Annotated in this window: 62 protein-coding genes and 1 pseudogene (1 of these 63 only partly in view); 25 read left to right on the top strand and 38 right to left on the bottom strand. The window is 64.1% G+C overall.

All coding sequences use genetic code 11. The features are described from left to right. On the bottom strand, window positions 1-269 hold the 5' portion of the coding sequence (locus tag QC821_RS17435) for an MFS transporter (RefSeq protein ID WP_309724152.1). 907 nt of this gene lie to the left of the window's left edge; only the first 269 of its 1176 coding nucleotides appear in the window; the start codon lies at window positions 267-269; its stop codon lies off the left edge, out of view. 169 nt (window positions 270-438) lie between these two features. Between QC821_RS17435 and QC821_RS17430 the strand changes: the two genes are divergently transcribed. The 4 genes from QC821_RS17430 to QC821_RS17415 all read left to right on the top strand — a co-directional run bounded on the left by QC821_RS17430 (window position 439) and on the right by QC821_RS17415 (window position 4114). Further along, window positions 439-1017, top strand: a complete 579-nt coding sequence (locus tag QC821_RS17430) for an NnrU family protein (protein ID WP_309724150.1) — start codon at window positions 439-441, stop codon at window positions 1015-1017. A 10-nt stretch (window positions 1018-1027) separates the two neighbouring features. Beyond that, the gene (locus tag QC821_RS17425; protein ID WP_309724149.1) at window positions 1028-1774 is read left to right on the top strand and encodes an SDR family oxidoreductase; all 747 of its coding nucleotides are present in this window, start codon (window positions 1028-1030) and stop codon (window positions 1772-1774) included. Window positions 1775-1895: 121 nt separating this feature from the next. Beyond that, a complete protein-coding gene (locus tag QC821_RS17420; RefSeq protein ID WP_309724147.1) occupies window positions 1896-3071 on the top strand; it encodes an alcohol dehydrogenase catalytic domain-containing protein in 1176 nt (391 codons plus the stop codon). Continuing rightward, on the top strand, window positions 3068-4114 hold the full coding sequence (locus tag QC821_RS17415) for a proline racemase family protein (protein ID WP_309724145.1): 1047 nt from the start codon (window positions 3068-3070) through the stop codon (window positions 4112-4114). The genes QC821_RS17420 and QC821_RS17415 overlap by 4 nt, the downstream gene beginning before the upstream one ends. On the opposite strand, the gene QC821_RS17410 is transcribed toward QC821_RS17415, so the two are convergent. Further along, entirely contained in the window at window positions 4096-4275 is a 180-nt protein-coding gene (locus tag QC821_RS17410; RefSeq protein ID WP_309724143.1) for a DUF1289 domain-containing protein, read from the bottom strand. The two genes, QC821_RS17415 and QC821_RS17410, sit on opposite strands and share 19 nt — an antisense overlap. Then, window positions 4272-4685 (bottom strand): alternative ribosome rescue aminoacyl-tRNA hydrolase ArfB, encoded by a 414-nt coding sequence (gene arfB / locus QC821_RS17405; RefSeq protein ID WP_309724141.1) that lies wholly within the window; start codon window positions 4683-4685, stop codon window positions 4272-4274. The genes QC821_RS17410 and arfB overlap by 4 nt, the downstream gene beginning before the upstream one ends. Before the next feature lie 153 nt (window positions 4686-4838). On the opposite strand from arfB, the gene QC821_RS17400 reads away from it, so the two are divergent. Both QC821_RS17400 and QC821_RS17395 read left to right on the top strand, forming a co-directional pair. After that, entirely contained in the window at window positions 4839-6062 is a 1224-nt protein-coding gene (locus QC821_RS17400; protein ID WP_309724139.1) for an NAD(P)/FAD-dependent oxidoreductase, read from the top strand. A gap of 56 nt (window positions 6063-6118) precedes the next feature. Continuing rightward, window positions 6119-7393: a M20/M25/M40 family metallo-hydrolase gene (locus QC821_RS17395; protein WP_309724137.1), complete on the top strand. Its 1275-nt coding sequence runs from the start codon at window positions 6119-6121 to the stop codon at window positions 7391-7393. A gap of 38 nt (window positions 7394-7431) precedes the next feature. Here the strand turns inward: QC821_RS17395 and QC821_RS17390 are convergent, their stop codons facing one another. The 11 genes from QC821_RS17390 to QC821_RS17340 form a co-directional block, all read right to left on the bottom strand. After that, window positions 7432-8037, bottom strand: a complete 606-nt coding sequence (locus QC821_RS17390) for a C39 family peptidase (protein WP_309724135.1) — start codon at window positions 8035-8037, stop codon at window positions 7432-7434. 36 nt (window positions 8038-8073) lie between these two features. Next, on the bottom strand, window positions 8074-8841 hold the full coding sequence (locus QC821_RS17385) for a DUF1499 domain-containing protein (protein ID WP_309724134.1): 768 nt from the start codon (window positions 8839-8841) through the stop codon (window positions 8074-8076). Window positions 8842-8942: 101 nt separating this feature from the next. Further along, complete coding sequence (locus QC821_RS17380) at window positions 8943-10109, bottom strand: NADH:flavin oxidoreductase/NADH oxidase (protein WP_309724132.1); 1167 nt, start codon at window positions 10107-10109, stop codon at window positions 8943-8945. Between the two features lie 17 nt (window positions 10110-10126). Continuing rightward, window positions 10127-10930 carry a hypothetical protein gene (locus QC821_RS17375; RefSeq protein ID WP_076749101.1) on the bottom strand — a complete coding sequence of 268 codons (804 nt, stop codon included), beginning with the start codon at window positions 10928-10930 and terminating at the stop codon, window positions 10127-10129. Next, a complete protein-coding gene (locus tag QC821_RS17370) occupies window positions 10924-12297 on the bottom strand; it encodes an amidase (protein WP_309724130.1) in 1374 nt (457 codons plus the stop codon). The genes QC821_RS17375 and QC821_RS17370 overlap by 7 nt, the downstream gene beginning before the upstream one ends. Continuing rightward, window positions 12294-12971 carry a DUF2848 domain-containing protein gene (locus QC821_RS17365; protein WP_309724128.1) on the bottom strand — a complete coding sequence of 226 codons (678 nt, stop codon included), beginning with the start codon at window positions 12969-12971 and terminating at the stop codon, window positions 12294-12296. The genes QC821_RS17370 and QC821_RS17365 overlap by 4 nt, the downstream gene beginning before the upstream one ends. A gap of 33 nt (window positions 12972-13004) precedes the next feature. Next, window positions 13005-14291 (bottom strand): TRAP transporter large permease, encoded by a 1287-nt coding sequence (locus tag QC821_RS17360; RefSeq protein WP_309724126.1) that lies wholly within the window; start codon window positions 14289-14291, stop codon window positions 13005-13007. Continuing rightward, a complete protein-coding gene (locus QC821_RS17355; protein ID WP_095620136.1) occupies window positions 14288-14884 on the bottom strand; it encodes a TRAP transporter small permease subunit in 597 nt (198 codons plus the stop codon). The genes QC821_RS17360 and QC821_RS17355 overlap by 4 nt, the downstream gene beginning before the upstream one ends. A gap of 63 nt (window positions 14885-14947) precedes the next feature. After that, window positions 14948-16012: a TRAP transporter substrate-binding protein gene (locus tag QC821_RS17350; protein ID WP_309724123.1), complete on the bottom strand. Its 1065-nt coding sequence runs from the start codon at window positions 16010-16012 to the stop codon at window positions 14948-14950. A gap of 34 nt (window positions 16013-16046) precedes the next feature. Continuing rightward, window positions 16047-16850 (bottom strand): putative hydro-lyase, encoded by an 804-nt coding sequence (locus QC821_RS17345; RefSeq protein WP_309724121.1) that lies wholly within the window; start codon window positions 16848-16850, stop codon window positions 16047-16049. Window positions 16851-16981: 131 nt separating this feature from the next. Beyond that, window positions 16982-17872 carry a LysR family transcriptional regulator gene (locus QC821_RS17340; protein ID WP_076749095.1) on the bottom strand — a complete coding sequence of 297 codons (891 nt, stop codon included), beginning with the start codon at window positions 17870-17872 and terminating at the stop codon, window positions 16982-16984. 166 nt (window positions 17873-18038) lie between these two features. On the opposite strand from QC821_RS17340, the gene nfsA reads away from it, so the two are divergent. Together nfsA and QC821_RS17330 are read left to right on the top strand one after the other, a co-directional pair. Continuing rightward, window positions 18039-18770, top strand: a complete 732-nt coding sequence (nfsA, locus tag QC821_RS17335; protein ID WP_309724118.1) for an oxygen-insensitive NADPH nitroreductase — start codon at window positions 18039-18041, stop codon at window positions 18768-18770. A 121-nt stretch (window positions 18771-18891) separates the two neighbouring features. Then, complete coding sequence (locus QC821_RS17330; RefSeq protein WP_309724116.1) at window positions 18892-19836, top strand: AraC family transcriptional regulator; 945 nt, start codon at window positions 18892-18894, stop codon at window positions 19834-19836. Window positions 19837-19858: 22 nt separating this feature from the next. Here QC821_RS17330 and QC821_RS17325 read toward each other — a convergent pair whose 3' ends face one another. Continuing rightward, the gene (locus QC821_RS17325) at window positions 19859-20722 is read right to left on the bottom strand and encodes a sirohydrochlorin chelatase (protein WP_309724114.1); all 864 of its coding nucleotides are present in this window, start codon (window positions 20720-20722) and stop codon (window positions 19859-19861) included. 233 nt (window positions 20723-20955) lie between these two features. Here QC821_RS17325 and QC821_RS17320 point away from each other — a divergent pair, with 233 nt between their 5' ends. Further along, the gene (locus tag QC821_RS17320) at window positions 20956-21525 is read left to right on the top strand and encodes a nucleoside deaminase (protein ID WP_309724112.1); all 570 of its coding nucleotides are present in this window, start codon (window positions 20956-20958) and stop codon (window positions 21523-21525) included. Window positions 21526-21597: 72 nt separating this feature from the next. On the opposite strand, the gene QC821_RS17315 is transcribed toward QC821_RS17320, so the two are convergent. Further along, window positions 21598-21822: a hypothetical protein gene (locus QC821_RS17315; RefSeq protein WP_095620128.1), complete on the bottom strand. Its 225-nt coding sequence runs from the start codon at window positions 21820-21822 to the stop codon at window positions 21598-21600. A 384-nt stretch (window positions 21823-22206) separates the two neighbouring features. Between QC821_RS17315 and QC821_RS17310 the strand changes: the two genes are divergently transcribed. Together QC821_RS17310 and QC821_RS17305 are read left to right on the top strand one after the other, a co-directional pair. Beyond that, window positions 22207-22689, top strand: a complete 483-nt coding sequence (locus tag QC821_RS17310) for a metallophosphoesterase family protein (protein ID WP_309724108.1) — start codon at window positions 22207-22209, stop codon at window positions 22687-22689. 45 nt (window positions 22690-22734) lie between these two features. Beyond that, a complete protein-coding gene (locus QC821_RS17305; RefSeq protein ID WP_309724106.1) occupies window positions 22735-23073 on the top strand; it encodes a hypothetical protein in 339 nt (112 codons plus the stop codon). A 27-nt stretch (window positions 23074-23100) separates the two neighbouring features. Here the strand turns inward: QC821_RS17305 and QC821_RS17300 are convergent, their stop codons facing one another. Then, entirely contained in the window at window positions 23101-23994 is an 894-nt protein-coding gene (locus tag QC821_RS17300; protein WP_309724102.1) for a LysR substrate-binding domain-containing protein, read from the bottom strand. A 128-nt stretch (window positions 23995-24122) separates the two neighbouring features. Between QC821_RS17300 and blaOXA the strand changes: the two genes are divergently transcribed. Continuing rightward, window positions 24123-24920, top strand: coding sequence for a class D beta-lactamase (gene blaOXA / locus QC821_RS17295; RefSeq protein ID WP_422720126.1), 798 nt, complete (start codon window positions 24123-24125; stop codon window positions 24918-24920). A 25-nt stretch (window positions 24921-24945) separates the two neighbouring features. Here the strand turns inward: blaOXA and QC821_RS17290 are convergent, their stop codons facing one another. Beyond that, complete coding sequence (locus QC821_RS17290; protein ID WP_309724100.1) at window positions 24946-25548, bottom strand: glutathione S-transferase N-terminal domain-containing protein; 603 nt, start codon at window positions 25546-25548, stop codon at window positions 24946-24948. Next, a complete protein-coding gene (locus QC821_RS17285; protein ID WP_309724099.1) occupies window positions 25548-26753 on the bottom strand; it encodes a YbfB/YjiJ family MFS transporter in 1206 nt (401 codons plus the stop codon). The genes QC821_RS17290 and QC821_RS17285 overlap by 1 nt, the downstream gene beginning before the upstream one ends. 126 nt (window positions 26754-26879) lie before the next feature. On the opposite strand from QC821_RS17285, the gene QC821_RS17280 reads away from it, so the two are divergent. Then, a complete protein-coding gene (locus tag QC821_RS17280; RefSeq protein WP_309724097.1) occupies window positions 26880-27779 on the top strand; it encodes a LysR family transcriptional regulator in 900 nt (299 codons plus the stop codon). Window positions 27780-27798: 19 nt separating this feature from the next. Here QC821_RS17280 and bfr read toward each other — a convergent pair whose 3' ends face one another. Both bfr and QC821_RS17270 read right to left on the bottom strand, forming a co-directional pair. Then, window positions 27799-28266, bottom strand: a complete 468-nt coding sequence (bfr, locus tag QC821_RS17275; protein ID WP_076749084.1) for a bacterioferritin — start codon at window positions 28264-28266, stop codon at window positions 27799-27801. 157 nt (window positions 28267-28423) lie between these two features. Next, the gene (locus tag QC821_RS17270; RefSeq protein WP_309724095.1) at window positions 28424-29329 is read right to left on the bottom strand and encodes a LysR substrate-binding domain-containing protein; all 906 of its coding nucleotides are present in this window, start codon (window positions 29327-29329) and stop codon (window positions 28424-28426) included. A gap of 102 nt (window positions 29330-29431) precedes the next feature. On the opposite strand from QC821_RS17270, the gene QC821_RS17265 reads away from it, so the two are divergent. From QC821_RS17265 to QC821_RS17255, 3 genes are all read left to right on the top strand, one after another. After that, window positions 29432-30598: a mandelate racemase/muconate lactonizing enzyme family protein gene (locus QC821_RS17265; RefSeq protein WP_309724094.1), complete on the top strand. Its 1167-nt coding sequence runs from the start codon at window positions 29432-29434 to the stop codon at window positions 30596-30598. Window positions 30599-30814: 216 nt separating this feature from the next. After that, window positions 30815-31660: an EamA family transporter gene (locus tag QC821_RS17260; protein ID WP_309724093.1), complete on the top strand. Its 846-nt coding sequence runs from the start codon at window positions 30815-30817 to the stop codon at window positions 31658-31660. A 169-nt stretch (window positions 31661-31829) separates the two neighbouring features. Next, window positions 31830-32996, top strand: a complete 1167-nt coding sequence (locus tag QC821_RS17255) for a DUF1835 domain-containing protein (RefSeq protein WP_309724092.1) — start codon at window positions 31830-31832, stop codon at window positions 32994-32996. 61 nt (window positions 32997-33057) lie between these two features. Here QC821_RS17255 and QC821_RS17250 read toward each other — a convergent pair whose 3' ends face one another. After that, entirely contained in the window at window positions 33058-33885 is an 828-nt protein-coding gene (locus QC821_RS17250; RefSeq protein WP_309724091.1) for an SDR family oxidoreductase, read from the bottom strand. A gap of 106 nt (window positions 33886-33991) precedes the next feature. Between QC821_RS17250 and QC821_RS17245 the strand changes: the two genes are divergently transcribed. After that, complete coding sequence (locus QC821_RS17245; RefSeq protein WP_309724089.1) at window positions 33992-34924, top strand: LysR family transcriptional regulator; 933 nt, start codon at window positions 33992-33994, stop codon at window positions 34922-34924. 93 nt (window positions 34925-35017) lie between these two features. On the opposite strand, the gene QC821_RS17240 is transcribed toward QC821_RS17245, so the two are convergent. Then, a complete protein-coding gene (locus tag QC821_RS17240) occupies window positions 35018-35941 on the bottom strand; it encodes a DMT family transporter (protein ID WP_309724087.1) in 924 nt (307 codons plus the stop codon). A gap of 210 nt (window positions 35942-36151) precedes the next feature. On the opposite strand from QC821_RS17240, the gene QC821_RS17235 reads away from it, so the two are divergent. Together QC821_RS17235 and QC821_RS17230 are read left to right on the top strand one after the other, a co-directional pair. After that, the gene (locus tag QC821_RS17235) at window positions 36152-36580 is read left to right on the top strand and encodes a GFA family protein (protein ID WP_309724086.1); all 429 of its coding nucleotides are present in this window, start codon (window positions 36152-36154) and stop codon (window positions 36578-36580) included. 106 nt (window positions 36581-36686) lie between these two features. Then, window positions 36687-37283 carry a hypothetical protein gene (locus QC821_RS17230; RefSeq protein WP_309724084.1) on the top strand — a complete coding sequence of 199 codons (597 nt, stop codon included), beginning with the start codon at window positions 36687-36689 and terminating at the stop codon, window positions 37281-37283. Window positions 37284-37302: 19 nt separating this feature from the next. Here the strand turns inward: QC821_RS17230 and QC821_RS17225 are convergent, their stop codons facing one another. Continuing rightward, on the bottom strand, window positions 37303-37470 hold the full coding sequence (locus QC821_RS17225; protein WP_309724082.1) for a hypothetical protein: 168 nt from the start codon (window positions 37468-37470) through the stop codon (window positions 37303-37305). A gap of 105 nt (window positions 37471-37575) precedes the next feature. On the opposite strand from QC821_RS17225, the gene QC821_RS17220 reads away from it, so the two are divergent. Continuing rightward, window positions 37576-38121 carry a DUF2380 domain-containing protein gene (locus QC821_RS17220; RefSeq protein ID WP_309724080.1) on the top strand — a complete coding sequence of 182 codons (546 nt, stop codon included), beginning with the start codon at window positions 37576-37578 and terminating at the stop codon, window positions 38119-38121. Between the two features lie 20 nt (window positions 38122-38141). Here QC821_RS17220 and hmuQ read toward each other — a convergent pair whose 3' ends face one another. From hmuQ to QC821_RS17175, 9 genes are all read right to left on the bottom strand, one after another. After that, the gene (gene hmuQ, locus QC821_RS17215; RefSeq protein ID WP_309724079.1) at window positions 38142-38474 is read right to left on the bottom strand and encodes a heme-degrading protein HmuQ; all 333 of its coding nucleotides are present in this window, start codon (window positions 38472-38474) and stop codon (window positions 38142-38144) included. Window positions 38475-38603: 129 nt separating this feature from the next. Further along, entirely contained in the window at window positions 38604-39911 is a 1308-nt protein-coding gene (locus QC821_RS17210; protein WP_309724077.1) for an MFS transporter, read from the bottom strand. After that, window positions 39908-40474, bottom strand: coding sequence for a TetR/AcrR family transcriptional regulator (locus tag QC821_RS17205; protein ID WP_309724074.1), 567 nt, complete (start codon window positions 40472-40474; stop codon window positions 39908-39910). The genes QC821_RS17210 and QC821_RS17205 overlap by 4 nt, the downstream gene beginning before the upstream one ends. A gap of 182 nt (window positions 40475-40656) precedes the next feature. Further along, window positions 40657-41145, bottom strand: a complete 489-nt coding sequence (locus QC821_RS17200) for a pyridoxamine 5'-phosphate oxidase family protein (RefSeq protein ID WP_309724073.1) — start codon at window positions 41143-41145, stop codon at window positions 40657-40659. A gap of 124 nt (window positions 41146-41269) precedes the next feature. After that, the gene (locus QC821_RS17195) at window positions 41270-42691 is read right to left on the bottom strand and encodes a coniferyl aldehyde dehydrogenase (RefSeq protein WP_309724071.1); all 1422 of its coding nucleotides are present in this window, start codon (window positions 42689-42691) and stop codon (window positions 41270-41272) included. Next, the gene (locus QC821_RS17190) at window positions 42688-43620 is read right to left on the bottom strand and encodes a type II toxin-antitoxin system HipA family toxin (protein ID WP_309724069.1); all 933 of its coding nucleotides are present in this window, start codon (window positions 43618-43620) and stop codon (window positions 42688-42690) included. The genes QC821_RS17195 and QC821_RS17190 overlap by 4 nt, the downstream gene beginning before the upstream one ends. After that, window positions 43607-43939, bottom strand: a complete 333-nt coding sequence (locus QC821_RS17185) for a helix-turn-helix transcriptional regulator (RefSeq protein WP_309724068.1) — start codon at window positions 43937-43939, stop codon at window positions 43607-43609. The genes QC821_RS17190 and QC821_RS17185 overlap by 14 nt, the downstream gene beginning before the upstream one ends. Window positions 43940-44075: 136 nt before the next feature. After that, window positions 44076-44822, bottom strand: coding sequence for a dienelactone hydrolase family protein (locus QC821_RS17180; RefSeq protein WP_309724066.1), 747 nt, complete (start codon window positions 44820-44822; stop codon window positions 44076-44078). 117 nt (window positions 44823-44939) lie between these two features. Beyond that, a complete protein-coding gene (locus tag QC821_RS17175) occupies window positions 44940-45581 on the bottom strand; it encodes a DsbA family oxidoreductase (RefSeq protein ID WP_309724064.1) in 642 nt (213 codons plus the stop codon). Window positions 45582-45699: 118 nt separating this feature from the next. Here QC821_RS17175 and QC821_RS17170 point away from each other — a divergent pair, with 118 nt between their 5' ends. After that, window positions 45700-46239 carry a superoxide dismutase family protein gene (locus tag QC821_RS17170; protein ID WP_309724062.1) on the top strand — a complete coding sequence of 180 codons (540 nt, stop codon included), beginning with the start codon at window positions 45700-45702 and terminating at the stop codon, window positions 46237-46239. Window positions 46240-46248: 9 nt separating this feature from the next. On the opposite strand, the gene QC821_RS17165 is transcribed toward QC821_RS17170, so the two are convergent. Both QC821_RS17165 and QC821_RS17160 read right to left on the bottom strand, forming a co-directional pair. Next, window positions 46249-46929, bottom strand: coding sequence for a 5'-methylthioadenosine/S-adenosylhomocysteine nucleosidase (locus QC821_RS17165; protein ID WP_309724061.1), 681 nt, complete (start codon window positions 46927-46929; stop codon window positions 46249-46251). 26 nt (window positions 46930-46955) lie between these two features. Next, the gene (locus QC821_RS17160; protein WP_309724060.1) at window positions 46956-48581 is read right to left on the bottom strand and encodes an ABC-F family ATP-binding cassette domain-containing protein; all 1626 of its coding nucleotides are present in this window, start codon (window positions 48579-48581) and stop codon (window positions 46956-46958) included. A 387-nt stretch (window positions 48582-48968) separates the two neighbouring features. Here QC821_RS17160 and QC821_RS17155 point away from each other — a divergent pair, with 387 nt between their 5' ends. Further along, window positions 48969-50150 (top strand): Fic family protein, encoded by a 1182-nt coding sequence (locus QC821_RS17155; protein ID WP_309724059.1) that lies wholly within the window; start codon window positions 48969-48971, stop codon window positions 50148-50150. Beyond that, window positions 50147-50488, top strand: a complete 342-nt coding sequence (locus tag QC821_RS17150) for a cupin domain-containing protein (RefSeq protein WP_309724057.1) — start codon at window positions 50147-50149, stop codon at window positions 50486-50488. The genes QC821_RS17155 and QC821_RS17150 overlap by 4 nt, the downstream gene beginning before the upstream one ends. 431 nt (window positions 50489-50919) lie before the next feature. On the opposite strand, the gene QC821_RS17145 is transcribed toward QC821_RS17150, so the two are convergent. From QC821_RS17145 to QC821_RS17140, 3 genes are all read right to left on the bottom strand, one after another. Then, window positions 50920-51558 (bottom strand): outer membrane protein, encoded by a 639-nt coding sequence (locus tag QC821_RS17145; RefSeq protein WP_309724055.1) that lies wholly within the window; start codon window positions 51556-51558, stop codon window positions 50920-50922. A 370-nt stretch (window positions 51559-51928) separates the two neighbouring features. Continuing rightward, the gene (locus QC821_RS21755) at window positions 51929-52087 is read right to left on the bottom strand and encodes a DUF4236 domain-containing protein (RefSeq protein WP_422720125.1); all 159 of its coding nucleotides are present in this window, start codon (window positions 52085-52087) and stop codon (window positions 51929-51931) included. Between the two features lie 18 nt (window positions 52088-52105). After that, window positions 52106-52915 carry an ion transporter gene (locus QC821_RS17140; protein ID WP_309724054.1) on the bottom strand — a complete coding sequence of 270 codons (810 nt, stop codon included), beginning with the start codon at window positions 52913-52915 and terminating at the stop codon, window positions 52106-52108. Between the two features lie 142 nt (window positions 52916-53057). Between QC821_RS17140 and QC821_RS17135 the strand changes: the two genes are divergently transcribed. Beyond that, on the top strand, window positions 53058-53390 hold the full coding sequence (locus QC821_RS17135; RefSeq protein ID WP_309724052.1) for a DUF427 domain-containing protein: 333 nt from the start codon (window positions 53058-53060) through the stop codon (window positions 53388-53390). Window positions 53391-53668: 278 nt separating this feature from the next. Continuing rightward, window positions 53669-53863, top strand: a pseudogene (locus tag QC821_RS21790) (hypothetical protein); the annotation flags it as partial. Window positions 53864-53961 lie beyond the last annotated feature (98 nt).

Here is a 53961-nt window from a genome sequence, read left to right as displayed (position 1 = left end):
AGGCCGGCCACGGTCAGCAGCAGCATGCCGACCAGCAGCCGATGGCCGTTGAGCCGATCCATCAGCAGGCCGGTGATGAAGGCACCGCTCATATTGCCCAGTGCGCGGGCGGTGAACAGCATCGCGATCTGGCTCATGCTCGAGTCGGTCATCGCCGCCAGGTGCGGCAGCGCCGGGCCGAGCAGGCCGCCGGTCATGCCGACGCCGATAAACAGCAGGAAGTAGCTTAGGGTCACCTGGCGGTGATGACGGCTGGGAAAGTGCAGCATGACCGGTCCTTGGCGAGCGCATGGGGCATAGGCTGCCCGGCGCTTGAGGCGGCTATGTTGAACGATTCAGATGGCGATCTTCAAGCCCGCGATCACGCTTGTCATGCCCTGGGCGGCGGGTTATGGCATGCTTGGCGCACCTGACATTCTCTGCTGGAGCATTTCCTACATGCTTATCATGATTCTCGGCCTGCTGATCTTCCTGGGCAGCCACTCCGTGCGTATCTTCGCCGACGATTGGCGTCAGGCGCAGTGTGAGCGCCTCGGTGAGACGACCTGGAAGCTCGCCTACTCGGCGGTCTCGGTGCTCGGCCTGGCCATCGCCATCTGGGGCTATGGCCAGATGCGCCTCGACCCGATCTTCGTGTGGTTCCCGCCCACCGGGCTTCGCCATCTGGTGCTGCTGCTGATGATTCCGGCGTTCATCATGCTGGTGGCCGCCTACGTGCCGCACAACGCCATCAAGGCCAAGCTCGGCCACCCGATGATGCTGGCGGTGAAGATCTGGGCGCTTGCTCACCTGCTGGCCAACGGTCGGCTTGGCGACATCGTGTTCTTTGGCGCCTTCCTGGTGTGGGCGATACTCGCCTTCCGTGCCGCCAAGCAGCGCGACCGCGCCAATCCGCCGCCCGCCCGCGAGAGCCGCGCCACCGCCACCGTGCTGACGGTGGTGATCGGCCTGGTGGCCTACTACCTGTTTGCCTTCCACCTTCACGTGCTGGTCACCGGCATGCCGGTGATGGGCTGAGGAACGCAGCATGGGCAAGGTAATGATCGTCACCGGTGGCAGCCGCGGGATCGGCGCGGCCACCGCGCGTCTGGCCGCGGCGGCTGGCTATCGGGTGTGCCTGAGCTACCGCGACAATCGCGAGGCGGCCGATGAGGTGGCCGCCACCATCGCTCGGGAGGGCGGCGAAGCGATCGCGGTGGCCGCGGACGTCAGCGTCGAGCGCGACGTGATGCGGCTGTTCGACACCGTCGACCACGCCCTGGGCCGCGTCGAGGTGCTGGTCAACAACGCCGGCATCCTGGCGCCGCAGTGCCGGGTCGAGGCGATGGACGCCGAACGTCTGGCGCGGGTGCTGGCGGTCAATGTCACCGGCAGCTTCCTGTGTGCCCGTGAGGCGATCCGGCGCATGTCGACCCTGCACGGCGGCCCGGGCGGGGCCATCGTCAACCTCTCGTCGATGGCCGCGCGGCTGGGCGCGCCCAACGAGTACGTCGACTACGCCGCCGCCAAGGGTGCCATCGACAGCTTCACCGTCGGCCTGGCCAAGGAGGTGGCGACCCAGGGAATCCGCGTCAACGCCGTGCGCCCGGGGCTGATCGCTACCGATATCCACGCCAGCGGTGGCGAGCCGGGGCGCGTCGCGCGCCTGACGCCGGGGGTGCCGATGCAGCGCGGCGGCGAGGCCGACGAGGTCGCCCGGGCGATCCTGTGGCTGGCCTCCGCAGACGCCTCCTACACCACCGGCAGCTTCATTGATGTCTCCGGCGGGCGCTGAGCAGCGAGACAAAAATTTCTCGTGTGCCAGGGGCGCGATTCAAAAATTTCTGCACTAGGCAGGACGCCTGAGTTTGATATCGTCGCGACCTGAATGCTCCGCCACAGCAAGGAGGCAGCCTATGGCATCCGTAGCACCGTCAGATTCGATTCCCGAGACCATGTCGGCCATGCTGCTGACCGGCCATGGCGACGTCGACAAGCTCGAGTATCGCCATGACGTGGCGACCCCGCGCCCTGGCCCTGGCGAGGTGCTGGTGCGGGTCACCGCCACCGCCAAGAACAATACCGACCGCAAGGCCCGCGAGGGGCTCTACCCGACCAAGGACAAGGGCGAGGTGACCTCGTTCGCCATGGGCGGCGAGGCGACCCTGACCTTTCCGCGCATCCAGGGCGCCGACATCGCCGGGCGCGTGGCCGCGGTGGGCGACGGCGTCGACCCGGCGCGCATCGGCGAGCGCGGCCTGCTCGACTTCAACCTCTATGCCGACGGCCGGCGCAACATCAACCTGACCCCGGACTACTACGGCCACGGCGCCGACGGCGGCTACGCCGAGTACGTCGCGGTGCCGGCGGACCAGTTCCACCCTGTGCCCAACCCCGAGCTGGCCGATGCCGAGCTCGCCGCGATGGGCATGTGCTCCTACCAGACCGCCTACCACATGATGACCTCGGCGCGGGTCAAGGCCGGCGAGCATGTGCTGGTCACCGGCGCCAGCGGCGGCGTGGGTACGGCGCTGATCCAGCTGTGCCGCATCGTCGGTGCCATCCCCTATGCGCTGAGCCAGGCCGACAAGGCCGAGGCGCTCGAGGCTCTGGGCGCCGAGGCGGTATTCGACCGTACCCGGATGGATGACTTTACCGATCAGGTGCTAGCCGCCACCGGCGGGGCGCCCATTGATGCGGTGATGGACCTGGTTGGCGGCGAGATGACCGATCGCTTCATCGACACCATGATCGTCGACATGAACCGCCGCGCCGACTATCCGCGGCTGTCGATCGCCGGCGCCAGCGGCGGCAACCTCAGTGAGATCATGTGGACGCGCATCTACCTCTACCAGGTGCAGATCTTCGGCGTTTCCCACGGCACCCGGGAAGAGGCCGAGCAGCTGGTGGAGTGGATTCGCGCCGGCCAGCTCAAGCCGGTACTCCACGCCGCCTTCAAGCTCTCGGAGCTGCACGCCGCGGAGCGCTACTTCGTCAATCGTGGCAGCAACTACCTGGGCAAGATCGTGATCGTGCCCGACGCCGAGTGGGACGAGCACGGCGCCCCCTTTGCCCTGGAGCAACGCCCATGAGTGAACTGACCCTGCAGCTGATGGATACCCACGCCGGCGGCGACGTCAGCCGCATCGTCACCGGCGGCATCGACCCGCTGCCCGGCGCCACGGTACGCGAGCAGATGCACTACCTGCGCGATGACGCCGACGGCCTGCGCCGGCTGCTGCTGGAAGAGCCCTACGGCATACCCGAGATGTCGGTGGACTTGATCGTGCCGGCCACCGACCCGGCGGCCGCCGCCGGCTATATCATCATGGAGGTGATGGGCTACCCGATCTACTCCGGCTCCAACACCATCTGCACCGCCACCGCGGTACTCGAGGCGGGTATCGTACCCAAGCAGGAGGGCACCCAGCACTTCGTGCTCGAGTCGCCGGCGGGGCTGGTCAACATCGAGGCGCGGGTCGAGAACGGCGTGGTCGAGGCGATCACCTGCGGCGGGTTGCCCAGCTACATCGATACCTACCGCGCCAAGATCCATGTCCCGGACCTCGGCGACGTGACCTATAGCGTGGCCTACAGCGGCGGTTTTTATGCGCTGGTCGATGCCGCCGAACTGGGCTTCTCGCTCAACCGCGCCGAGGAGCGCCAGCTGGCCGAGTGTGCCCACAAGATCGTCGAGGCGATCCAGGCCGAGCGCGGCTTCTCCCACTACACCCTGGGCGACGTGGGGCCGCTGCCGTTCCTGCACTTCATGGGCCCGGTGGAACAGATCGCCGACGACTTCTACCGCTCACGCTCGACCACCTACGTGCATCCCGGGGTGATCTGCCGCAGCACCACCGGTACCGGCACCTCGGCACGGCTGGCGCTGATGCACTACGAGGGCAGCATCCAGCCCGGCGACAAGCTGGAGACCGTGTCGCTGCGCGAGACCGGCTTCATCGGCCAGTTCACCGCGGTGCGCGAAGAGGGCAAGGGCCACGTGGTGGAGAACACCATCACCGGCAAGAGCTTCGTGCTGGCGCGCTCGGAGATCGTCGTCAATTGCGACGATGCCATGGTCGAGTGCGGCGGCTTGCACCATATCCTCACTAGCGCTCACCCCGAACGGTCGTGAGTCTCGAGGCCGAGCCGCGCCCAGATGCTGGCGCGCTCGGCCTCGTTCATGCTGCCCCAGCGGGCAATCTCGTCCAGCGTTCGACCGCAGCCCTCGCAGAGGCCATTGCGCTCGTCGATACGGCACACCTTGGTGCAGGGCGAGACGCGCGGCGCGCTCATACGTCGACCTTGCCGCGCAGCGACTTGGTCTTGCCCTTGCGGGTCTTGCTGTCGACCCGGCGGCGCTGCGAGCCCTTGGTCGGCTTGGTGGGCTTGCGCACCTTTTGCTGCTTGACCGCCTCGCGGATCAGCGTGCGCAGGCGCACCAGGGCATCCTCCTTGTTGAGTTCCAGGGTGCGGTGGCTTTGGGCCTTGATCACCACCACCCCCTCCTTGCTGATGCGCTGGTCGGAGAGCGCCATCAGCCGCTCCTTGTAGAAGGGCGGCAGGCTGGAGTTGGGGATATCGAAGCGCAGATGTACCGCCGAGGCGACCTTGTTGACGTTCTGTCCGCCGGCGCCCTGGGCGCGGATCTGGCTGATCTCGATTTCCCAGTCGCCCAGCTCCACGCTGTTGGAAATACGAAGCATGCGGGCCTCATCAATGGCAGAAGGGAAAAGCGCTAGCCTAGCATAGACCTCGCGCGCACTTGGCCCGCACAGTGCGACGCCAGGTTTACGGCTAAGCTCGTGGTAAGCGTCTGCCTTCTGGCATGACATTATCTCAAGGAAAGAGACAAGCGCATGGACCTGAAAAGCGGTTATCCCTTCTGGGCCGTCAAGAATGGCTTGATGCACGCCTTCCCCAAGCTCGCCGAAGACCTTCATTGCGATGTGGTGGTCATCGGCGGCGGCATCACCGGCGCCCTGATCGCCGATGAGCTGGCGCGCCATGGTCAGCATGTGGTGGTGGTGGAGCGCCGCGAGGTGGGCTGGGGAAGCTCGGCGGCGAGTACCGCCCTGCTGCAGTATGAAATCGATACCCACATGGTCGATCTGGCCAAGCGCTACGGTGAGAACAATGCCGTGCTGGCCTATCGCGCCTGTGCCGATGCCATCACGGATCTTGCCGCACTGGCCGATCAACTGGGCGACGTGGATTTCGGTTACCAGCAGAGCCTGTACTACGCCAGCGGTGACGAGGACCTGGCGAGCCTGAGCGAGGAGTACGACCTGCGCCGGCAGCATGGCTTCGAGGCCGACTGGCTGAGCCGCGAGGGGCTCGAGAACGCCTTCGGCATCGAGGCGCCGGGCGCCATCCTGACCCATCTGGCGGCGCGGGTGGACCCCTACCGCATGGCCTACAAGCTGTTCATGCGGGTGGACGAACATGGCGGCCAGGTCTTCGATCGTACCGAGGTCGAAACGGTCGCTGCCGATAGCGACGGCGTGACGCTGAGCACGATGGCGGGCTATACGCTGCGCTGCAGGCAGCTGGTGGTGGCCGCCGGCTATGAGTCACAGCGCTGGCTGACGGAGTCGTTCGCCGTCAATCGCAGCAGCTATGCCTTCATTACCGATCCCATCGCGCCAGAGGCGCTTGGCCGCCTGGCCACGACCATGGTCTGGGAGTCGGCGCGGCCATACCTCTATATGCGCACTACCGGCGATGGCCGCTTGCTGGTCGGCGGCGACGATGACGATGAGGATGTGCCCGCGCGTCGTGACCAGCGGGTCCACGACAAAGCCCAGGGGCTGGCCGAAAAGGTCGAGTCACTGTTCCCCGCACTGCCCATGACCCCGACCTTCTCCTGGGGCGGGACCTTTGCCGAGACCGAGGATGGCCTGCCCTTCTTCGGCCCCCACCCGCAATATGGCCCCCGCGTGCTATTCGCCATGGCCTACGGCGGCAACGGTATCAGCTACAGCATGATAGGGGCCGGCTTGCTGCGCGCCTCGATCGAGGGGCGCGATCACCCGCTGTCGGCGCTTTTTTCCTTCGCGCGTCTTCGTCCAGCGACAGGTTAGGCGCCGCGAAATCTGGCAGACTGGGGAGATACTTCCTCAATCAGCGAGAGACCTAGATGAGCGACGCGACCAAGCCCTGGACTCAACCCATGCCGGACGAGCAGTTCACCCTGATGCGCCGCATCCTCGATGCGCCGAGTCCGATAGGCCTTGAGGGCGCCATGACCTACGGCGTACTCAAGCCCTACTTCGACGGCTTTGCGCCCAAGAGCTGGCATCTGCACCAGTACAAGGGGCATGCCGGGGTGGTGCTGGATACCCATCCCGGCCGCGATGACATGTTCAAGGTGATGATCATCGGCCACGCCGACAAGATCCGCATGCAGGTGCGCAGCATCGGCGACGACGGCAAGATCTGGATCAACACCGACTCTTTCCTGCCCGGGGTGCTGATCGGCCACGAGGTCAAGCTGTTCAGCGAGGATCCGGAGCAGCCCGGCAGTTACCGGGTGATTCGTGGCGGCACTGTCGAGGCACTGGGGGCGATCCACTTCTCCGACCCGGCCCAGCGCGACGGCAGCAAGGGCATCAAGAAGGAGCAGATCTACCTCGACCTGCAGATTCACGGCGAGAACAAGAAGCAGCAGGTGCTCAACCTCGGCGTGCGCCCCGGCGACTCGATCCTGTTCGACCGCCCGATCCGCCCCGGCTTCAGCCCCGATACCTTCTACGGCGCCTACCTGGATAACGGCCTGGGCTGCTTTGTCACCGCCGAGGTGGCGCGGCTGATCGCCGAGTCTGGCGGCACCGAGCAGGTGCGGGTGATGTTCGCCATTGCCAGTTATGAAGAGATCGGTCGCTTCGGCAGCCGGGTGCTGGCCGGCGAGCTCAAGCCGGATGCGCTGATCGGCGTCGACGTCAATCACGACTACGTGGCCGCGCCGGGCATCGGCGACCGGCGCATGCAGCCGCTGGAGATGGGCAAGGGCTTCACCATGTCGGTGGGTTCGATTGCCAGCGAGCAGCTCAACCGCCTTATCGCGACTACCGCCAAGGAGCAGGGCATCCCGCTGCAGCGCGATATCGTCGGCGCCGACACCGGCACCGACGGCATGGCCGGGGTACTCGCTGCGGTGGACTGTGCGGCGACCTCGATCGGCTTCCCGATCCGCAACATGCACACCATCTCCGAGACCGGCAATACCCAGGACGTGCTGGCCGCCATCCATGCCCTGACCCACACCCTCAAGGCGCTGGATGCGCTGCCCGATATCCACCGCGAGTTCCTCGACAACCACCCGCGTCTGGACGAGGCCGGTGCGTTGGCCCACCAGGGGCATGCCAAGCCGGAAGGTGAGAAGCAGGAAGGCACGCAACAGGACGGCAAATAGCGAAGGAGGGCCTGCGACGAGAAGGTGGTGCAGGCCCGCTAGTCCGGTGTCAGTCGTATCCCGCGGCCGGCAAAGAAGCGTGCGAACACGGCAGGCGTCAGGATTGCATCCTGCTGTGTCGCACGCTCCACGCCGGAGGGGTTATGGAATCGCAGGGCGTCCTGGCTGGCTTGGGTGAGCAGTACCAGGTGCCCACCGCGCGCCGGAGGCTCGACCTCGGGCCGGCGAATGCCGGGATGTACCGAGGCCACGAACAGCGACTCGTCATCGAGATGCTTCGCCAGCTCATGCACCTCGACGCCGGTATGTACCGTGGCCTGCAGGCCGAACTCCTCGCGCAGCAGCTGCGTGGCCGGGGCATAGATCATCCCTTTGATCTCGCCGTCTCGCTCGAGATAGGCGCCGTGCTGGATGGCTCTCTCGAGAAGGCGAAAGATCGGGTAGGCGGTGCCGGTGAAGTGGGCGATGGCCATCTTGAGGCAGGCCATGCCGCAAACATGCCTGGCCCATTTCTCGTACTCCGCGGCAGACCTCGCGCCGGAGTCCTGCCAACGCGGGTCGTCGCGAGGCCGACGCCGGCCTGACAGGAAGTCGTCGATCAGCTCGGGGCTCTCCCACTGAGCGTAATAGGGCACGTTGGTCACGCGGCTCTCCTCCCTGTGCAGTGAGCGGTGTTGCGGCTACTCGACCCGGGCGCGCAGCGCATCAAGATAGTCGCGAATGCGCTGGGCGTTGGTGCCCATGTCGCTGCGCCCGAGTCGCGACGCCGAGCGCACGTCCACTCGGGTGCCGCCCTCGACCTCGCTGAGGCGAATCACCACGTCGTCCTTGAAGCCGAACCAGCGGGTGGTGGCGGTGGCTTCGATACGGTCGCGGCCGACCTCCGCCAGTGCCCAGCCCTGGTCCAGGGCCGCCGCCTCGGCGGCGCTCAGCGCCTCGCTCAGCGTAAGCTCGAGGGTGATGGGCTGAATATCCGGATAGGCGTCGCGCTGCTGGCGAGCGGTGCGTTCGCCGGGGTAGTCGACGGCATTGGGTGCGGCTTCCCGGGCATCGGCCAGCGCCAGGAAAGCCGGCGGGTCGTCCAGGTCGGTGCTGATATCGTGGATCGGCGGCACATGCTGGGCGCGCTGCTGCAGGTGGTAGGGTGTCCACATCATGCCCGCCACTGCGATGATCACCAGCCCGCCTACCAGCGCCGGCTGGGCCCGCTTGCACAGGCTTGCCACCATCAGCGTCAACAGCCCCATGGCCGCGGCGGCCAAGGCCACGTAGGCGCCCTGGCGCAGCCAGCCGAAGGCACTTCCCAGATCCACCAGCCCCATACGATGGGCTGGCCCTGCACCGCCCATCATTAGTGCTGCGCCAGCCAGCAGCAGTAGGCTCAACCAGGCCAGGGCGACCGGCCAGCGTCCACCGCGTGGACGAGGTCGTAGCGTTAGCTTAGACATGATGACTCCCGTCATTTCGAGTTGTTTTGTCTAAGCATACTCGTGTCACCCTGCAAATGCCGAGTCCCTAATGCAGGATTAGCCCTGGTGGTGGGCAGCGCTCAGAAGATATTCGAGCGTTCATACTGCTTGGGCCACTCGACGTTTTCCGCCTTGAGGGTGGCCGCTGCCCTCAGCGGCCAGGCGGGGTCGGCCAGCAGCGCGCGGCCCAGAATCACCAGGTCGGCCTGGCCGTTAGCGATCACCGACTCGGCCAGGTCGGGGCTATGAATCAGGCCCACTGCCCCGGTGGCGATATCCGCCTGGGTGCGGACTTCCTGGGCCAGGGGGATCTGGTAGCCGGGATGAATGGGAATCTGCTGGCGCGGGTCGTTACCGCCGGACGAGCAGTCGATCAGGTCGACTTGGCCGCCATCCTTGAGCAGCTTGGCCAGGCGCACGGTATCCTCGAGCGTCCAGCCGCCCTCGACCCAGTCGGTACAGGAGAGGCGCAGGAACAGCGGCAGCGTATCGGGCCACTCCTCTCTGACCGCGCTGATCGATTGCAGCAGGAAGCGAATCCGATTGTCGAACGAGCCGCCGTAGTCGTCATTACGCCGGTTGCTCAATGGCGACAGGAACTGATGGATGAGATAGCCGTGGGCGCCGTGCAACTCGAGTGCCTTGAAGCCGGCCTCCCGGGCGCGGCGGGTGCTCTCCCTGAGGCTGGCCATGGAGTCGTCGATCTGACTGGGTGTCATGGCGGCGGGAACGCCCCACTGCTGGGCGTAGGGCAGGGCGGAGGCCGATACCAGATCGTCCCAACCACCTTGTGCTGCGCTCAGGGGGTGTGAGCCTTCCCAGGGGCGGCCCACCGAGGCCTTGCGGCCTGCGTGTCCCAGCTGTATTCCCGGCACGGCACCCTGGGCATCGACGAAGGCGGCAATGCGGGCGAGCCGATCGCGCTGCTCATCGTTCCACAGCCCCAGGCAGTTGGGAGTGATGCGGCCCCGCGGCTCGATATGCACCGCCTCGGTGAACACCCAGCCAGCGCCGCCGGTGGCCCGGGCACCCAGATGCACGAAGTGCCAATCGTTGGAGAGTCCGTCGTGGCCGGAGTACTGGCACATGGGCGACATCATGATGCGGTTGCGGCCCTCCACCGAGCGGAACCTGGCCGGGCGAAACAGCTGTGGGTTGGGGTCGCGCTTGAGGATGCGGCGGGCGTTCTCGCCGCCGGAACGGGAGTCGATCACCGCGCTGGCGTTGTCGGGAGCAGGCGTCGTCATATCATCGGCTTCCTCTGTTATAGGGCGGGGGGATTGGCACACGCTCGTCTGGTGCGCCACTGACTGAGCATGAACAGGCCGGCGCTCACCCCCATCGAGGCAAGCAGTGCCGACAGAAATGTGATCAGCGGGGGCAGCGTGCCCGCCAGGACGGCCGTCACCAGGCCGAAGGCCACCAGGCTCAGCATGCCCTGCTGCGCCATGCTCACGGTGGCGCGGGCCACCTCGACGCCATAGCGCTGGTGAAGGGTCCAGCCGATGGTCAGCAGGCCGATGGGAAAGCCCACCAAGAGGCCGGAGAGCAGCGGACCGGCATTGGCCGCCAGGGTGGTGGCGACGCTCACCAGCACACCGGCCAGTACGCCGCGCAAGATCAGGTCGAACCAGCCCGAGACGGCGACCACCCGCGGCGGACTCAGCCTGAGGTAGCGCTTCACGCCCTCGGCCAGCAGCAGCACCACGGCGTACATCAGCACGGCCATGGCCGCCCCGCCCGGTAGCTGCGAGAAGAGTAGTGCCGCAGGGACCCAGCACAGGGTCGCCAGCGCCAGGCTGGCCCTGGCGCCCAGCCGCCTGGCCGAGACCACGAAGCAGATACTGAATACCAGCGTGGCGACCAGGGCATGCAGCGTCGAGAGTGCCGCCTCGCGAATGAACGCCGGCGACTGCTCCTGGAGCATGAAAAAGTAGCCGGGTCCCAGCACGATCGGCATGCCGGCTATGATGCCGCCGAGTCTGGGCCCCAGTTTGCCCACCGCAATGGACACGCCGATGACCACCACCGCGGTGGCCACCAGCTTGATCGCCAGAACGATCAGCATCGCTGTTCCATGGCCGCTTCGATCGCCAGCGCCTGGCGCAACAGGGTGGCATCCTCGCCGTTGCGGCCGATCAGCATCAGCCCGCTGGGCAGCTCTCCCGGAGCGTGATTGGGCAGCGTGATCGCGCACAGGTCGAGCAGGTTGGCCACCGTCGGGTTGCGCAGGATCAGCAGATTGAGGCGGGCATAGTCATCGTCACTGGCGACCTCTTCATGGCGCGGCGGGACCACCGGCACGGTGGGGGCCAACAGGCCATCGAAGTCGGCGAGCCATGCATCGGCCTGGCGCTGGCGCTCGCGCCGGCGCTGCAGCAGCTCGAGGTAGTCCGCCGCGCTCAAGGCAGCGCCCTTCTCGATCCGCGAGCGAACCCGCGGGTCGTAGCGCTCGCCATGCTCGCCAAGCCATTGGCGGTGCAGGTGGTAGCTCTCGGCGGCGGTAAAACCGCCCCCTTCGAGCAGCTCCGGTAGGCTGGCCAGGACCGGCGCCGGGGCCTCGATGAGCGTGGCGCCAGCGTCGCGCAGCAGTGCCAGGCTGCGGGTAAAGGCGGCTTCCACCGCTGCATCCATGCCGTCGAGCATATAGTCGCCAGGCACGACGAAGCGCTGCCCCTTCAAGGGCAGCGCGGTGACAGGTTGCCAGGGCTGGCCGGCGAGCACTGCATCGAGTCGGGCGCAGCAGGTCACGCTGCGGGCGATGGGGCCGATCGAGTCGAGGCTGTCCGAGAGTGGGAAGGTTCCCTGCCGGGGAATGCGGGACTGAGAAGGCTTGAAACCCACCAGCCCACAGAATGCGGCGGGGATGCGCACCGAGCCGCCGGTGTCGGTACCGATGCCCGCCGACGCCATGCCCTGGGCCACCGCCACGGCAGACCCCGACGAGGAGCCGCCGGGGATGCGCCCCGGGGCGAGTGGGTTGTCGGGGGTGCCGTAGTGGGGGTTGAGTCCCAGCCCGGAGTAGGCGAACTCGGTCATGTTGGTATGCCCGGTCAACACCGCCCCCTCGCGGCGCAGGCGGGCGACGATAACGCCATCCCGCTGCGCTGCCGTTTGCCACCCCTGGGAGCCGGCATGGGTGACTTCGCCGGCCACATCGAACAGCGCCTTGAGGGCAATCGGCAGCCCGGCCAGCTGGCCCGTCGGCACGCCGTCGGCACGCAGTCGGTCGGCCGCCGCCGCCTCGGCGCGGGCAGTGCGCTCGAAGCGGCGGGTGTAGACCTGGGCCCGGGGATCGTCCCGAGCATCGGCATTCTTGAGGCTGGCGTCGAGCAGGTCACTGGCCTGCCAGCGCCCCTGTTGCATGCCGTCGAGCAGGGCGTCGAGGGTGGCAGAGCGACTATCCGGCTGACTCAAGGGTGTGGTGTTGCTCATGCCACCACCTCAAGCGACGCAACCGCATAGCGGTGCTCCAGCTTATGCCCGGTGACGGGATCCTCGAGCACCATGCGAAACGCCTCTGAGGCGCGCACCCCGCCGATCACCGGCAGGGTGCCGCACAGCATCGCTTGGCCGGGGGCCAGTTGCGGCTGCTCGAGGCCGAACCGCTGGAGCAGCTCGGTGGGGTGCAGCAGCCCCGTCACCGCCCCTTGCTGGTACAGCACTTCCTTGCCGTCGAAGGTGGCGTAGGCGCTCATCTGCAGCTCATCCCAATGCTCGATTACGCTGTCCAGGCGCCACAGCTGCTGGCTGACGGGCTTGGCGCAGACCTGCTTGGAGTGCGCCACCGACCAGGCTTCGGCCTCGCGATCGGTATGATCTGAACCGATGCCCATCAGGGTGCCTTGGGGCGTGCCGATCAACACGATTTCCACTTCTCCGCTCGAGGCCTCGCCGAGTACCTGAATGGCCGCATCGGTGGTCAGCTGGTTGGCCGCTACGCGGTAGAACAGTGGCGTGGTGGAGGGTGGCGTGACGCCAATGTCCTTGAGTTCCTCGATATGTTCGTCGATGGCGGCCTGCTCACGGCCGGCCCAGCCGGCAATGATCAGCTCCTTGACCTCAACGTCGATGGGCTGCGCTGTCTCGGATAGATAAAACCTTGTCATTGGAGTCTCCTTGGTTGTCGGTGGTGTGCGGTGCTATCCGCGCAGCAGGTTGGGCAGGTACATGGCAACCGACGGGAACAGGATCAGCACGATGGCCATCAGGAACATGAAGCCGACGTAGGGCAGGGCGCCCAGCATCACGTCGTTGAAGGGACCGCCTTGGCGAACCCCCTGCACCACGTAGAGGTTGAGGCCTACCGGCGGGGTGATCAGCGCCATCTCGATCAGCAGGATCAGCAGGATGCCGAACCACACCGGATCAAAGCCCATGGCGATCACGATCGGCGCCACGATGGGGATGGTGATGACCATCAGCGACAGGGTCTCGATGAAGAAGCCCAGCACGATGTAGAGCACGATCACCAGCATCAGCGTCGAGTAGGGGCCCAGGCCTGCCGACTCCAGAAAGCCGGCCAGCTCCCGGGTCACGCCGGTGGAGGCCAGCACGAAATTGAGGAAATACGAGGCGATGATGATCAGCATGATCATGCCGGTGGTGCGCATGGTGCCGTCCAGCGCCTCGACGATGATGCCAAGCGATAGCTTGCGCATGAACAGCGCGATCAGCAGCGCACCGATCACCCCCAGGGAGGCAGCCTCGGTGGGGGTCGCCCAGCCGGCATAGATCGAGCCCACCACGATGCCGAACAGGGTCAGCACCGGTACCAGATGCTTGAGCCCCGAGAAGCGCTCGCCCCAACTGTGGTGCGTGCTGGGGCCGCCGAGGCTGGGGCGCCACAGGCAGATCAGCGCGGTACCGGCCATGAACAGCACCGCCAGCAGTAGCCCGGGCAGCAGCCCTGCGGCGAACAGTTGCGGAATGGAGGTCTCGGTCAGGAAACCGTAGACGATCAGATTGATGGAGGGCGGAATCATGATCCCCAACGTGCCCCCGGCGGCAATCGAGCCGGTGAACAGCTTGGGATCGTATTTCATCTCCTTGCCCTGGGGGATCGCCACGGTGCCGATGGTAGCGGCGGTGGCCACGCTGGAACCCGAGGTGGCGGAAAACAGCGTGGCGGTGCCGATATTGGCATGCAGCAAGCCGCCCGGCAGCCACGACAGCCAGCTCTCGAGGGCGCGGTAGGTGCCCTTGGCAATACCGGTGCGTACCAGGATCTCGCCGAGCAGGATGAACAGGGGGATGGCGATCAGCAGGAAGCTGTCCGAGGCCGACCACAGCACGTCGCCCATGGCTCTGACCAGCGGGAAGGGGGAAAAGAACTCATCCAGGAAAAGCCCCAGTGCAATAAGCGTTGCCGCGACCGGGACGCTAATCAGCAGCAGGACCAGAAGGACCAGCAGTGCGAGCAGGATCATGACAGGGGTTCCTTGTTTTCTTCACTTAACTGCTCATCGAGCGTCGGGCTGCCGGCGATCCGTTGAACACCGTCGATGTCTCCTCCCAGCAGGCCAAACAGCACGCGCAGCGTGACCAGGCCCACCGCAACGCTGAACCAGGTCAGGCCGAGCAGCCACAGCGCCTGAGGCATCCAGATGGGGGTGCCGAGAGGGGTGTTGGCGGTGGCACCGCCGGTATAGGAGTCGCTGGTGATCTCGAAGGCCGCACCCACCACCAGGATGCAGAACAGCGCCATGGCCAGCAGCGCGACCAGGTCCAGCAGGCCGCGTACCTTGGCGGGAAAATTCAGGTACAAGGCATCGATGCGGATATGTGCCTTGCGCATCAGGGTGTAGGCGAAGGACCAGCTGGCGCTGATCGCCATGATATAGCCCGTGAGCTCGGTGGCATGCACGGCAGAGCGTCCCATGAAGCGCCGCGACAGGACTTCTATGGTCACCATGGCGACGGTCACGAGGATCAGTACGCCACCGGCGCGCGCCAACCACAGCGAGCCGATCTGTACCACATCCAGCAGCTTGTCGAGGGTAGTGTTGACCCGTGCGAACATGTCTCTCTCCAGAGCGAAACCGGGCTGGCTGGCAGCCCGGTCGTCGACAATGATCCAGTGCGATTACTTGGCCGCTGTCAGGCCGGTCACTGAACCAATGGTCTCGTTCCAGCGATCGACCCACTCCTGGTCAACGCGGTTCGCCCAGTTCGGCAGCAGGGTTTCCTCGAGGTGACGAGTGGCCTCGGCGTAGTCCTGATCCGTTGCCTCGACCAGGACCATGCTGCCGGCATCGCCTCGCGTGCACTCGCCTTCGCCGGTCAGGCAGGCAATCCCCTCGCGGGTCTCCTCGACGGCAGACTCCCACACCGGGTTCTCGTAGTTGTCGCGAATCTCGCTCATCAGCCACTCCTGGGTCTCGCTGGAGAGCGACGCCCACTTGTTGCCGTTCATGGCCGTGACGACGTGATCCCAGCCGCCCACCGGCAGCGGATACAGGTGCGTAGAGACCTCATGCCAACCAGAGCTGAAGCCTGACAGCGAGCCGGTCACGGCGCAGTCGACAACGCCGCGCTGAAGGGCGCCAGGCACTTCGCTGAAGTTGAGCGTGATACCTTCGGCACCAAGTGCCTCGAGGAACTCGGCGGTGGTGCGCCCACTGGCGCGTACTTTCTTGCCTTCCAGGTCCGAGAGGCCATCGATCTCGACGTTGCAGAACACCATCTGCGAGGGGTAGGGCACCACCGCCAGCAGTTGCGCATCCTGGTAGCGCTTGGCGAAGGCGTCGGCCAGTACCGGGCGGAAAGCGTCCGCGACTTCCCTGGCGGTTGCCACATCCGGCGCCAGCATCGGCATGTCCAGGCCCTCCAGCTCCGGGGCATCCTGCACGGCGTAGTTGATCACCGTAGAGGCGATCTCCACCACGTCACGCCCCATCAGGCGATAGACCTCGCCACCGCCAAGGCCCATCTGGTCGAAGGTGGTAACGTCGGTCGAGATGCGCTCGCCGGAGGCTTCGGGGATATGGCGCTCCCAGAAGGGACGCTCGAAGTTTTGGTACAGCGACAGGCTGCTCCAGCTGCCGACATAGGAAAGGCTGGTTTCGTCGATCTCCTGCGCGACGGCATGGGAGCCTGCGACGGCCAGGGTGACGGCAGCAGCGGAGACGAGGGAGTTTCTTGTAATCATCGCATTTTCCTCACTTTCTTGGGGTTGTGTAGAGCTACAACAGGGACAGGCGGCTGTCAGGAATATCGGTGAGCAGCATATGCCCTGGGCTGTGGGTGATAGCGAACGCGATACCCGCATCGATCAACACCTGCTGCGGGGTCACGCCGCAGGCCCAGAAAAGCGGCAGTTCGCCATCAGCCACTGACACGCTATCCCCGTAGTCGGGGGAATCGATGTTGGTGATGCCTATCAGGGTGGGATCGCCAAGGTGTACCGGCGCACCGTGAGCCTGGGGGAAGCGGGTGGTGATCTGGATGGCCCGAATGGCGTCGGCCGCCGAATAGGGGCGCATCGATACCACCAGGTTGCCGCCGAATCCCCCCGCCGTGGCCAGGGGGAGCGTGGTGTTGAACATGGGCACATTGCGGCCTTGCTCGATATGCCGCACCTCGAGCCCCCCCTGCTGCAAGGCGTGCTCGAAGGTAAACGAGCAGCCCAGTGCAATGGTCACCAGGTCATCGCGCCACACGTCGGTCACCTCAGCGACGCTGTCGCTTGCCTGGCCGTTGCGATAAATCCGATAGGCGGGCACATCTCGGGCAATATCCATGTCATCGCCAAGCGCTTCACAGTCTCTCGCTCCTGGCTCACTGACCGCGAGTACTGGACACGGCTTGGGATTGGCCTGGCAAAAGCGCAGGAAGCCGTTGGCCTGGGCCTCGGGGAGGATCACCAGATTGACCTGCACGAAGCCATTGGCCAGGCCTGCGGTAGGCCCTGTCAGTGCGCCTTCCCTGGCGGCAAGGCGAACGGCCAGTGGGGTCGAATAAGCATCTAGTGAGCTAGCGGACGACATGGAGATCTGCCTCTGAATGCACGTCATTACAGTTAAGGCAGAAACAATGATTTATACAATTCGAAAATTAAGATCAGTATTGATCCAAAATTTGGATCAATAGCTTGCGTCAGCGGGTACGCCTGGCGGAGTCAGGTATCGACGTTGCATTCGGAGACGGTGTGAAAAGAGAGCTCGGCCACGGCGTGCACGACATTGCCGCCTGGTGCCGCGCCGTAGGCCGCATTGAAGACCAGGTCTGGAATCGACACCTCCACGTCGAACTGCTTGAGTCGCCCCGAGGCCAGTTCCTGCTGAATGATCTCGCGGGGCAGGGCGCTGATGCCGATGCCGTCGACCGTCATGCGGATGATAGTGGAGAGTGACGAGCTCGAATGAATCTGGGTCGAGTGATTCATGGGATCCACCAATGAGCGAATGTTGGTATAGGGTTCGCTCTTGCGCGGGTAGGTGATGATCGGCCACTTGGCCAGATCGGCTGGTGACAAGGGCGTGTCGGGGATCGCCAGGCGCGGGCTCGCCACCCATACCAGCGAGTAGCGGCACAGGCGTCGGTTGATCATGCCCGGCTGATTGACCTTGCCCATCAGGAAGGCGATGTCGATATCGTGATTCGCCACCTTGTCGGCCAGATTGACGGAAATGTCGACATCAAGCTCCAGGTTGATCGCCGGGTAGGCCTCGCTGACGCGCTCTATCATCTGCGGTAGCCAGGTATGCGCGATGGTTTCAGATACGCCCAGGCGAATGGTGCCGTGGATAGCCGTTGGCGTAGCCACCACCTGTAGCATCTCGCTATGCAGGTTCAGCATCTTCTCGGCATATACCAGCAGCTCGCGCCCCTTTGCCGTCAGTTTCACGTGCCGGCCTATGCGGTCGAACAGCTCCACGCCGAGCTGATCCTCGAGCCCCGCAATGCGTGCCGATACCGATGGCTGGGAAGCGTACAAGCGCTTGGCAGCTGCTCGAAAACTGCCCAGCCGGGCAATCCAGACAAAGGTCTCCAGCGTACGAATATTCATCGCAATCCCTGCTCCTGAAACGGGGGCGTGGCCAGCGCGTGATGATTACCGCCTCGGGGTACTTGCCGCCGAGGCCGGCATTGGGAGCATGCCAGAGTGGAGGTGTGGGTGGTATCTTGGCGGCTATCGGCTTGATCCTTAGCAACGCAATGTTTAGCGAGGCCCCATGAATCCGACCATCGAACTGTTGAAATCCCACCGCTCGATTCGCAAGTTCACAGACCAGAAGATTCCCCGCGAGCTGCTGCTGGAACTGGTCCGTGCCGGGCAGGCGGCGGCGACGTCAAACCACGTGCAGGCCTATAGCGTCATCCATGTTACGGATCCGGCCAAGCGCGAGATGATCGCCGAGCTGGCCGGCGGCCAGGGCTACATCGCCAGCTGCTCGGATTTCCTGGTGTTCTGCGCCGACATGAAGCGCCCCACCGAGGCCTCCGAGCGCACCGGCGCCAAGGTTGTGCGGGGTATGACCGAGCAGCTGCTGGTGGCCAGCATCGATGCCGCGCTCATGGCCCAGAACGTGGTGGTGGCTGCCGAGTCCGAGGGGCTGGGTATCTGCTATATCGGCGGTCTTCGTAACAACCCCCAGCAGATCAGCGACCTGCTCGCGCTGCCGGATCACGTCTATCCGGTGTTCGGGCTGTGCCTCGGCTACCCGGCCCAGGACCCTGACGTCAAGCCGCGCCTGCCGGTGGAAGCGATCCTGATGGAGAACACCTACCGTGAGGAGGATGGCCAGGTCGCGGCCTTCGACGCCACCATGAACCGCTACTACAGCGAGCGTAGCGGCGGCAACAAGGACACCGACTGGTCGCGCAACCTGCAGCCGCTGTTCGATACCAAGCTGCGCCCGCATATGCGTGACTTCCTGGTCAAGCGCGGCTTCGAGATGAAGTGACGCCGCGGCTGTGAAGATCCTCCGCGATCCTTGCACGATCCTGTCAATATGCGGGGTTGAGGATTGTGCAAGGTACTGCCCGGGGGTAGCTTGATATTCCGACGGGCACAGGAGCATGGCCATGACGCTGGAGATACCACCGTTTTCAGAAGCTAGCGGTCTGATTGAACGGTTCTGCCAGAACACTAGTGAAGGGTGCGGTACCTCACCCATACCCGGGGTGCTGCTGTATCGCGCGGACGCGCCGACCTCGGCCATGCCGTCGATCTTCGAACCCATGCTGTGCTTTATCGTGCAGGGCCGCAAACGCACCATGCTGGGTGATCGCTGCTTCGAGTATGGCGCCGGTGACTATCTGATTGCCTCGGTGGATCTGACCATCACGGGCGAAGTCATCGAAGCCAGCCCCGAGAAACCCTATCTGGCCTGTGCCCTGCGGCTCGATACGACAGTGTTGGCCGAGCTGCTGCTTGCCATGCCGGAGCAGCCGGTCTCGAATCGCCCGTGCTCGGGCATGGCAATGTGTCATCTGTCGCCGCAACTGCTGGATGCCCTGACCCGGCTGCTACGCCTGTTCGAGCGTCCGCAGGATATTGCCATCCTGGCGCCGCTGATCGAGCGCGAAATTCTCTATCTGCTGCTGCGCAGCGAGCAGGGCGAGGCGCTGCGTCAGATCGCCCTGGGTGAGAGCCACCTGACCCAGGTCAGCAAGGCGATCACCTGGATTCGCGGCCACTACGCCGATCCGCTACGAATCGATACCGTGGCCGCGGTAGCCAATATGAGCCCGTCATCGCTTCACCGCCATTTCAAGTCGGTCACGGCGATGAGCCCGCTGCAGTACCAGAAGCAGATTCGCCTGCAGGAAGCGCGGCGCCTGCTGCTGAACCAGCAGGCGGATGCGGCAAGCGTCGGCTTCACGGTGGGCTACCAGAGCCCATCGCAGTTCAGCCGCGAGTACTCGCGGATGTTCGGGGCGCCGCCGCGCAAGGATATTGCCTCTATCCGGCGCAGCGTGCCGGCAGCAGCTGGTGTCGCCAATGCCGGCTCGCTCGGCGCCGCCTGACGCGGCGCGCGTCAGTCATGGCTCAGGCAGTAGCGCCTGATGCCGGCATCTCCAGCAGCAGCGGCTCGCCTGCCAGGCCCTGCTGCAGACGGGTAGCGAGAATCTCCATGATGCCGTCGTGCTCACCCACCAAGCGCGTGGTGGTGACGTTGAGCGCGGGGGCGTGAGCCATCGCCTGCTCGCAGATCTCGGCAATGTCGCCGCCCTCGCCGGCGTGGCGCCCGGGAGAGAGAAACAGCATGGCCAGGATCACGTCGCCCTGGGCCATGGCGGGAGAGGCCAGCAGGGTCTCCAGCAGCGGCTCGTTGAAGCGGTAGGCGTCGCCGTCGCGGCGCTCCATGGAGGCAAAGGTGACGCAGCTGGCCTCCTCGGCGAGCAGGATGCTGAGCTGGCCGGCGAGGTAGTTGCGTACCGCCGTGACCTCCGGAATTGGGCTGCCGTGATCCACCAGGACCACCTTGGGACGCGACAGGCCCGCCATACGCTCGCGCACGTTGTCCGCCAGCAGCTGGGCCAGGCGCAGGTCCAGCGGCGCCTGGCTGTCGACCAGCGGCAGCGCTACCTTGATGCTCAGTTGGGGGTGGCTGGCCTGTACCTCGGCCAGGCGCTCCGGCAGGTAGCGGGTCAATGCCTGGCTGGGGCCGAAGAAGAACGGCACGATCACCAGTTCGGTGACGCCCTGGGCGGCGGCCTGTTCGGCCAGCGGGCCCATCGATACCGCCTTGCGGCCGTCGAGCTGCTCGGGGGGGATCTTGTAGGAGTGCAGCAGCGAGGCAGCCTCGACGGCCTCGCCGCTGGCCTGGCTGAGTTCATCGGCCAGGCGACGCAGGTTGAGGGCGGCCTGGGGGCGCAGTGAGCCGTTGTCGACGAGCAGAATCTTGCGCATGGAGGTCTCTTGGCTGGGGCAGGCGGAGTGGCGCTGCGTTGGGCGGTTCGTGCAATCACACGATCAACGATGATTTTCTCAATAGGGACATATTGCAAGGAAAGCGCGATGGGACGACATGTTTTTCCCTTCAGGGAGAAATGGCTGCTGCATGCCGCGTCTCCACGCATGTAGTAGCCTGATAGGCACCCAGGCCCGCGGGCGGGGTGGCTATTCGATTATTGGGAGATGTGATGGAAACGCTACTCAACGCAAACGCGGAGCTCTCGGACGCCGCACTCACCGCCATTGCGCACATGCCAACGGCCAGCCTGCCGGCGTTGATGGATGCGTCTTTCGCCAAGCGGCTGAGCGACGCCGACCTGATGCGGGTGGCGGTACTGCTGGCGCAGAAGAGCTACGACGAGGGCGGCTGCCCGATTGGGGCGGTGATCATCGACAACGACACGCGGCGGATTCTCGGCAAGGGCCATAACACCCTGGTGCAGGAGAACCACCCCTACCACCACGGCGAGACCTCGGCGATCCGCGATGCCGGCCGCATCGACTTCAGCCGCACCACGCTATTCACGTCGCTTAGCCCCTGCGAGATCTGCGCGACCCTGGTGCATATGCGCGGCTTTGCCCGTGTGGTGGTGGGCGATGTCACCAATGCCTCGGGCACCGAAGCCTTGCTGCTCAGCAAGGGCGTAGAGGTGGAGGTGCTGGAAGACACTCGTGGTATCGAGCTGTATGCGCGCTTCCGCGCCGAGAAGCCCGAGCTGGACCTTGAAGACTGGCAGGGGCTGGGCGGCAGGAAGTGATGGTGGAGATAGCAAAAAGCCCCCTCCGGGGAGGGGGCAGACTGATACTAAGAGAGACTCGGTAAGGGAGTGTCAGTCGTCGCTGGCTGCCAGTAGCGGGGCCTCGCCGGTGCGGACTTCATCCCAGGCCTGGTCGAGGGTGTAGCCCTGGCAGGCGTCGATGGTGTCGAGCACCTCGACGGCATGCTGCAGGGACTCGCCGTTGCCCTTCAGGGCAACCACCAGCTTGGCAAGGTCCAGCTTGCTGAAGGTGTTGGCAATGGCGTCGGCTTGTTGGGTCAGTTGGGTGCAGTTCATGGTTAAATCCTCGTGTAAGGTCATCATCCCCCGGGAGCATCCCGTCTTGGGGTTGCCATCGACGATGGCGTTCTGGTGCCTTAGCTACTCATGCCGGGCCGGGTAAGCGCCCAATGCTGCAACTGCGACAGGTTCACAAGCGTTCCAAGACCTTCGCTCTGGCGCCTGGATCAAATAAGGCATGGCGCTCAGTTGGTAGCTGGGGTCAGGTCAGTGGATCGAGGTAGCGATACTCTGTCCTGAACCGTGATTTCACTATGGGCCAGGATCATGCACTGCACAAAGCGCCATTAGCCGCACGCCTCGTTGTAGTAAAACGACATATTGTGCATTGCACCACTGGGCAGGTAGCGGAGCTACCGGAAGGGTATGAAGGAGTCGACCATGCAGGCCATCAGCAGCGCACGGCCCATCGGGGTGATCAGCGACACCCACGGCCTGATGCGTCCCGAGGCGTTGGCGATGCTCGAAGGCTGCGGCGTGATTCTGCACCTCGGCGACGTGGGTAGCAGGGACGAAGACGCCGCCATCCTCGAACGACTGGGGGAGCTTGCCCCGCTGGTCACGGTACGCGGCAATATCGACACCGCGCCCTGGGCCGAGGCCCTGCCGATGACCCACGACCTCAGCGTCAACGGCTGGCGCCTGCATCTGGTGCATATCCTCGAGGCGTTCGACCCCGCCACGCCCTGCGACGCCGTGCTCCACGGCCACTCCCATAAACCGCGCAACCAGTGGCGGGATGGCCGGCTGCTGTTCAACCCCGGTGCCGCCGGCAAGCGGCGCTTCCGCCTGCCCATCACCCTGGGCAAACTATGGGCCGATGAGCGCGGCCTGCGCGGCGCCATCCTGCATCTGCCGCTGTGAGACAAGCGGCGGTGACCACTCTGTCGTGACCTGGAGCCGAGACACATGTCCACCGAGGAAGCCACGCTGGCACCGCGCTTACGCGCGCTGCTTACCCAGCTGCCCAGCGAGGCCGTGCCGATCACCTACCAGCAGGCCGCCGAGGCCCTGGGATTGACGCCGCCGGGGACCATCCAGCGCGTTGCCCTGGCGCTGGAGGCCCTGATGCACGAGGACGTGGCAGCCGGTCGCCCGCTGATCGCGGCGCTGGTTGTCAGCCGCCGAGGCGATCTGCCGCGGCAGGGCTTCTTCGAGCTGGCGGTAGCGCTTGGCCGTTTTCCCGCCGACCCGGCGCAGCACGCAGCCGCCTATAGGCACGAGCTGGCGCAGGTGTTGGCGGGCTAGGTATTCCGACAAGTCGGCGAGCGAAGGTCAGGCCGCCTCGCCATAGGCCTGATGCACGGCATCCTGAAGCCAGTCCCGAAAGGTCGCCATTGCCGCGCTGGGGGCGCGGGATATCTGACGTGTCAGCCAGTAGCGGCCCAGTGACGTGGTGGTCGCAAATGGCTGAACGATGTTGCCCGTTGCCAGTTGGCGCTCGAACATCCGCGGCGGTGCCAGTGCCACGCCCGCGCCTTGGGTGGCCGCCTCCATCATCGCCAGGGAGGAATCGAAGGTGATGCCTCTCACCAGCGGTGGTGGGTGGGGGATGCCCGCCGCGGCAAACCAGCTGGGCCACTCGTTCTCGCGATAGGAGCGCAGCAGGGTGTGCTGCATCAGGTCGTCAGGGGCGCTCAGCGTTGCCGCGACTCTCGGTGTGCAGAGGGGCGATAGCGGCGCCTCGAACAGCGGCTCGGCATCGCAGCCGTACCAGGCGCCGTCGCCGAAACGAATGGCGAAATCCAACCCCTCGGCGGCCATGTCGACCCGATTGTTGTGGGTCGAGAGGCGCACATCGATAAGCGGGTGGCGTGCCTGGAACTCGGCCAGACGTGGCAGCAGCCAGCCCACCGCAAAGGTACCCACCGCGCCAACCATCATGATCTCCCTGACCTGGCCGCCTTCCAGGCGCCCCAGCATCTCCGCCATGCGGTCGAAGGCATCGCCCAGTATCGGCAGCAGCGCCTCGCCTTCGGCGGTAATCATCAGGCCTCGCGGCAGGCGCTTGAACAGCACCACGCCCAGCCGCTGTTCCAGGAGCTTGACCTGATGGCTGACGGCAGCCTGGGTCACGTTCAGCTCGTCACCCGCGCGGGTGAAGCTTCTTAGGCGGGCGGAAGCCTCGAAGGCGCGCAGGGCATTGAGCGGCAGATAAGGTCTCGTCATAGCCCAAATCCAGTTTATGGCTGATGCAAGTTAACATAGTTTGTGGAGCCGTTTCGCGACCTACTAATCTAGCCATCAGCAGCGTATTGCCTGCTTCTGAATCAAAACGACGACAGCGAGATGGAATCATGACCCTAAAATTTTTACTGGCCGGCGCCCTGGTGCTGGGCCTGGCCCCACTAGGCGCGATGGCCGACACCTGGCAGGAGCGGGACGACTGGGCGGCGCTGTTTCAGGAACATGGCGCCGAGGGCACCCTGCTGATAGTGGATCAGCGTCAGGATGCCCAAGCGACCTGGGTGCATGACGCCGAGCGTGCACGCCAGCGCTTCGTGCCGGCCTCCACCTTCAAGGTGCCCCACACCCTGTTTGCGCTGGATGCTGGCGTGGCGGACGACGAGTTTCAGGTGTTTGCCTGGGATGGCACCGAACGCACCGCTGCGGCGTGGAACGCCGATCAGACCCTGCGCTCTGCCATGCGCAACTCGACGGTGTGGCTCTATCAGCATTTCGCCCGGGAGCTGGGCGAGGAGAGCGAGCGGCGCTACCTGGCAGAGATCGACTACGGTAACGCCGAGATAGGCAGCGACCTCGAGAACTTCTGGCTCGCCCCTGGCCACCTGGAGGTCTCCGCCGAGGAGCAGATCGGCTTCCTGCAGCAGCTCTATCGCAACGAGCTAGCGTTCGACGAGGCCGACCAGCGGCTGGTCAAGGACCTGATGATCGGCGAGGCCGGCCGCGACTGGATCCTGCGCGCCAAGACCGGCTGGTCCGGCGAGCTGGCCTGGTGGGTGGGCTGGGTCGAATGGCCCAGCGGGCCGGTGTTCTTCGCCCTCAACATGGATACCCCTAATCGCATGGACGATATCCCCAAGCGCGATGCCATTGTGCGCGAGGCTCTGCGTGGCCTGGAGGCACTGCCCTAGGTTTGCTACGAAAACTGCCTGTGCTTCACGCAAACGCCGTCTGCGTGAAGCTCTCGCGGCGGACGATCTGGCGGTGCCAGGCCGCTAGCCTGGGGCGGCCCTTGGCCCACGCCACCTCAGGCAGCCGGAACGCCAGGTAGTCCAGCGCGACGGCAACGGCGATATTGCCAAGGGTCATGGCCGACGCCGCCTGGGCCTCGTCGAGCTCCTGCTCCAACTGGTCCAGGATGCGCTGAAAGGCGCGCTGGCGGCGCTGCCCCAGCACGCTGTCGTCGGCCTCGTGGCCGTGATGCTTGCGCGCGATCACCGTGGTGAAGGCGGCATCCATCAGCCCTTGGCCGAGGCCGACAAGATGCAGCACCTCGCTCGAGCGTGCTGACGGAATCAGTGGCTCTCCGGGGCCTTGCCCCTCGAGGTAGAAGGCGATCAGCAGCGATTCGCTGAGCGCCGTGCCGTCCGCCGTTATCAGTGCCGGAATGCGCCCGGCGGGGTTGGTCTCCAGCAGCGCGGCATCATCGGCCCAGGGATCGCACCAGCGCAGCGTCACCGCTTCGGCCAGGCCTTTCTCCAGCAGCGTGATACGAACCATGCGGGCATAGGGCGAGGTCGCGTTGAGAAAGAGTTCCATCAGTGCCTCCTGGGTGGGGTGGAGAGAGCGCCGTGGCGTGCCTGCAGGCTACGGCTTAGAAGTACCAGAGCGAAGCCGCCGGCCAGCATTACGCTGCCGATGGCGAAGAGTGGCGTATAGCTGCCCCACCCATCGTAGAGGGCGGACATGCCGTAGCCCGAAGCCGCCTGTGCCGCGGCGAACGCCGCGGTGGCGCGGCCCCAGAGTCGCTTGTGAGCCGCCGGGCCGGCCAGCTCGGCGAGCCGGCCGGAGGTCAGCGCCACGATGCCGGGGATCATGGCACCGACCACGAAGGAGGAGGCCGAGCGGCTGAGCAGATCCAGCGACAGCAGCGGCAGGGCAATCGCGGCGGCCTTGGCCAGGAACGCCAGGGCCAGCCCAAGGTGCCAGCCTAGCCGCCGGGCAACGGCGCCGGCCAGCAGCGGGCCGCACACCGCCCCCACCCCGAACAGGCCCCACTGCAGGGCGGCGGGGGAGTGGCCGAGGGCGTTCTCCCTGGCCAGGTAGTCGACCCAGAACACCGTATGCGGCACGAACCCCGCGCCATCCAGGGCATAGGCGCCTATCACCAGCAGCACGGCGATGGCCACTCCGGGGTGTGCCCGGGGGGCGCCTGCTTGCTCGGGCGAAGCGGGCGCGGGTATCGCCAGGCGCGCCAGGCCGCGGTTGCCGAGTAACCCCGCGACAAGAGTCAGCACGCCGAGGGCCATCCAGGTCGCCATCAGGCTGGTCTCGAGCAGCCGCGGCACTACCCAGGCCGAGAGCAGCACCCCCAGGCCGATACCGGTAAACACCAGGCCACCGACATGGGCGCGCCGGCCTGTCGGTGTGGCCGTCAGTGCCAGGGACGGGCCGACCACCATCAGGATCGCCCCGGCGATGCCTGAGACCAGCCGCCAGACGAAGAACCAGGCAAAGCCGGCAGGCCATGCACAGAGCACAAAACTCAGGGCGATAGCCGCAAAACAGACGCCGAGCAGCGCCCGCGGTGGGTAGCGTTCGGAGAGGACGTGGCCTGAGAGTGCGCCGATCAGGTAGCCGAGCAGGTTGGCTGCCCCGAGATAGGCCGCAGCGCTGGCGCTGAACCACTGCGCTTCGACAAGCGCCGGCAGGAGCGGCGTGTAGGCAAAGCGAGCGAGGCCGATCCCGGCGAGGGTGGCCATGATGCCCGTGAGCAGGGCGGGAATATCTCGCTTATCGACCATGCAAGGCGGTCCTGAATCAGCGGCAGTACCCCAAGAGTACGTGGCGGCGGTTATTCATGGATAATGATTTGTCGTGATATAGGCTATCTTGTTATGTGATCAAGAGGTGTCGGCAGGAGGTGCCGCATGCAGCTCAAGTCTCTGCGCCTGTTAATGGGCGTGGCGGAAACCGGTAGTTTCGTGGCGACCGCTCAGCGGCTGCATACGGTGCAGTCCAACGTCACGGCGCATATCAAGAAGCTCGAAGATGAACTGGGCGTGCAGCTGGTGCATCGTAGCGGGCACGTCCGGCTGACCACGGCCGGGATGGCACTGGCTGAGTATGCCGAGCGCATGCTGAGCGCCCACGATGAAGCGGTATCGCTGTTCAAGGGCGACAAGGTGGCCGGCAGCCGGCTACGCATCGGCGCCATGGAAACCACCACGGCGCTGCGTCTGCCGCCCATCCTGGCCGCCTTCCATGGAGCCTATCCGGAGGTCGATCTGCAGCTGCAGACCGGCCCAACGGCGTCACTGGTCGAGCGGCTCACGGAAGGCTTGGTCGACTGCGTATTCGTGGCGGGGCGTCTCGATCACCCTCACTACCACCTCGAGAAGGTGTTCAGCGAAGAGCTGGTGCTGGTGAGCTCCACCCCCATGCTGGCCATGCCCAGCACCGAAGAGTTGTTGACCGCGACCTTTCTCGCTTTCCGTCAGGGCTGCAGTTATCGCCAGCGTATCGAGCTGCTGCTGGCTTACTGCGGCGTCAGCGCGGCGAGGATCTTCGACCTTGGCTCGCTGGACGCCATGCTCGGATGCGTCGCTGCCGGCATGGGCTACACCGTGCTGCCAAGGACCACGGTGGAGGCCCATCAACACCGCTTCGCGATTCACTGCCTGGCACTGCCAGCCCCCATTGCGCAGGTCGACACCTACTTCGCCGCCGCCCAGCCGGCCACCTGGACGCCGGCGCTGGCGCGCTTCGTCGACACCCTGCGCCAAGTGGCGGCTAGCGATACCCGCCGTTCAGAGTCGGGTGGCGGGTAGTGCCGCCAGGCGTCCTGGCTTACATCTGCGCCTGCAGGTAGTTCTCTCTGCCCAGCATCTTGATCAAGCGCAGCTGCTGCTCCAGCCAGTAGGCGTGGTCCTCTTCGGTGTCGGCCAGCAGCCCCAGCAGCACGCTGCGGGTCTGAAAGTCGCTCTCCCGCTCGCACAGCGCGATGGCATCCTTCAGGGCGTCGCCCACCTCGTACTCGAGCTGCAGGTCGTTGCCGAGCATCTCCTCCACGTCCTGACCCACGCGCACCGGTGTACGGGTGTGCATGTCGGGCTTGCCTTCAAGGAACAGGATCCGCTCGATCAGCTGCTTGGCATGGTCCTTCTCATCGTCGAACTCATGGGCGATGCGCTCGTAGAGCTTGGTGAAGCCCCAGTCGGCATACATCTCGGAGTGGATGAAATACTGGTCCATGGCGGCGAGCTCTGCCGCGAGCAGGCCGTTCAAGGCGTCGATAATGTTCTGGTTGCCTTTCATGGGGTTACCTTCATTAGCACGATGTATAGGTAGTGCATCCTAGAGAGAATTGCGCTATTGGTCAATTTTTCCTTTAAATTCAGTGTCTTGATATTAATTTCGCGTGCGATTTGCATTCGGTTTCCAGCGTGCCGGCGCGCTGCTTGAGCGAATGGACTTAATCGATCGCCCTGGCGTGCTGGATCGTCACGGCTTGCCAGAGCGCCTGCGCCGCTCGGCCGCTGAGTTCACGCTCGCGGTAGAGCTTGATGGCGACGGGGAGGCTCCACTCCGCGTCGCCGGCCGCCACCAGCCTTCCCGCGTCCAGGTCGTCCTCGACCAGGGTGCGCGGCAGCCAGGCGACGCCGTGGCCATCCAACGCCATGGTGCGCAGTACCGAGGCGGCATGGGCGGTGAAGGCCGTGTGCGTGGCCGCCAGGCGCTGGTCGAATACCGAGCGGATGATACGCCCCAGGCCCGACTCCTCGCTGTACTGCAGCAGCGGCACGCTGGCCTCGGCGCCCAGTAGGTGGCGGGCTCCGCCTTGCTCGTCGGGTGAGCAGACGGGGATCAACTCGTCGTCGCCGACCTGGATGGCGAGGTAGGCATCCGCATCCAACGCACCCGGCGCCTGCGCGTGGGCATGGCTCAGCACGAACTGGGCCTTGCCCTCCTGCATCAGCGCTTCGCAGCGCTGCAGCACATCCGACATCAGCTGCACCGACGCTAGTGCCGTGGTCGACTCCAGGCCGCGCAACCAGCGTGGCAGGAAGGTGAAGGAGAGCGCGTGGGTAGAGGCCAGGCGCAGCGTCACCGAGCTGGCTTCGGCGACCCGCTGGGCATCGCCCGGCACCCGTGAGACCCGTGCCAGCAGATCCTGCGCCACCCCGAGAAACCACTCGCCAACCTCCGTCAGTCTGGCGGGCTGAGTGCTTCTGTCGAATAGCTCGGCGCCGACCCATGCTTCCAGCGCCCGTATGCGGCGGCTGAACGCCGGCTGGGAGCTGTGACGCTCCTCCGCCGCGCGGGAAAAGTTGCCCGTTGGCGCCAGGGCCAGGAAGTCTTCGAGCCAGATCAGGTTCACGGTCGGTTCGTCCCGTGCATGACATCAGCGAAATTGAGCATTGGCGGGGAGCCTCTCGGTGGGACGATCATGGCTAGACGTGGTAACCCTTGGAGGCCAAGTATGAAGATCGTCGAGATTCGCGAAAAGACCGTTCCCATCAGTTCGTCCATCCGCAACGCCTACATCGACTTCAGCAAGATGACGCTGAGCCTGGTGGCCGTCATCACCGACGTGGTGCGCGATGGCAAGCCGGTGGTGGGCTACGGTTTCAACTCCAACGGGCGCTATGGCCAGGGCACCCTGATGCGCGAGCGCTTCATCCCCCGGGTGATGGAGGCCGACCCGGAAGCCCTGCTCGATGCCAGCGGCAGCAATCTCGATCCGCACAAGATCTGGGATGCCATGTTCATCAACGAGAAGCCCGGCGGGCACGGCGAGCGCTCGGTTGCCATGGGCACCATCGACATGGCGGTGTGGGACGCCGTGGCCAAGATCGAAGAAAAACCGCTGTTCCAGCTGCTGGCCGAACGCTACGGCAACGGCCAGCCCGACCGTCGGGTGTTCGTCTACGCCGCCGGTGGCTACTACTACCCGGGACAAGACTACCGCAAGCTGCAGGATGAGATGCGCAGCTATCTGGACCGCGGCTACAGTGTGGTCAAGAAGAAGATAGGCGGCGGCTCCCTGGAGGAGGACCTGCGCCGCATCGACGCCGTCATGGAGGTGCTGCAGGACGGCCAGAAGCTGTGCGTGGATGCCAACGGCCGCTTCGACCTGGAGACCGCAATCGCCTACGCCAAGGCGCTCTCGCAGTACGACCTGTTCTGGTACGAAGAGCCCGGCGACCCGCTCGACTTCGAGCTGCAGGCGACCCTGCGCAGCTTCTACACCAACCCCATGGCCACCGGCGAGAACCTCTTCTCGATGCAGGACGCGCGCAACCTGATCCGCTACGGCGGCATGCGCCCCGACCGCGACTGGCTGCAGTTCGACTGTGCGCTGAGCTATGGCCTGGTCGAATACCTGCGCACCCTCGATATGCTCAAGGAGCATGGCTGGTCGGCGAGCCGTTGCGTTCCTCACGGCGGCCACCAGATGTCGCTCAACATCGCCGCTGGCCTGGGCCTTGGCGGCAATGAGTCCTACCCCGACCTGTTCCAGCCCTTCGGCGGCTTTCCTGACGGTGTGCGCGTGGAAAACAGCTTCGTCACGCTCCCCGACCTTCCCGGTATCGGCTTCGAGGGCAAGGCCGACCTGTACCGCGAGATGCAGGCGCTGTCGGCCTGAGCTTCTCGAATGCCCTGGCAGGCTGAACGCCTGAAGCATCGCCCTGGCTGTTCACGGCCAGGGCGGCGTCGTTTCTGACTACACTTTGATGCCCTTTTATCAGCAGACGCTGGGAAAGGTATATTGCGCTACGCTTAATCGCGATGAATCGCGTCGCCGAAGAGCGGTTGGTCCAATAGACGCGAAGCCTCTCTCCAATGCCTAGAGAGTTAACGAATGAGCCTGGAAATCACCCTGGTCGTCTTACTGGCTGCGCTGTTCAATGCAAGTTGGAATGCGATCGTCAAAGTAGGTGGCGACAGGGTTGCAGTCATGGCAGTGGTCACGCTATTCGGCAGTCTCATCTCGGCGTTTGCGTTGCCCTTCGTACCGCTCCCGGATCCCGCGAGTTGGCCACTTCTCGCCTTGGCCATCTTGATACACACGGCCTATCACTTCTCTTTGCCCATGGCCTATCAGCATGGCGATTTTGGCCAGGTCTATCCCATCGCCCGTGGGTCTGCGCCGCTGCTCGTTACCCTGGGGGCTGCGGTGTTTGCGGGAGAACTATTGGGTTTTCTGCCGATGCTCGGGGTGCTCTTCCTGGCGGTCGGCGTGATGTCCTTGTCACTCGATACCCGAACGGGCCTCACCAGGAATCCCCGGGCGATTCTGCTGGCTCTTGGCACAGGTGCTTTAATCGCGTCCTACACACTGGTAGGCGGCCTTGGCGCACGCCAGGCGGGGTCGGTGCTGGGTTTTGCCGTGTGCTTGACCATCGGCAATGGACTGCTGACGTTTCTCATTGCAAGTACCTGGAAGCACAAGGCCATAAAAGCTGTTGTCTGCGGAAATCTGGTGCCTGCAGCACTTGGCGGCGGAATGCAGGTGGGGGCGTACTGGATCGTCATCTGGGCGATGGCTTACGCACCACTCGGCATGGTCTCGGCCCTGCGTGAAACTGGCGTGTTGTTCGCTGCGCTGATCTCCACCTTTATCTTGAAAGAAGGCTTCGGGGTTTGGCGGTTCATTTCCTCCGGGCTGATCGCCTGCGGTATCGCGCTGACACGCTATAAGCCATAGCGGCCTCTCAAACCAGGCTGGATTGACGCTCCTGTGTTTTTCGGAGAGGCTAAGGGCAGCGCCGCAAGGCGTCCCCGTCCGCGGAAAGGGCTGCGCCCATCGCTTCACATCACGGATTCCATACGACTCCCGGCCTGCCCGGCGGACACAGGCGCATGGAGGGAATCGTATGTCCACGCTCCCCCGGCGTGACGCCACGTCACACGGCCGTTTCAATCTCGAACAGCAGCGCAAGCGTGCCAAGGAGCTGCTCAAGGCGGCACGTGCCGACGAGCCTGCCGCCCTGGCACGAATTCTTCAGCAGATCCCCCCGCGCGAGGCACCGCTGAAGCTCGCGGATGCTCAGTTTGTCATCGCCCGTGAGTGCGGTTTCCCTAGTTGGCCGAGGCTCAAGGTGCATATCGAATCGCTTGACGCCTCGCGGCTGCTATTGCGCGAGTGCGGTGACAGCGATATGGACACGCTGCATTTACGCTGCGGCTCGGATATCGAGCACACCCTGCCTACCGCCGGCTTCGAGGGTGATTTCCTCGAGTTCTCCGATCCGTTCTGCATCGGCCCGCTGCAGGATCTTTCGCCCGAGGCGCTGATGCGCATGCGTGCCAGCTTTTTGGCGGAGGTTTCCGGCATGGCTGAGCGTGATGCACTGGCCCGGCTGCGCAAAGGCTACGAGGCATTGGACCAACTCAGGCGCTATGAGCGGTTGGTGCTGTGGTTCGAGCACGATAGCTACGACCAGTTGATCCTAGCCTACCTGCTGCACCGGCTGCATGCGGACCCACCGAAGGCCAGAATCGAGCTGGTGGCGGTGGAGTCAGTGCCCGGCGTGGAACGCTTTATCGGCATCGGCCAGCTCGCCCCGGATCTGCTCGCCTGGCTGTGGCGGCAGCGCCGCCCCGTTGAGACGCCATTGCTCGAGTTGGGCACTCGGGCTTGGCAGGCACTCACTGCCGAAAGCCCCGAAGCGCTACAGGCACTGGCCGCCACCGGCACGCCGGCCCTGCCGATGATGGGCCGCGCGCTGGCCCGGCACCTGCAGGAGCGGCCCGCCGCAGACACTGGCCTAGGCTTGACGGAACGACTGACGCTCGAGATCGTACGCGACCACGGCCCGCTGCCGGTGGGCAAGGCGTTCTCCTATCTGATGCGCGAGTACGAGCCGCTGCCCTACCTGGGCGACCTGATGTTCTGGTGGCTGCTGCAACCGCTGATCGATGCACCAGAGCCGCTGCTTGCCATCAGCGCCACCCATCAGGAGTGGCCCCACCGCCAGCTCGCGCTGACGGCGCGGGGCTGGGCCGTACTCGGGGGGCTCCAGGATGGCTCTCACACATGACTCTGCTAGTGCCAGCATCGCTGTTCTGGCAGCCGGTTCGTTGGCTCCAGCGACGCTGGAGTCAATCAGTGTCAGCCGAAAGCGCCACTGCACGCTGTGCCTCAAGCGCCTGGAGCCGTTCTTCCAGCGCCTGCTTGATGCCGGTATACGCCGAGCTGCCGAGCGCCAGCCGCAAGGGTGGATTCGTCTGGTCGGCGGCGGCGATCATGGCGTCTACCGTTCTGGCGGCATCACCCTTTATCTCGAAGTTGCCATCCGCCACGGCACGCCTGACGTCGCCCGCCGGCGTTGCCTCATAGGCCTCCATGGGCGTTCCGTGCACGAGCCCGGTGGCGAAGTCGGTCGCGGTGGGGCCCGGTTCCACAATCAGGAAATCGATCCCGAGCGGCGCCACGTCCTGGGCCGTCGATTCGACGAACCCCTCGATGCCCCACTTGGTGGCGTGGTAGAGCGAGAAGTTGGGATAGGCTTTCTGGCCGCCTTCCGAGGAGACCTGTACGATGCGCCCGCCGCCCTGGGCGCGCAGGTGGGGTAGTACCGCCCGGATCAGTTGGATCGAGCCGGTGAGATTGGTGGTGATCTGGTGGTCTATCTGCTCGTCGCTGAGCTCTTCGGCGGCGCCGAAGAGGCCATAGCCGGCGTTGGACACCACCACATCGATCCTGCCCATGCGCTCGAAGGCCTGGCGAGTAACCTCGCGGATCCGCGGTACATCGGTCAGGTCGAGTGTCAGCACCAACAGGCGTTCGCCATGTGCCTGCTGCAGCGCGTCGAGTACGCCCTCCCGGCGCAGCGTGGCGACCACGCGATCGCCGCGTGCCAGTAGCTGTTCGGTCATCAGTCGGCCGAGACCTGAGGAGGCTCCGGTAATCAACCATGTTTTGCTCATCGTTCTGTTCCTTCCTAGCGGGTGGGTTGGCCAGTTCATGGTGGTACTCCCGATTGGAAAGCAGAAGTCGTCTAGTATGGGATGATGACGTGAGAGGAATTCACCAATGACCAAGCCGACACTGGCCGACCTCGATGCCTTTGCGGTGGTAGCCGCCGAGCGGAGCTTTCGCCGCGCGGCCGATCTCATCGGCGTCTCGCGCTCGGCATTGAGCCACCGCATGAGACATCTGGAAGAGCAGCTGGGCGTCAGGTTGTTACACCGCACCACCCGGAGTGTCACCCTGACCGATGCCGGCAGTCGGTTTCTGGCGCGCATAACGCCGACCTTGAGGGAGCTGGATGCCACGCTGGATACGCTCGCCGACGACCGCGGCGAACCCAGCGGTCAGCTGCGCATCAATGCCGGCAAGGAGGCGATCCGGCTGCTGATAGCCCATGTCGTTCCCGCCTACCTGCGCCAATACCCCGCGGTAGAGCTCGACCTCGTCAGCGAAGGGCGGCTCGTCGATATCGTCGAGCAGGGGTTCGATGCCGGGGTCCGGCTGGGGGAGGCGGTGCCCCAGGACATGATTGCGGTGAAGCTGGGCGATGACTTGCGATTCCTCGCCGTGGCCTCGCCGGACTACCTGCACCGCTTCGGCACGCCCAAGGTGCCCGACGATCTACACAAGCATCACTGCATTCGCCAACGGCTGCCCAGCGGCAAGCGATACCGCTGGGAGTTCGAACGCCGAGGGCAGGAGATCGCCATCGATGTGCCCGGCACCCTGACGCTCGACGATATCGGCCTCATGGTCGACGCGGCGGCCGACGGCCTCGGTATCGCCTTCGTTCCTGAGGTTGCGGCCCGCGACCGGCTCGCCACGGGCCAGCTCGTTGCGGTGTTGGAAGCATGGAGCCCGCCGTACCCCGGCTTGATGCTCTACTATCCCGGGCATCGCCACGTGCCCGCGGCGCTGCGCGCCTTCATCGACCTGATGAAGGCGCCGGACACCCAGGCCAGCATGCGTAGGGCGCAGATTAACGATGGCGTCTAGCCAACTACCGGCGGCTGCTCCAGCTGCCCCGTTTCGTCATGATCGCCGTCGTAGTGCTTCGTGAGGGAAACGGCGACAGCCAGGACGTGTGGCTCACTGATCGGTTTCGGCGAGAATCCGCTGCGGGTCCGGGGCGCCGTCGGCCACCTTGCGGCGCTGACGTAGCAGGTCCAGCAGGCCACTGCCGAGCAGGGCGGCGAGGATCAGGCCACCGCCAACGAAGGCCAGTGGCGGCGGCACCTCGCCCACCCACCACCACACCAGCAGGGTCCCCACCAGGGTCTCCAGCAGCATCACCAGGCTGGCCTCGGCGCCGGTCAGGTAGCGGGGCCCGGTCTGGATCAGGTAGTAAGCCGCGGGCAGGAACACCAGCCCCATCAGCAGCAGGCGCAGCAGATCCTGCATAGGAGGTAGCTGCATGCCGCCCAGGGCCAGGGCGGGCAGCAGCATCACCAGGCAGCCCAGGGGCAGGATCACGGTGGTATCCACGCCGCGCTGGGCGCTTGCCACGGTCATGTTGACGGCAATCGTCAGCGGGATTGCCAGGGCCACCACCATCCCCAGCGGCGAGCCCTGTCCCATCTCACCGGCGGCCATCAGTCCCGCCCCCAGTACGCAGAGCACGATCACTAACCAGGTCTGTATTCTGAGGCGCTGACCAAATAGCAGCAGGCCCAGCAGCCCCGCCACCAGGGGCGCCAGGTTCTGGATCACCAGCACGTTGCCGGCGGCGGTCAGCCGTACTGCCGCCACGAAGCCCCAGGCACTGCCGGCAAAGGCCAGTGGGCACCACACTGCCGCCGAGCCACAGGCGCGCACTGCTCCGGGCAGCCCGCGGCCATAGCGGGCCAGGGCTACCATGCCCAGCACCACGCCCAGCAGCAGAGCCCGCCAGAACACGAAGACCTCCACCTCGACCTGCGTGTCCTTGACGAAGAGGGCATCCGGGGAGAGCAACAGCACCCCGGCGCCGGTGATCAGGTAGCCACGGGCGCGCCTCGGGAGTCCTTGCCACATGGGGTATCTCCTTGAACAGCGGTCCCGCTAGTCTCGGCGCTGGCCAAATAAGCGCAGGTCGGGAAACGTCCCCGGCCTGCGTAGTCACGACACAGCGAGGTTTTTACCAACCATATGCCACCCTGCATCCGCACAATTCTCATAGGCAGGAAAAGTGGCACTCGAGGCCGAAATGGGTATCGTGACACAAGGCCACCAGGAGGATGTGTGATGCTCTACGGAAGCTGTCTTTGCGGAAAGATATGCTACGAAGTCAGCGCCGAGATCGACGAAGTTTCCATGTGCCACTGCAAGCAGTGCCAGAAAGCGCAGGGCTCTGCCTTTGTCGCCGTGGCGCCGATTCGCTCGGCCGACTTCCGTATCACCCAGGGCGCGGAATACTTGACGGAGTACCGCGCCACGCCGAACAAGGCGCGGGTGTTCTGCTCGGTGTGCGGCAGCCCGCTGTATAGTGCCCGCGACGACAGGCCCGAGGCCAAGCGGCTGCGGCTTGGCACCCTGGATACACCGGTAACGCCGAGTAAGCGCTACCACGGCTGGGTGTCGTCCAAGGCTGAGTGGTTCGATCTCGGCGATGAGTTGCCCAAGTTTCCGGAAGCCTCGCGACCTCTGGGTGCCCGCCGCGAGCCTAAAGGATGAGGTGGCGCGTATCACACCGCTCGATGCCGCCTAGTGGTAATCGACATCGGCCTAGACGCCACGTGTCCGCAGTATTGTGCGCCCATTACACTCTGAGGTGAACGCCATGCCCCGACGCTTTCTCGCTATGTTGCCCGCGCTGCTGCTTGCTGGTTTCGCGCTGGCGTCTGAGCAGCACCAACATCACTCATCCTACGCCGGCCTCGAGGAGCGTGAGATCAAGACCCTGTCGCAGGACGATATCGAAGAGCTGCGCCGCGGCGGCGGCTGGGGCCTGGCGCTGCCGGCCGAGTTGAATGGCGTGCCGGGGCCGGCGCATCTGCTCGAGCTGAGCGACGAGATTCCCCTGACGGATGGGCAGGTGGCGGAAGTCGAAGCGCTGTTCGAACGCATGCGCGAGGCCGCGATTCCCGCCGGTGAGCGGCTGATAGAGGCCGAGCGCGCCATCGAGAAGGGCTTTGCCGAACGCAGCCTGGACGAGGAGGGACTTCGCCAGCGGCTCGCCGACGCCGAGGAAGCACGGGCCGAACTACGCTTCGTGCACCTGGCTACCCACCTCGACACGCTGCCGATTCTCGATGACGACCAGGTGGCGCGATATAACCTACTGCGCGGCTATACCAACCAGCAGGGCGACCCCTGCGACAACGTGCCCGATGGCCACGATCCCGAGCGCTACCGTCAGCACATGGGCTGCGATTGACACTGGTCTCGCTTCAGCATTAGCGGGAATTGTCGCTCTTGCCTGGCGCGCTTTTCAGCATGCCGGTGCCAACGACCACCGCTTTTCCAGCAATCCGAATCACCCAGTCACTTCCATCGAAGTCGGCGCTGGCGAAGATCTGGTTAGGCCGCCCCACCAGTCCAATGATGGCCGTAAAGCCGATCATACGCTAAGACTAAAACTAGCCATCTCCATCGGGCGGGCCAGGTTGGCAAGAAGGGCTGGCCTACTTGCCAGGCGCATGTTGCAAAGGTTCCACTCGGGAGGCGTCATGACCCCACATAGCGGTTATCGCTGGATGGCGCGCGGAAGCCATTTCCTGCTTCTGGTCATCACGATGCTGATGGCATCGATGGTGCTTGCCGATACCGGTAAAGCGACCCTGGCCTTGGCTCACTTCGATTTCCGTGACACCTCTGGTGAAGTCGACGATCAAAGCGCCGCGCATGAAGCGCGACTGTCGTCCCTCAATGAGACGTTGCACGCGGGGCTTGCCGGGAACCCAGAGATCACGCTGGTGGACCTTACCTGCGAGATGGAGCGCTGTACGCACCGCAGCCCAGGCCTGGACGCTCTTGTAGGGCAGGCCATGGCCAGTGGCGCGCAATATCTCCTTATCGGCGAGGTTCACAAGGTGAGCACGCTGATTGGAAGGGCAAATCTGGCGGTGTTGGATCTGAACGACAACAACACGTTAGCCTGCGAGCAACGGCTGTCGTATCGAGGTGATAGCGACGAAGCGTGGCAACGCATGGCGCAGTACGCCTTGCGTGATATCGAGGAGAGTTGCCTTCCACTGCTGGGTGCGTCGCGCTGATTGTCCAAACGCCTCGTACCTTAAGCCTCGCCCGCTTCGCTGATGGTCTGAATGACCTCGAAACCCTCGAACTTCGGCGGGCCGAGGTAGAGCCCCTCGCGGCGGCTCTGACCGGCGTTGGCGTGGGCGGCGCGGAACGCCTCGGAGTGCGTCCAGGCCTCGAAATCCTCGCGCGACTTCCAGATGGTGTGGGAGGCGTAGAGCACGTGATCCTCCTCCTCGGGGCCGCGCAGCATATGGAACTCGACGAAACCGGGCAGGCCCTGCAGATGGGTTTCCCGCTCCAGCCAGATCTGCTCGAACTCCTTCACCCGCTCGGGGTTGACCCGAAAACGGTTCATGGCGATAAACATGATGACGGTCGCTCCTTGTTGTCAGCCGGCAATGATGTCCGGGTGACGATGCCAGCTTACCCCATGCGGCACAAGGTGGAGCGGATCGAACCGCTTGGTGCGGCCCGATCGTGGCCGAACAGCCAGCCTCTAGTTCGTCTCGTCCTCTTCCACCGCCGGCTCCACCGGATCGCCGTTCTCATCCACCAACTGCTGGTCATACGCCGCCTGCAGGCCGGTATCTTCCACCGCGGGTGGTTCCTCTTGTGCCGTTTCTGGCGTTTCCTCCGTCCAGTCTGCCCAGTAGTCGATATGGCCCGGGTAGATCGGCGATAGCATCGACGCCAGGATGCCGACCATCGCGAAGATGGCAAAGGCATCGGCATAGCCGAGCCTATCGACCAGTGCACCGATGACCGGAGAACCAACCGCCTGGCCGAGCGCTACCGCCATGAAGGGCAACACAGGCCCCATCGAGAGCCGCCCCGGCAGCAGGCGGATGCCGGTCATCAGGTACAGCCCGGTGAGACTCATATAGGCCAGGCCGAAGACCAGCGCGGAGAAGATCGCCAACCCCAGCTGCCCCGGGCTCGCGGCGAGCAGCGCCAGGCTCGCGGCCAGCATCATCAGCATCAGGGCTTGGGTGATCGGCGGGTTATTGCGGTCGGCCAGGTCACTCACCATGGCCCCCCCGAGGCCGGCGATGCCCACGGCGAACCACAGCCAGCCGGTGTGTCCGGGGGAGAGGGCGCCGAGGGTCACCGCCAGGTCCGGCGCGAACAGCCAGTAGGGCGCCGACACAAAGCCCATGGCAAAGGCGAACAGCGTCAGCCGGGTGAGGCGGGACCACTGCTGTCGATTGATCGGCGGCGGCGGTACAGCGTTGGCGGGCACGATCCGCGACACCGAGGGGATGAAGAACCACGCCGCCACGACCCCGACGCCCGCCAGCACGGCAAACATGGCATAGGTAAAGCGCCAGGCATCGAACAGGAACACCACGGTGGGAACCGCCACGATGATGCCGATGCTGGTGCCGGCGTTCATGACCGAACTGACGCGACCGTGCATCGTGCGGCTCACCATGGCCTGCATGGCGGTGGTCAGTGCCGGCATCATCAAGCCGGTACAGATGCCGCAGATGAACACCCCGGCACCCAGCCACAGCGCGTCTGCGGCCTGGCTGATCAGCGTCAGGCCGCCGGCACCGAAGCCGCCGGAGAGCACCGCCAGGTTGCGCGCCCCCAGGCGCTCCGCGGCGAGCGGCGCGACCAGGGTGGCGAGCACGAAACTGATGAAGGGCAGCGCCCCGATAATACCGACCCGGTGGGCCGTCAGGTCCAGCTCGGCGCTGATGGAGGGCACGAACAGGCCGAAAGCGAAACGCGCAAGCCCGTAGCTGATGGCGATCAGCCCGGCACCAAACAGGGCAAACCCCATGTTCGACAAGGGCCTCATGGGGTATTGCTCCGGGCCGACGCCAGCAGGGTGTCGACCATGGCACGGGTGTCTGCCAGGGCCGTCTGGGCACCCAGCAGGGCCACCGCCATGTTGCTGCCTTCCAGCACCATGAACAGATGCCGCGCCAGGCCGGCGTGGTGCTCCAGGCTGTCGCGCGACACGGCATCTTCGAGGCGTGCCAGCAAGTCGGTCTTGGCGGCCGTTGCCAGGGCATGGATCTCGGCGCTGTGCTCGGCGAACTCGCCCATCGCCTTGGCCATGATGCAGCCATGCAGGCTGTAGCGCTGCAGCCAGTCGCCGTGTGCTTCCACCAGCGCCGAGGCGGCCTGGCCCGGCGGGGCGCTGGCCGTTGCGGCATCGAGGTGAGCCAGGAAGCGCGTATGGCGGGTCGCCAGCACGGCCATTACCAAGGCCTCCTTGGAAGCGAAATGATTGTAGAGCGTCATGCGCACCACGCCGGCCGCCGCGACGATGCGGTCGATGCCGGTGGCGTGGAAGCCCTGTTCATGGAAGAGCTGCTCGGCGGTGGCGAGCAGCTGGTCGCGCTTGGAGGCTGGCATCGGAGGATGTCCTATATAGACCGATCTATCTAAATATGCGCCCATCTAAGTACACGCCCGACAATGCTGTCAAGCGGCGCGTCAGCAGCTGTCGTCTAGCGGGGAGGGCGTTGCGAAAGGGGGCACCGGAATGGCAGGACGCCATTCCGGCATATCCATCAAAAACCGTCTGTATGGGGCTGTCAGCCGCCGAACTTCTCGTTTTCCCCTACGTTCGGGGTGGCGTCTTTGTTGACGTTGGCCTTGGCAAACTCGTAGAGCTGGAACGCCTTGCTCTCCTTGGCCTTCCAGTGCTCGCCCATGGTCACGTCGATCTCCAGCAGGGCGATGTCGGGGTCATCCTTGCCGCCGGTAAACCAGGCCGCGATGAAGGGGTTCCAGTACTTATCGATCAGCTCGCGGTCATCGGTCAGGTTGGCCGTGCCCGACAGCGACACATATACGCCCTTGTCCTGGTCGGAAAAGCTGAGGCAAACGTCATGGTCGCGGTTGGTTTCCGAGACCTTCTCGGCACTGCGCTTGGTGAAGAACCAGAGGGTGCCGTCATACTCCTTCTGAACCAGGTGCATGGGCCGGGCGCGCGGCATATCGCCGTCGAGCGTCACCAGCATGCCGACCTGGATATCCTTGATCATCTTCCATATCTTCTGCTTGTGCTCAGGGCTGGACATGGTTTCGACCTCCTGTCGATTGCGATGCGATGAACAGACAATCACGCTGGCAGTACCGAGCATGATGAAACCACCCTAGCCATATGCAGCGGCCAGGGCAAATGACGCGGGGCGTATAGCCGAATCAGCGCAGCACGAAGCGCAGCAGTCGCTCGGCCATCTTGCCGAATGGCGGTCGCAGCAGCGTCGTGACGTTCCAGCGGCCTTGCACGTAGATCCCCTTGGCATGGCTCAGCCGGCGGAAGCCTTCGATGGCGTGATAGGCGCCGATGCCACTCGCGCCGACGCCGCCGAACGGCAGGTCGTCCTGGGCGATGTGCAGCAGCGTGCCGTTGAGGGTGACGTTGCCCGATGTCGTGCCGTCGAGCACCTGGCGCTGCGCCGCCTTGTCGTGGCCGAAGTAGTAGAGCGCCAGCGGGCGGGGGCGTGCCTCGACGACGTCGATGGCCTCCCCGAGCGTGCGATAGGTAAATACCGGCAGGATCGGCCCGAAAATCTCCTCGTGGGCGATGGTCATGTCGTCGCTGACATTGAGCACCAGCGATGGGCGCATGGCGCGGGGATTCACACCCGGCGCCTCGCGGCCGATCTCGCGCAGCGTCGCGCCCTTGGCGCGGGCATCCTCCAGCAGGCCGTTGAGGCGGGCCAGATGCCGGTCGTTGAACACCCAGGTGTAATCCTCGCTCGCCGGGCCGTCGGGGTAGGCGGCTACCACGGCCGCCTCGTAATGGGTGAGGAACCCGGCAAGGTCATCCTCATGGACGAGGGCATAGTCGGGGGCGATGCAGGTCTGGCCACCGCTCACCAGCTTGCCGAACACGATACCCGCGCAGGCATGGTCGAGTGGATGGCCCTTCTCGACGATGACCGGCGACTTGCCGCCCAGCTCCAGCGTCACCGGTACCAGGTGCTCGCTGGCCGCCTGCATCACCTTGCGCCCCACCGTCGTGCTGCCGGTGAAGACCAGATGATCGAACGGCAGGGCGGAGAAGGCCGCGCCAACCGCCGCATCGCCGTTGACCACCGCCACCTGCTCTGCCGAAAACAGCGCGCCAAGTATCTCCTCGAGCAGTGCGTTTATCGTCGGGGTGAATTCCGACGGCTTCAACAGCACCCGATTGCCGGCCGCGAGCGCCGTCGCCAGCGGCATCACGGCGAGCACCAAGGGGTAGTTCCACGGCGCCATGACCCCGATGACGCCCAGCGGCTGGTACTCCACCCGTGCCGAGCCAAACTGCATATGAACGGCCACGTGGCGCTTTTCCGGGCGCATCATGCGGCGCAGGTGCTTGTGCAGGTAGTCGATCCCGCTGATTGTGCTGCCGAGCTCCATGATGCTGGTCTCGTGACGTGAACGATGACCGAAATCGGCGTTGATGGCCTCCTCGAGCCGGGTGCGGTTGTCGATCAGCGCGGCGCGAAGCTTTGCAAGGTTGGCGCGCCGCTCGGCAAGCGAAGGCGCACCGTCGAGGCGATAGGCCGCGCGCTGGGCGGCGAGCAACGCAGCCAGGTCGATGGCAGGCGAGGCGCTGGGGTCAGTGGTCATGAGGTATATCCCTCTAGCGCGAAAGGGTTAAGAAACTGCCTACCCCATAGATAGCTTCGGTCGACCCGGCTTAATTCGGCTTGCTCGCAAACGCGGTCCCACTGTTCTCGAATCGTGGTGAGCTGATGGCCGATGATCTCGTGGGCTTGCACCTGGGTCAGGCCAAGTTGCGCTGCCGCTTCCAGGCAGTGGACCAGTTGACTGCGTCTCTCCTGGCCATGGAGCAGCATCGCTTGGGTAGCTTCTCCTCCGGTTCTGGACTGGGGGCAGATGTCATACGCGGGTGTCAGGCGATAGGTCTTCCCATCCCAGAAGGCGGCATGATTGCGGGCGTGATCGTCGGTGTTGCCACATAGCACGTTGAAGACGATACGCCCGAACAACTCACGTAGCGTTGGTCCAGGCTGATCGAACTCCGCGCGAATGAGATGGCCCAGAGCCTCATAGCTGGCATAGCGAGCCATCATTTCATCCAGCCCCAGCAGAGTCAGTGCTGACAGAACGATCCTTCGGGACCAACTGCCGGTAGTTTGTATCCTGTCGAAGCGCTCCACCAACAGTACGTCTTTGCCCAGCGAGTGGGTCATCTCGACAGGAGCCACATCGAGGCCCACGAGCCTGGCGAGTCGCATAGCCATGAACTCCGCCTTCACCACGCTATAGAGGTCGGTGCTGGAAGAGAACTTCGCGACCAGTTTGCGCTCCTTATCGTTCAAGAGGGCCTTGGGTCGGGCACCGCCGATGCTGCTGCCATGTTGGATGGCTTGTTCGAGAGCAGGAGGAAGTGGCTCCCCAGCCTCGATATACTCAGAAGCCTCCTGCAGTTCCGCCAGGCTGGCGTCCTGATGTTCGTGAGTCTGGTATTTGATGGGGGAGGTCTGATTCGGCAGCCAGACCCAAACATAGGCACGTTGGCTAGAAGTCGTCATCCAGAGACTCTTCCGGTTTGCGGCTGGCGCGCTTGGGTAGCAATGTCAGCCGCTCCCATTGGCTGCCATGCTCGCGCTTCAGGCTGTCGAGGTCATCGGTGAAAAGCGATACGCCAACCAGAGCCGCTGCTTCGAAGTAAGTCCCGATGGCCACCTTGGGGGAGCCTTTGGCCACCTGTCGTATCGTCACTACACCAACGCCTACCCGCTCAGCGAGCTCGTCGCGGGTCCAACCCTTGCGTAATCTCCCCTCTTCGATCAAGCCAGCGAAGAGGCGAAGCGAGAGGGAGGCCTTGGGGCTCAGGGTGACATGTCTCATTCTCATATCGTCAATATAGTATCGTTTTGTCCATTTATCGACATTATAATGTCGATAAATCAATTGCCCTTCCCCTGGCTGACCAAGTCTCTAACTCGTCTGCAGTCGCATGCAGGCTAGTCGCTTGGTAATCCTCCTAAGCCTTGAGCGTCTCCTCCAGAAGCATAGCGAGCCGCTTGTGGTGCAGGTCGTTGGCGGCGGCGTCAAAGGAGGGCGCGTCCTTGGCCGTGAAGCCGTGGGCGGCGCCCTTGTAGAGCTCGGTGGTGAAGTGCACGCCGGCGGCGGCCAGCGCCTCGTCCATGCGGGCGATCTGCTCGGGTGGCAGCAGCTCATCCTTGTCGGCGTGACCGAAATAGACGCGCCCTTCGATGGTGCCAACCAGGTGGGTTGGGCTGTGGGGATCGTCGGCCTCCGCCAGCCGCGCCGAGTGAAAACCCGCTGCAGCGGCAACGCGCTCGGGGTGCTCGGCCGCCATGCGCAGTGCGAAGGCCCCGGTCATGCAGTAGCCGACCACGCCCAGCTTGCCGCCGGCGAACTCGGCCTGGGCATCGATGCACGCCAGCAGGGCGACGAAGTCACGGGATTGCGCCTCGGGCGTCAGATGGCCGGCATACTCGAGCAGCGTCGGCCGCACGTCCGGGTCGCGGAACGACTTGCCCTCCGGCACGATGTGGCCACTCGCATCGCGGTAGTAGACGTTGGGCATCAGCACGGCGTAGCCGTTGTCTGCGATGCGCTGGGCCTTCTCGTGGTAGCAGGGACGCAGGCCGCCGATATCGGTGAACAGCACCACCGCCGGAAGCGGGCCTTCGGCATTGCCGGGGGTGACGATATACGCGTCGATGGTGCCGTCGGCAGCGGGAATTTCGATAGCGCGAGACATGAAGGGACTCCAGGTGGTTGATCGCGGACGAAGGTGGTCGTGGATGAATTTACCAGGGACGCACCTACCCTGGGGCAGCTGCGGTTGTCGGATGAGCCGTCCCTTTCACCCGGGCCATCAATTCCCGCCAGCGATCTCGAGAATCGCCTGGCGCAGTGCCTCGGGCGGCTGGGCGCCCGACAGGCCGGTGGTGCCGTTGAAGATAAAGGTGGGCACGCCGCTCACGCCCAGGCGCCGCGCCTCATCGAGGCCGGCTTTTACCTCGGCTCGGCCCTGGTCGCTGGCGAGAAAGGCGGGGATGTCGATTTCCGCTAGCCCGCCTTCTCGTGCGGCGTTGGCCAGTACCGCGCCGTCGCCTATGTCCTCCCCGTCGACGAAGTAGCACCGGAATAGCGCGCCGACCACCGCCGACTGGACGCCATGTTCCCCGGCGAGCCAGATCAGCCGGTGGGCGTCGAAGGTATTGGGCGTTCGCGTCATGCGTTCATGGTGAATCTCGATACCGGCCTGTTCGGCGGCAGCCTCCACCTGGGCGTCGAGCGCCTGGGAGCGCTCCCAGGAACCGAACTTGGCGGTACGGTAGTCACGCCGCGACAGGCCCTCGGCGGGCATGTCGGGATTCAGCTCGAAGGGGTGCCAGGCCACCGCTACGGTGACGTCCTCGGGCAGTTCCGCCAAGGCCAGGTCGAGGTGGCGTTTGCCGATGAAGCACCACGGGCAGATGGCGTCGGAGATCACGGTGATGTTGACCTGGGGCATGGTAGTTGATCAGTCGGCTGGGGTTCCCTCGCACCATACCATCCTCGGATGTGATTCATGCCCCCAGCGACTATGCTGGGGGAGGCCAACAAAGGTCGTTCAGCCATATGGAGGCATTATGAAAAAGGGACATGCAGTACTGATCGGTTTGACACTTGGGGCCTTCTCCCTGACGAGCATGGCCGAGGAGGGCAACGGCCCGACGGCCAGCGTCGAGTTCGTCGATAACCACGGCGAGGTGGTAGGCGAGGGCACGATCGGTCAGGGCCCGGCCGGGGTGGTGCTCAACTTCAGCATCGATGGCCTGGATGAGGGCTGGAAGGCCATTCACATCCACAGCGTCGGTACCTGCGAGGATCACGAGGAGGGGTTCCAGGCCTCGGGTGGCCACCTCAATCCCGATGACTCAGAGCACGGTTTCCTCAATCCATCCGGCCCGGATGCCGGCGACCTGCCCAACTTCTACGTCCACAGCGACGGCAGCGCGATGGTCGAGATGTTTAATGAACGGGCCAGCCTCGATGGTAGCGTCGGTGGCAACATGCTTGACGATGACGGCAGCGCGCTGGTCATCCACGAAAACCCCGATGACCACATGAGCCAGCCCATCGGCGGTGCCGGCGACCGGGTCGCCTGTGGCGTCGTGCAGGGCGGCTGATTCCACCACTCAGCGTGCCAACAACCCCTCGGCGAGCGCCTCGCCGAGGCGGTCGACGGCCAATGCCAGCTTCTCGTCGATGACGTGGAGGTACTCCGTCCAGTCATCGACGTGGTGCAGCTCGGCCTTGCCGTCTGAAATGCCGCGCAGCACCACCAGCGGCACCTCGAAGCGCATGCAGGCGCGCAGGCAAGCGTAACTCTCCATCTCCACCATCTCGGCCGCAATCTCATCGTAGGCCGCGCCCGAGACGATATTGGCGCCGGTGGAGAGCGTGGCCTGATAAATGCCGGGAATTCGCAGCGGCAGCGGAAGCGTCGCCGGCAGGTCGAGAAAGGGCGTGATGCCCTTGGCGAAGCCCAGCGGCGTGGCGTCCATGTCGCGGTAGGAGACGCTGGTCGCCTGATAGACCTCGGTCTGCTCCAGCACCCGGCTGCCCGCCGAACCCAACGACACTACCAGCTCCGGCAGGCGCTCGCGATGGGCCAGGCTAGCCAGCGCAGCGCTGAGCTCGACCGCCGCTTCCACCGGGCCCACGCCAGTCATGAACGGGGTAAAACGCTGCCTGAGATGCGGGCCATACTCGGCCTCGGCCGCCATCACGAAGAGCACGCTGCGGCCGCCCAGTGTCGTCAGTTTGGGCGCGCCGGGGGCACCGGCGCGGGAGTCGGAGGATGAGTTATGGTGCATCGTTGTTGCCTTCCTTGCCGTGGGCGTCAATCGGATGACTGGAGTGACTCCAACCTCCAGCCTTGCTCATCAGCCAGCAAGCGATCCGTTAGTCCGAGGTTATCCAGAAAGGCGTCATCATGCGACACCACCATCAATGCGCCCTGGTAGCTACGCAACATGCTCTCGAGTGCCTGTGCCGAGGGCAAATCCAGGTGGTTGTTCGGCTCATCGAGCAGTAGCAGCTGCGGCGATGTATCGGCGTAGAGTATGCAGGCAAGAGCCGCCTTCAACCGTTCACCCCCGCTCAGTGACTCACTGGGTGTGGCGATCTTCTGCGCATTGAGCCCCAGCTGCGCCAGGCGCATGCGTTGCTCCGCCTCGCTAGACATACGATTGGCGGACAGTAACTGCTCGAGCACTGTCTTTTCCGGGTCAAGGTTCTGCAGTCGCTGATCCAGGTATGCGCACTCGGAGGTCACCTTGCAGGCACCGGCCAAGGGCGCCCCCCTGCCTGCCATCAAGCGCATCAGCGTGGACTTTCCACAGCCGTTGGGGCCGACGATAGCGATGCGCTGCTGCCCGCTCACGATCAGGCTGATATGGCGGGTGGCGCCGGCTATGTAAGGCAGCTCCACGCCATCCAGTTCGGCCACGCGACGCTTGGCTGCCTGTGCGACGGGGATGTCATGCAGGGCGATCGGCGTCTCCTCTTCAACCTGCTGGGCGGCGTCCCGCACGCGCTGGTTGAGCTGTGCCAAGCAGGCCGCCTGGTGCTTGCGCAGCGTGCCCGACGATACGTCGCTGCGCTCTTTCTGCGCGTCCAGCAGCACCTTGGCTTGATTGGCCTCCTTGCCGAGCCGTTTACCGCGTGCCTGGCGCCGTTCCTGACGTTCCAGTTGATTGCGCATCGCCTGTGCCTGGCGCTGGCGCTCGAGCTTGCGCTCGGCCAGCGTTTCCAGGGCGCTGTGTCGCTCGTGTGCCTTGGCCGCGGCATAGAACGAGTAGTTACCCCCGTAGCTGTGCAGCCCCAGAGAAGAGAGCTCCACGATGCGCTGCATGGATTCCAGCAACTGCCGGTCGTGGCTGACCACAATCAGCCCACGCGGCCAGCGTCGCAGCTGTTCGATCAGCGCCTGGCGGTTCGGCCGGTCGAGATGGTTGCTCGGCTCATCGAGGATCAGAAAGTCCGCTCCCGAGAGCATGGCGCCAATCAGCGAAACTCGCATCGCCTCACCGCCGCTAAGAGCACCTGCGGGCGTTTCGGCGTCAAGGTGGCTCAGGCCATTGCGCTCAAGTTCCAGGCGCAGCCGCGGCTGGATGTCCCAGTCATCGCCCACGGCATCGAAGTCCTCCGCTGCCGTACTGCCTGACTCGATGCGCGCCAGCGCATCCAGCGTGTGCCGTACCCCCGCCAGCTCTGCCACGGTTGCATGATCAGGATGCGCCACTAGCTGGGCGAGGTAATGGACGCTGCCGGAACGTCGACAGTGCCCGGTGGTGGGCTGTAGCAATCCAGCAAGGATGCGTGCCAGCAAGGTCTTGCCCACGCCATTGCGTCCCACGAGCCCCGTCGGGGACAGGTTGAACTGCTCGTGGAGGCCGGAGAAAAGCGCTCTGCCGTCTGGCAGAACGAGGGATACGTCCTGAAGTACGAGATGGGGTTTCGTCATGCGCTATTCCTGCGATGCCTAGTCCTCCCCCTGCGATAGGGGCCGGTGGAGACTGGCCGTCATACCGACGGCGGCATCAATGGCGCATTGGACGAACACCTCATGATGAAGGGTGAGGATAGGAGTGTAGCGCACCCCTCAGCTATCAGAAAACCCGGCTCTCGATCACAGGGCCCGCGCCATTGCCGAGGCACCCGGAAGCCCGCCCGTGGCGTGAGAGGCGCTACTCAGCGCCTCGGTGTGAAGCGCTCCTTGTCCCGCAGCTCAGCAGATAAGTCCTGCTTGACCCATGAGCCGAACCGGACGACAATTCGGCTCATTAAGTGAGCCGAATAATGCAATCATTCGGCTCGTCGCGTCATTCAGGGTACCGCCATGAATGCTTCAATGACGACACCAACCTGGATCTGGCAGCAGCCCGACTGGCCTGCGTTCCACTGGCGTGCCGCTGTGATTCGGCCTCGCCTGCAGGCAGCCTGGCGGTCTCTCGGGATGCTGTTGGGAAGGGTAGGTTCCCTCCCCGGCGACGATGATCCGGCAGTAACGCTGGATACACTGTTGCAGAACATCATCACCTCCTCGGCCATCGAGGGGGAGCGCCTGAATGCCGCTTCGGTACGCTCCTCCCTGGCACGACGCCTCGGCGTGGAGGGTGAGATGAAGGCTGTGTCATCGCGTTCGGAAGGTCTGGCCGACATGATGATGGACGCCATTGGCTCGCCGGATACGGTGCTGACCCGCGAGCGGCTCTTTCAGTGGCATCGCTGGCTGTTCCCCGATGGCGAGGCATCGCTGGTCAGGCTGCGGGTAGGAGAGTGGCGGGGCGAGGAACCGATGCAGGTCGTCTCTGGCCGTCTCGACAAGCCCAAGGTGCATTTCGAAGCCCCGCCTCGCGCAGTGCTGGGTGATGAAATGGCTGCCTTCCTGGCGTGGTTCGACGCGAGCCGCCACGATCCTACCCTAGACCCCCTGCTGCGTGCCGGTATCGCCCACTTCTGGTTCGTCACTCTGCACCCCTTCGAGGATGGTAACGGCCGCCTGGCCCGCGCCATTGCCGACCGGGCGTTAGCCCAGGCCGACCGGCAGAGCATTCGCCTCTATACCATGTCCGCCGCGATCCTGGCCGAGCGCCAGGACTACTACCAAGTGCTCGAAAGCAGCCAGCGTGGCACGACGGATCTCAGCGACTGGCTGGCCTGGTTTCTCGATATCCTGCTGCAAACCTTGGAAGACGCTCTCGCCGGCATCGAGCGCACTCTGGCCAAGACCCGCTTCTGGCAGCAATTCGCCGAAGCCGGTCTGTTGCCGGAGCAGGTCAAGGTGCTCAATCGGTTGCTGGAGGGGGGAGAGCGTGGCTTCGAGGGCGGCATCAGCGCTGCCCAGTATCAGAAGGTCGCCAAGGTCAGCAAGGCCACCGCGACCCGCCATCTTTCCGACTTGCTGGCCAAGGGCTGCCTGGAGAAACTGCCGGGAGGAGGGCGAAGCACTCGCTACCAAGTGGTGGGTTCCGGCCTGCCCCTGCCCGGTGAACGGACAGGAACCTTTAAACCTACTGGGGAGAGACCATGATGGAGCGCCTGATCCCATCGGCTGCATTGAAGACGCTGCAGGAAAATAACGGAGTGCCCTTTGCCGAGGTAGTCCGGCACGGCTCGCTGCAGGTCGAGGTCTACAAGCCGGACGGCGTTGATCGTCAATTGCCGCATACCCGAGACGAGGTGTACGTGGTTATCTCCGGCTCGGGCCATTTCGTCAACGGCGACACCCGACGGCCCTTCGAGGCCGGAGAGGTGCTGTTCGTGCCGGCGGGTGTCGATCACCGCTTCGAAGACTTCACCGATGACTTCGCCACCTGGGTGTTCTTCTACGGCCCGGAAGGTGGCGAAGCCGCGTCAGATACTCCCTGACTCGGCAACTTCCGAGCGTCAGCGCGCCAACAGTCCCTCAGCCAGTGCAGCGGTAAGCTCCACCGCTGCCTCGACGGGCCCACACCGGCCATGAACGGATAAAAACGCTGTCTGACTTGTGGTGGGAGCTTTTCCCCAGCGCACTGCTTTGACCAGAGTGTTATCAGCTTTCTGGCATTGTCATGGCCATGTTGGCGTGATGGTAGACCAAGCGACCGGTGCGATATAGAAAGCGAATGGCTGACTGCTAATGATCTGGGAAAGACATGATGAAGTTGATAGCGAGGAGTTTAGGTGTTTCGTGTAGACGACGACACAGATAATTGTTTGGAGCCGTGAAGATGAAAAAGAAGCGATGGCAGAGATCTGCCATCGCTTCTCAAACGTCAAATAGCGAGCTATCGCAAACTGCTAGTAAGGAGCTAGCGCGATTAGAAGCTTACAACGATACCAACCTGGAACAGACTCTCGGTCGGATCGAAGGTGGTGGTGTTATTGAAGCCACCATCGTATGACTCGCTAGAGTAGCGGGTCTGTGACCAGTCGAGGCGCAGCGCGGTCTGAGCACCGATAGCGGTTTCCATACCGACGCCGTAGCGGAAGCCGCCGAAGGTGTCGCTTGCGCTTGCGTTGTCAAGGTTGGGGCCACCGGAGGTTGCTTCAAACTTGGTGCGCTGGTAGCCCAGGCGAGCGTAGACGTCGGTGGCATCCGCGAGGCTGTAGCCAGTCAGCACGGCAAAGCCGTAAGAGTTCTTGGCTTCGAACTCGAAGAAGTTACCACTGCCGTTGGTCCAACCGCCATCAGCGTTGGAGGTGCCGATGTTGACTTCAGGGGCGAGGAAGACCTTCGGAGTCACATCAAAGCGGGCGCCCGCAAAGAGGCCGCCAGCCAGGCCAGAAACTGAGTAGTCTTGGCTGAAAGAGCCGCCTTGCCAGGTTTCGCTTTCTTCCATGTCGACGTTCTGATAACCAAGCTGGCCACCGACGTAGAAAGTCGGTGTAGCAGCCAGAGTAGAGGCAGAAGCGCCGAAAAGAGCGGCTGTAGATACAGCGAGTACTGTCTTTTTCATTCCGTATTCCCTTATGTTCCCTGCTATAAAAAGTCCGATTGCTAACTTTAATTAGGCGGACGGTCTTGAAGGACCACATCTGTATAAAAGATGCTCGATAAGAGTAATCACCTGCCAACGCTCGAGAAGATGAGAAAAAGGGCCAAAAACGTATTATGTTAGAGAATTAGAATGTGTTTACAGGCGCCTTGAAATCCTGTAGATGTGTTATGTGGCGTTATTCTTGAAAGATTTGCCCTTCAGCCAGGAGGACACTGCCCAATAGGCTCGCCGCTGGTGCCGGGATAGCCTTCTTTGCTCCGCCAACGTCGGTGCTGCGGGTCCGACATCGATACACTCATCGGCAAGCGCAAGCACCTGCTCAGGTAGACTAGGCTGGTACCCGGTAGCTCCACGTTGCCATAAACGCCGCGACCCCCACGCTTACCTTGGCGCCTCGGGGGCCGATTGAGGCCCCGATCCCGCTTTTGCTGAGGTTCAGGCTAATGCCTGGAGCAATACGGATGCGCTGACGAAATCGAAGTGCCATTCCCCGCTCCCCCTCTTGTCACTCTTTATTGTCGCTTTCAGCCTGCTCCCGACGTTTCTGCATGGCATCGCTGAAGGCAGCAGCCAGGATGCCGGTCGGCATGGCGATCATGCCGATGCCGACGATGGCGGTCAGGCCCGCAAACAGCTGTCCAGCCGCGGTCACCGGCGTCACGTCCCCATAGCCCACCGTGGTGAGTGTGGCCACGCTCCACCAGAGTGCCCTCGGTATGCTCCCGAAGGCCTCGGGCTGATGGCTGGCTTCCAGGACATAGATCACGCTGCTGGTGACGATAAGCAGCGCCACAGCCACCATCAGGCTTACTGTGAGTTCGTAGCGGCGTCCGCGCACCGCCTGATAGAGATCGCCGATCGCGTTGGAGAAGCGCCCCAAGCGAGCAAGCCTGAGCAGCCGGATCAGCTTGAGCAGACGTAACGCGAAGGCGTTGACTGCCCCCATGGTGAGGAAGAACGGCAAGATAGCGAGCAGGTCGATGATCGCCCATGGGCTGACCATAAAGCGTAAGCGCCCAGCCAGACCTTGATACCGGGGATCTTCGCCAGCCGCGATCACACGCGCGACGTACTCGACCAGGAACGCCAAGGCCAGCACTGTCTCGGCGGTGACGAAGAGGCTTGGCGCAAGCGCTCGAACGACCGGCTCCGTCTCTAAAACGGTCAGTGCCGTTGCGAGGATGATCAGGACGGCGATGAAGCGGTTGGTGACCGATAGCCCAGGGGAGTCACGAGCGGTGGGCTCGAGCATCAGGTAAAGGCGACGGCGCCAACCCGCATAGGGGCCGAGGTCCTGGATAACCGGTGGCTGCATGCATTTCCCCTATATCGTAGCCAGCCCGAAGAGCGGATATCGAGGCGCCCGTTGATGGCCAGAATGGGACAAACCAGCTTTGGGTGCTAGGCTGAATCTCATAACAGTATAACGATAACGCCAATACGTAAGGGATGGCTTTATGCCAACGGCTTCCAATGAGCCCCGCATCACCTTGCACCCGCACGCCCGACGCGTGCGAGTCATCATTGATGGCACCCTACTCGCTGACACCACCCGCGCCATCGAGCTTCGCGAACGCGGCTACCCGCCGCGGCAGTACATCCCCCGCGATGATGTAAGGATGGACCTGCTGACCGACTCTGATACCGAAACCCACTGCCCCTTCAAGGGCGATGCCGCGTACTTCTCGTTTGGCGATCAGGCTGATGTGGCGTGGAGTTATGAGCAGCCGGCAGAGGGGATGGAGGAGATTGCGGGTAGGTTGGTCTTTTACAAGGGGGAGAGCGAATGACAGCTATCGACCCAAAGCGGACATGGTGTCTAAGGCAACTGGCACGTTCATCGGTGTTAGGCGAGTAATATCGTTCGTCATGGTTGGAGAATATGGAACAACAGCCCTACTCAGAGAGCCGCATGCCAAAGATTAATCCGTTCGAGTATGGCAGTGTTTGGATGCGAAGTGATTTCCATCTTCACACTAAGGCCGACAAGGAATTCAGATATGAAGATGACGACAACGCGTTCGTCGGTGCTTTTGTCGAAAAGCTCGAATCGGCAGGAGTCGGGCTTGGGGTCATCACTAACCATAATAAGTTCGATGTAGGCGAATTCAAAGCCATGCGAAAAGCCGCGCGCAAGCGAGGCATTGGGCTACTTCCCGGAGTGGAGTTATCGGTTAATGATGGGGCTAACGGTGTTCATACACTGATTGTTTTCTCTGATGATTGGATTAAAGGTGGTAACGATTATATAAATCAGTTTCTTAATGTCGGGCGGTCTCAATGACCAAGCGCAACGCTATTGAATGGTGTTCGGATCGGCGACCGATTTCTTGAGTACCTCGGCGTAGACCTCCAACGGCG

The sequence above is a fragment of the Franzmannia qiaohouensis genome (assembly GCF_031451695.1).
Classification (GTDB): Bacteria; Pseudomonadota; Gammaproteobacteria; order Pseudomonadales; family Halomonadaceae; genus Franzmannia; species Franzmannia qiaohouensis.
The sequence above is the reverse complement of the archived record's forward strand: the minus strand, read 5'-3'. Positions and strand labels throughout refer to the sequence as shown.

Coding starts and splice junctions, on each gene's coding strand:
- QC821_RS17255 (WP_309724092.1), top strand. CDS start 31,830: ATGTCCACGCTCCCCCGGCGTGACGCCACGTCACACGGCCGTTTCAAT.
- blaOXA (WP_422720126.1), top strand. CDS start 24,123: ATGACCCTAAAATTTTTACTGGCCGGCGCCCTGGTGCTGGGCCTGGCC.
- QC821_RS17190 (WP_309724069.1), bottom strand. CDS start 43,620: ATGACGACTTCTAGCCAACGTGCCTATGTTTGGGTCTGGCTGCCGAAT.
- bfr (WP_076749084.1), bottom strand. CDS start 28,266: ATGAAAGGCAACCAGAACATTATCGACGCCTTGAACGGCCTGCTCGCG.
- QC821_RS17205 (WP_309724074.1), bottom strand. CDS start 40,474: ATGCCAGCCTCCAAGCGCGACCAGCTGCTCGCCACCGCCGAGCAGCTC.
- QC821_RS17355 (WP_095620136.1), bottom strand. CDS start 14,884: ATGTTCGCACGGGTCAACACTACCCTCGACAAGCTGCTGGATGTGGTA.
- QC821_RS17230 (WP_309724084.1), top strand. CDS start 36,687: ATGCCCCGACGCTTTCTCGCTATGTTGCCCGCGCTGCTGCTTGCTGGT.
- QC821_RS17310 (WP_309724108.1), top strand. CDS start 22,207: ATGCAGGCCATCAGCAGCGCACGGCCCATCGGGGTGATCAGCGACACC.
- QC821_RS17420 (WP_309724147.1), top strand. CDS start 1,896: ATGGCATCCGTAGCACCGTCAGATTCGATTCCCGAGACCATGTCGGCC.
- QC821_RS17220 (WP_309724080.1), top strand. CDS start 37,576: ATGACCCCACATAGCGGTTATCGCTGGATGGCGCGCGGAAGCCATTTC.
- nfsA (WP_309724118.1), top strand. CDS start 18,039: ATGAATCCGACCATCGAACTGTTGAAATCCCACCGCTCGATTCGCAAG.
- QC821_RS17340 (WP_076749095.1), bottom strand. CDS start 17,872: ATGAATATTCGTACGCTGGAGACCTTTGTCTGGATTGCCCGGCTGGGC.
- QC821_RS21755 (WP_422720125.1), bottom strand. CDS start 52,087: ATGGCACTTCGATTTCGTCAGCGCATCCGTATTGCTCCAGGCATTAGC.
- QC821_RS17135 (WP_309724052.1), top strand. CDS start 53,058: ATGCCAACGGCTTCCAATGAGCCCCGCATCACCTTGCACCCGCACGCC.
- QC821_RS17175 (WP_309724064.1), bottom strand. CDS start 45,581: ATGCCCCAGGTCAACATCACCGTGATCTCCGACGCCATCTGCCCGTGG.
- QC821_RS17200 (WP_309724073.1), bottom strand. CDS start 41,145: ATGTCCAGCCCTGAGCACAAGCAGAAGATATGGAAGATGATCAAGGAT.
- QC821_RS17360 (WP_309724126.1), bottom strand. CDS start 14,291: ATGATCCTGCTCGCACTGCTGGTCCTTCTGGTCCTGCTGCTGATTAGC.
- QC821_RS17290 (WP_309724100.1), bottom strand. CDS start 25,548: ATGGAACTCTTTCTCAACGCGACCTCGCCCTATGCCCGCATGGTTCGT.
- hmuQ (WP_309724079.1), bottom strand. CDS start 38,474: ATGTTTATCGCCATGAACCGTTTTCGGGTCAACCCCGAGCGGGTGAAG.
- QC821_RS17140 (WP_309724054.1), bottom strand. CDS start 52,915: ATGCAGCCACCGGTTATCCAGGACCTCGGCCCCTATGCGGGTTGGCGC.
- QC821_RS17300 (WP_309724102.1), bottom strand. CDS start 23,994: ATGACGAGACCTTATCTGCCGCTCAATGCCCTGCGCGCCTTCGAGGCT.
- QC821_RS17315 (WP_095620128.1), bottom strand. CDS start 21,822: ATGAACTGCACCCAACTGACCCAACAAGCCGACGCCATTGCCAACACC.
- QC821_RS17375 (WP_076749101.1), bottom strand. CDS start 10,930: ATGCTGATCGTTCTGGCGATCAAGCTGGTGGCCACCGCGGTGGTGGTC.
- QC821_RS17155 (WP_309724059.1), top strand. CDS start 48,969: ATGACGACACCAACCTGGATCTGGCAGCAGCCCGACTGGCCTGCGTTC.
- QC821_RS17145 (WP_309724055.1), bottom strand. CDS start 51,558: ATGAAAAAGACAGTACTCGCTGTATCTACAGCCGCTCTTTTCGGCGCT.
- QC821_RS17350 (WP_309724123.1), bottom strand. CDS start 16,012: ATGATTACAAGAAACTCCCTCGTCTCCGCTGCTGCCGTCACCCTGGCC.
- QC821_RS17250 (WP_309724091.1), bottom strand. CDS start 33,885: ATGAGCAAAACATGGTTGATTACCGGAGCCTCCTCAGGTCTCGGCCGA.
- QC821_RS17180 (WP_309724066.1), bottom strand. CDS start 44,822: ATGTCTCGCGCTATCGAAATTCCCGCTGCCGACGGCACCATCGACGCG.
- QC821_RS17280 (WP_309724097.1), top strand. CDS start 26,880: ATGCAGCTCAAGTCTCTGCGCCTGTTAATGGGCGTGGCGGAAACCGGT.
- QC821_RS17345 (WP_309724121.1), bottom strand. CDS start 16,850: ATGTCGTCCGCTAGCTCACTAGATGCTTATTCGACCCCACTGGCCGTT.
- QC821_RS17170 (WP_309724062.1), top strand. CDS start 45,700: ATGAAAAAGGGACATGCAGTACTGATCGGTTTGACACTTGGGGCCTTC.
- QC821_RS17245 (WP_309724089.1), top strand. CDS start 33,992: ATGACCAAGCCGACACTGGCCGACCTCGATGCCTTTGCGGTGGTAGCC.
- QC821_RS17425 (WP_309724149.1), top strand. CDS start 1,028: ATGGGCAAGGTAATGATCGTCACCGGTGGCAGCCGCGGGATCGGCGCG.
- QC821_RS17385 (WP_309724134.1), bottom strand. CDS start 8,841: ATGTCTAAGCTAACGCTACGACCTCGTCCACGCGGTGGACGCTGGCCG.
- QC821_RS17410 (WP_309724143.1), bottom strand. CDS start 4,275: ATGAGCGCGCCGCGCGTCTCGCCCTGCACCAAGGTGTGCCGTATCGAC.
- QC821_RS17260 (WP_309724093.1), top strand. CDS start 30,815: ATGAGCCTGGAAATCACCCTGGTCGTCTTACTGGCTGCGCTGTTCAAT.
- QC821_RS17320 (WP_309724112.1), top strand. CDS start 20,956: ATGGAAACGCTACTCAACGCAAACGCGGAGCTCTCGGACGCCGCACTC.
- QC821_RS17265 (WP_309724094.1), top strand. CDS start 29,432: ATGAAGATCGTCGAGATTCGCGAAAAGACCGTTCCCATCAGTTCGTCC.
- QC821_RS17285 (WP_309724099.1), bottom strand. CDS start 26,753: ATGGTCGATAAGCGAGATATTCCCGCCCTGCTCACGGGCATCATGGCC.
- QC821_RS17240 (WP_309724087.1), bottom strand. CDS start 35,941: ATGTGGCAAGGACTCCCGAGGCGCGCCCGTGGCTACCTGATCACCGGC.
- QC821_RS17305 (WP_309724106.1), top strand. CDS start 22,735: ATGTCCACCGAGGAAGCCACGCTGGCACCGCGCTTACGCGCGCTGCTT.
- QC821_RS17195 (WP_309724071.1), bottom strand. CDS start 42,691: ATGACCACTGACCCCAGCGCCTCGCCTGCCATCGACCTGGCTGCGTTG.
- QC821_RS17325 (WP_309724114.1), bottom strand. CDS start 20,722: ATGCGCAAGATTCTGCTCGTCGACAACGGCTCACTGCGCCCCCAGGCC.
- QC821_RS17395 (WP_309724137.1), top strand. CDS start 6,119: ATGAGCGACGCGACCAAGCCCTGGACTCAACCCATGCCGGACGAGCAG.
- QC821_RS17400 (WP_309724139.1), top strand. CDS start 4,839: ATGGACCTGAAAAGCGGTTATCCCTTCTGGGCCGTCAAGAATGGCTTG.
- QC821_RS17235 (WP_309724086.1), top strand. CDS start 36,152: ATGCTCTACGGAAGCTGTCTTTGCGGAAAGATATGCTACGAAGTCAGC.
- QC821_RS17210 (WP_309724077.1), bottom strand. CDS start 39,911: ATGAGGCCCTTGTCGAACATGGGGTTTGCCCTGTTTGGTGCCGGGCTG.
- QC821_RS17160 (WP_309724060.1), bottom strand. CDS start 48,581: ATGACGAAACCCCATCTCGTACTTCAGGACGTATCCCTCGTTCTGCCA.
- arfB (WP_309724141.1), bottom strand. CDS start 4,685: ATGCTTCGTATTTCCAACAGCGTGGAGCTGGGCGACTGGGAAATCGAG.
- QC821_RS17185 (WP_309724068.1), bottom strand. CDS start 43,939: ATGAGACATGTCACCCTGAGCCCCAAGGCCTCCCTCTCGCTTCGCCTC.
- QC821_RS17430 (WP_309724150.1), top strand. CDS start 439: ATGCTTATCATGATTCTCGGCCTGCTGATCTTCCTGGGCAGCCACTCC.
- QC821_RS17370 (WP_309724130.1), bottom strand. CDS start 12,297: ATGAGCAACACCACACCCTTGAGTCAGCCGGATAGTCGCTCTGCCACC.
- QC821_RS17165 (WP_309724061.1), bottom strand. CDS start 46,929: ATGCACCATAACTCATCCTCCGACTCCCGCGCCGGTGCCCCCGGCGCG.
- QC821_RS17365 (WP_309724128.1), bottom strand. CDS start 12,971: ATGACAAGGTTTTATCTATCCGAGACAGCGCAGCCCATCGACGTTGAG.
- QC821_RS17330 (WP_309724116.1), top strand. CDS start 18,892: ATGACGCTGGAGATACCACCGTTTTCAGAAGCTAGCGGTCTGATTGAA.
- QC821_RS17415 (WP_309724145.1), top strand. CDS start 3,068: ATGAGTGAACTGACCCTGCAGCTGATGGATACCCACGCCGGCGGCGAC.
- QC821_RS17225 (WP_309724082.1), bottom strand. CDS start 37,470: ATGATCGGCTTTACGGCCATCATTGGACTGGTGGGGCGGCCTAACCAG.
- QC821_RS17150 (WP_309724057.1), top strand. CDS start 50,147: ATGATGGAGCGCCTGATCCCATCGGCTGCATTGAAGACGCTGCAGGAA.
- QC821_RS17380 (WP_309724132.1), bottom strand. CDS start 10,109: ATGACGACGCCTGCTCCCGACAACGCCAGCGCGGTGATCGACTCCCGT.